Genomic DNA, 54758 nt, shown 5'->3' on the forward strand with positions numbered 1-54758 from the left:
TCGCGGCAGGTCACGCGGTTGCCGGTCCAGTTGTGGAAGTACTCGTGCGCGACGACGCTCTCGATGTTCTCGTAATCGACGTCGGTCGCCGTATCGGGCTTCGCCAGCACGTACTTCGCGTTAAAGATGTTGAGCCCCTTGTTCTCCATCGCGCCCATGTTGAAGTCGCTGACGGCGACGATCATGAAGCGGTCGAGATCGAGTTCCAGGCCGAACACCTCCTCGTCCCAGCGCATCGCATGCACCAGCGAATCCATCGCGTGCGGCGTGCGGTCGAGATTACCTTCCTCGACCCACACCTGCAGCAGCACCTCGCGCCCCGAGGCGGTCTTGACGCGGCGCTCCAGCGCGACCAGCTTCGCCGCGACCAGCGCGAAGAGATACGACGGCTTGGGGAAGGGGTCGACCCACTTTGCAAAGTGGCGGCCGCCTTCGAGCGCCCCCTGCGCGACGAGGTTGCCGTTCGACAGCAGCACCGGATATTCCGCAGCGTCGGCCTCGAGCGTCACGGTGAAACACGTCATCGCGTCGGGGCGGTCGGGGAAGTACGTGATACGCCGGAAACCCTCGGCCTCGCACTGCGTGAAGAAACCGCCGCGCGACACGTAAAGGCCCGACAGCGCGGTGTTCGCCTGCGGGTTGGTGCGCGTGACGATATCGATCTCGGCCTTCGCGGCTTCGAGCGCGATCTCGATCCAGCCCTCCCCCCGGGTGACCTGCCCGGCCCCGGCCGGCACACCGTCTATGCTCACGCTCACGAGCTCAAGCTCCTCACCCAGGAGGCGCAGGGGCTCCACACGCGACGTACGCCGCACGCAGCGCAGCCGGCTCGTCACCAGGGTTGCCGCGGGGTCGAGCGCAAAGTGCAGCTCGATGTCTTCGATGGTCCACGCCAGTGGCGTGTAGTCGGATCGCTGGATGGTCGGGGCGTGTTCGTTTTTCATTGTTTCTCCGGCTGTGCCGCCGTGTCGGGGACAAGCCGCGAGTATACGCCCCCGGGGCGATCGGGCGCCCTGCGTCCCGCTACCCGCGTCAGGGCAGCAGCACGATGCGCGTGCCGGCGAGGCGGTCGTGCAGGAACTGGCGATCGCGGTCCACCAGCGCCCACGCGAATCCCAGACCGAAGCACAGCAGCGACGGCCACGCGAGCGTGTAGCGCAGCCAGCCGGTCGCGACGCTCGGCACATGGCCGTCGGCCGTCACCAGCCGCAGCTTCCACGTCTGCATCGCGAGCGTCTGGCCGCGCCGGCGCCAGTACCAGATGAAATACGCGCCCAGCACGACGTAGATGTGCAGCCACGCCACCCACCCGGCCGGCGTGATGCCGAACCCGACCCCGAGCACGAGGTAGGGCACCAGGAAGACTAGCGCGAGCACGCCCAGCAGCAGCAATGCCTCGTACAGCAGGCTCGCAAGCCGGCGGCGCAGGCCGGCAAGCTCGACGACCTGCGCGACGGCCTGCGCGTGGATTGCGGAACGGGATTCAGCGTTGCGGGACGGGTCCGGGATGTTGCGCCTGGGGTCTTTTTTCTTCATTCCTTGTTGCCGCGCACGGGCGGTCGCTGTAAGGGGCGCACGATGCCCGGGGCGGACTTCAGTTGGCGTTCTTCGGCCGGAATGCTGCTGTAGCGCTGCCATTGCTCCTGCAAGGACTCGCGCCGCTCGCGCGGCATGCTGCGCAGCGTGCGGTACTGGTCGCGCGCGCGCTCGCGCTGGTCGGGCCGCAGGTTCGCCCAGTCGCGCATGCGCGCGCTGATGCGTGCCTGCTCTTCGGGCGTCAGGCGCGAATAGCGATCGGCAACGCCCAGCCAGCGCTGGCGCTGCACTTCGCTCATCGCGTTCCAGTCGTCCGACAGCGGCGCGAGCACCGAACGCTGCGTGGCGGTCAGACCGGACCACGAGGGGGCGCCGATCGGACCGACCGCGAGGGCCGGACCGCTCAGGGCCGCCACCAGGATCAGGATTGCGAGTCGTCCTGCAGCCATGCCTTGAAATTCGAATCCAGATAGGCGTCGATCGGCAGGTCGTCGATCAGCAGCGCCGTATCGACTTCCTCCATTTCGCTCACGCGCAGCCAAGTGGTCCAATAATCGCCCGCCAGCACCGCGACGAGAATCGCCGCCGCCACCGCCGCGGGCCGCATCATGGGCGGAAACACGCGCCGCAGCGCGCTGCCGATCCTCGCGCTGAACCCTGGCTGCGCCGGCCGATGCGCGGCGAGGGCGCGCTCGCGCGCGAACCGCAGACGGTCCGCGACATCCCCGTCCACACCGCGCGCTGCCGCCGATAGCTGGACCGCAACCCTGCGGGCAAAAGCTTCGTCGTTCATAACTCGATTCCCTTCGCTTTCAGGGCCGCCGCCAGCGTCTGCGTGGCTCGCGAACAATGCGTCTTCACGCTCCCCTCGGAACACCCCATCGCCGCAGCCGTCTCGGCGATGTCCATCTCTTCCCAATAACGCATGAGGAATGCTTCCCGTTGACGGGGAGGCAGCCGCTCGATTTCCCGCTCGATCGCGGCCAGCGTGCGTGCACGCTCGTATTGCCGGTGCGGCGTGTCGGCCTTCGCTTCGTCAGGCTCCCCGGCAAGGGTGTCGAGCGGATCGTTGTCGCTGTCCTGCTCGTCGTCGCCGACGAAGGACGACAGCAGCGTTGTCCAGGTGTTCCGCACCTTCTGTCGCCGCAGCGCGTCGTAGATGACGTTCTGCAGGATGCGCTGGAACAGCATCGGATATTCGTTCGCAGGACGCTCTCCATAGCTGACCGAGAGCTTGAGCATCGCGTCCTGCACCGCATCCAGGGCCGCGTCGTCGTTGCGCAGCGCGTACGCCGCCTGCTTGTACGCACGCTTTTCGACACCCTGGAGAAATGCGGAGAGTTCTGCCCGGTTAGCCAGTTCTGGATCCTTATGAAAACCGGTTATTCAGGCCGTTGTGCGATGCCGCAGCAGCCTTGACCAAACTGCGCCTGACCGGTAACGTTCAACGTTTCGGAACGTAAGAATAGCGAGTTTGCGATGGTGCTGACTGGAGCGGAAATTGTAATCAGGTGTCTGCAGGAAGAAAAGGTCGATTACGTCTTCGGCTATCCTGGCGGCGCGGTTCTCTACATCTATGACGCGCTGTTCAACCAGGACAAGGTACGCCACGTACTGGTGCGCCACGAGCAGGCCGCGGTGCATGCCGCCGACGGTTACGCCCGCAGCACCGAGAACGTCGGCGTCGCGCTGGTGACCTCGGGCCCCGGCGCCACCAATGCCGTCACCGGCATCGCCACCGCCTACTGCGACTCGATCCCGATGGTCATCATCAGCGGCCAGGTTCCGACCGCCGCGATCGGGCAGGACGCCTTCCAGGAAGTCGACACCGTCGGCATCACCCGTCCCTGCGTGAAGCACAACTTCCTCGTCAAGGACGTGCGCGACATCGCAGCGACGATCAAGAAGGCCTTCTACCTGGCGCGCACCGGCCGCCCCGGCCCGGTGCTGGTCGACATCCCCAAGGATGTGAGCGCACACAAGTGCGAGTTCGAGTACCCGAAGGAGGTCTCGATGCGCTCGTACAACCCGGTCGTCAAGGGTCACCAGGGCCAGATCCGCAAGGCCGTGCAGCTGCTGCTCGAAGCCAAGCGCCCGATGATCTACACCGGCGGCGGCGTAGTCCTCGCGAACGCAGCCGAACAGCTGACCAAACTCACGCGCCTGCTGGGCTTCCCGATCACCAACACGCTGATGGGCCTGGGCGGCTATCCCGCCAGCGACCGCCAGTATCTCGGCATGCCCGGCATGCACGGCACCTACGAAGCCAACATGGCGATGCACTACAGCGACGTGCTGCTCGCCGTCGGCGCCCGCTTCGACGACCGCGTGATCGGCAATCCGGACCACTTCGCAGAAGAGCCGCGCAAGATCATCCACGTCGACATCGACCCGTCGTCGATCTCGAAGCGCGTGAGGGTCGATGTACCCATCGTCGGCGACCTCAAGGACGTGCTCGAGGAGATGATCCGCCAGCTCGAGGCCAATGCCGCCCGCCCGAACCCCGACACGCTCGGCTCGTGGTGGAAGCAGGTCGACGAATGGCGCAGCCGCGAGTGCATGAAGTACAAGAACTCGGACGAGATCATCAAGCCGCAGTTCGTGATCCAGAAGCTGTGGGAAGTCACCGGTGGCGACGCGATCGTGACCTCCGACGTCGGCCAGCACCAGATGTGGGCCTCGCAGTACTACCGCTTCGACAAGCCGCGCCGCTGGCTCAACTCCGGCGGCCTCGGCACGATGGGCGTCGGCCTGCCCTACGCGATGGGCGCGCAGCTCGCGAACCCCGGCGCGCAGGTGGCGTGCGTGACCGGCGAAGCCTCGATCCAGATGAACATCCAGGAGCTGTCGACCTGCAAGCAGTTCCGCCTGCCGATCAAGATCTGCAACCTGAACAACCGCTACCTCGGCATGGTGCGCCAGTGGCAGCAGCTCTTCCACGGCGAACGCTATTCCGAGTCCTACATGGACTCGCTGCCCGACTTCGCCAAGCTCGCCGAGGCCTACGGCCACGTGGGGCTGAAGATCGAGCGCCCGTCGGACGTCGAGGGCGCGCTGCGCGAAGCCTTCGCACGCAAGAACGATCTGGTGTTCCTCGACTTCCAGATCGACCAGACCGAAAACGTGTACCCCATGGTTCAGGGCGGCAAGGGGCTCACCGAGATGATCCTGTCCGCCGAAGACCTGTAAGCATCGACCAGAGACATTAAATGAGACACGTCATCTCCCTGCTGATCGAGAACGAATCGGGCGCCCTGTCGCGCGTGTCGGGCCTGTTTTCCGCCCGCGGCTACAACATCGAATCCCTGACCGTCGCGCCGACCGAGGACGCCTCGATGTCGCGCATGACCATCGTCACCACCGGATCGGACGACATCATCGAACAGATCACCAAGCAGCTGAACAAGCTGGTCGAAGTGGTCAAGGTCGTCGATATCTCTGAGGCCGCGCACATCGAGCGCGAGCTGATGCTCACCAAGGTCCGCGCTACCGGCAAGGACCGCGAGGAGATGAAGCGCATGGCGGAGATCTTCCGCGCACGCATCATCGACGTCACCGACACGTCCTACGTCATCGAACTGACCGGCAACCAGACGAAGCTCGATGCGTTCATCAGCGCCATCGACCCGGCGCTGGTCCTGGAAACGGTGCGCTCCGGCGTCTGCGGCGTAGGCCGCGGCGACCGCATCCTGAAGGTCTGATCCACGACCGCTGGACAGTCCGTTTCCGGAATACCGATCAACCGATTGCGACCGGCATGCCTGCCCTTATCATGGCGGCGGCCGGGCAACATCCCCACCGAAAGCGAAAAAGGAAAAACATGAAAGTCTATTACGACAAGGACGCCGACCTCTCCCTCATCAAGGGCAAGAAGATCAGCATCATCGGCTACGGCTCGCAGGGCCACGCCCACGCCCAGAACCTGAAGGATTCCGGCTGCAAGGTCACCGTCGGCCTGCGCAAGGACGGCGCCTCGTGGAAGAAGGCCGAAGCGGCCGGCCTGAAGGTCGAGGAAGTGGCCAAGGCGGTCAAGGGCGCCGACATCGTGATGATCCTGCTGCCGGACGAGAACATTCCGGGCGTGTACTACAACGACATCGAGCCGAACATCAAGAAGGGCGCCACGCTCGCCTTCGCGCACGGCTTCAACGTGCATTACAACCAGGTCGTGCCGCGTGAAGATCTGGACGTGATCATGGTCGCCCCGAAGGGCCCGGGCCACACCGTGCGCTCGGAATACCTGAAGGGCGGCGGCGTACCCTCGCTGATCGCCATCCACCAGGACCGTTCCGGCAAGGCCAAGGACATCGCGCTGTCGTACGCGGCGGCCAACGGCGGCACCAAGGGCGGCGTGATCGAGACCAACTTCCGCGAAGAGACCGAGACCGACCTCTTCGGCGAACAGGCCGTGCTGTGCGGCGGCGCCGTCGAGCTGGTCAAGATGGGCTTCGAGACCCTCACCGAAGCCGGCTACGCGCCCGAAATGGCCTACTTCGAGTGCCTGCACGAGCTCAAGCTGATCGTCGACCTGATGTACGAAGGCGGCATCGCGAACATGAACTACTCGATCTCGAACAACGCCGAGTACGGCGAGTACGTGACCGGTCCGGAAGTCATCAACGCGCAATCCCGCGAAGCCATGCGCGCCGCGCTGAAGCGCATCCAGACCGGCGAGTACGCCAAGATGTTCATCCAGGAAGGCAAGACGAACTATCCGTCGATGACCGCGCGTCGCCGTCTCAACGCTGCCCACCCGATCGAGCAGGTCGGCGGCCAGCTGCGCGACATGATGCCCTGGATCAAGAAGAACAAGCTGGTCGACCAGTCGAAGAACTGAGCCGCATCGGCATAACAGGCCGGGCTGCGCCGTGCGCGCGGGCCCGGCCTTTTTCATATCGGGTACGCCATGTCCAACAGCAACTATCCTCACCCCATCCTGGCACGCGAAGGCTGGCCGTTCATCGCGATCGCGCTGGTCGTGACGTTGGTGATCAACACTTCGGCAGGCTTCGGCTGGGCCCTTCCGTTCTGGATCCTGTTCGCCTTCGTGGTGCAGTTCTTCCGCGACCCCGCGCGCCCGATCCCGCAAGGCGCCAAGGATGTCCTGTCGCCCGCCGACGGTCGCATCGTGGCGATCGAGCCGGTGCGCGACCCCTACCTCGACCGCGACTGCGTGAAGATCAGCGTGTTCATGAACGTGTTCAACGTGCATTCGAACCGCATCCCGGTGGACAGCGAGGTCATCAACCACTGGTACAACGCCGGCCGCTTCGTGAACGCCGCGCTCGACAAGGCTTCGGTCGAGAACGAGCGCAATGCGCTACACCTGCGCACGCGCGATGGCCAGGACGTGACCTGCGTGCAGGTCGCCGGCCTCGTTGCGCGCCGTATCCTGTGCTACGTCGAAACGGGTGCCAAGGTCGCGCGTGGCCAGCGCTACGGCTTCATCCGCTTCGGTTCGCGCGTTGACCTCTACCTGCCGACCGGGACGCGCGCACGCGTGACGATCGGCGACAAGGTTTCGGCCTCGAGCACCATCCTCGCCGAGCTTCCCTGATCGCCCGCCTGCGAGGGGGGTCATCCCGACCACCCCTCGCTGCGTTAGAATCGGCAACCGGCCACCACGCGCACCCGCCCTGCGCAGGAACGTCATATTCCATGCCACTGATCTCCAACGAAAAACGCCGCCGCGGCATCTACATCCTGCCCAACCTGTTCACCACCGCAGCGCTGTTCGCCGGCTTCTACGCGATCGTGCAGGCCATGAACCTGCGCTTCGAATCCGCCGCGGTCGCGATCTTCGTCGCCATGGTGCTCGACGGACTGGACGGCCGCGTGGCGCGCCTGACGCGCACGCAGAGCGCATTCGGCGCCGAGTACGACTCGCTGTCCGACATGGTGTCGTTCGGTGCCGCCCCCGCACTGGTGGTGTATGAGTGGGCGCTCAAGGACACCGGGAAATTCGGCTGGATCGCGGCCTTCATTTATTGCGCCGGAGCCGCGCTGCGACTGGCCCGCTTCAATACCAACATCGACGTCGTCGACAAGCGCTTCTTCCAGGGTCTGCCCAGCCCGGCAGCCGCCGCGCTGGTTGCCGGGCTGGTGTGGGTCGTGACCGACCTGGGGCTCGCCGGCCAGGACGTGCGCTGGCTTGCGGGCGTGCTCACGATCTTTGCGGGCGTCTCGATGGTCAGCAACGTGCTGTTCTGGAGCGGCAAGGATATCAACCTGCGCAAGAGCGTTCCCTTCATCGTCGTGATCGCGCTGGTGATGGCGTTCGCGCTCGTGTCCAGCTATCCGCCGGGCGTGCTCTTCGGACTCTTCCTCCTCTACGCAGGCTCCGGCTATGTCGTGTATGTGATGCGCTGGCTGAAGAAGCGGCGCGAGGGCACGCCCGCCGCCGCGACTGCCCCGGCGGCCGAGGTCCGGGCCGGGGACGACGAAGCTTCCACACCGCAGTAGGCTCGGCGCGGGGGGCGGACGCGCTGGCGCCCGCCTGTTCCCCCGCCCCGTCCGCCGGGACGCCCACCCCGCGGACCTTCACGAATTCTTCACCATGCCTTGAGCGCTGCTTGACGGCCGGGCTGCAAGCATCCCTGCTTGCCGCATCCGGAGCCCTGCATGTCCGCCCTGCCCTCGTCCCGCACGCTCAACGCCTACTTCCTGATCACGTGGCTGGTGGCGCTCGTGCAGTTGTTCTCGCAGCAGGGCGCGAGCGACTACGTGAGCCCGGCGGTTAGCGGCTGGACCCTCGCGGCGACACTCTCGTACGCGTTCATGTACCTGCTGCCGAGCGTCGCGATCGGACATGGACTGCGTTGGCTGTTGGCAGGCCGCAAGGCGTTTCGGCGCGGACCCGCTATCCTCGCGGCAGCGGCGATCGTGCTGACGGGTTTCACGCAGGTACTGCTATTCGCGGACTGCGTGATACACAAGATGTACGGGTTCCACGTCAACGGTTTCGTCGTGAACCTGGTGCTTTCGGGAGGCGGTATCGCCTCGCTCGGCGTCAGCCACAGCGCCGAGATGACGGCCGGCGCGATCGCCCTCGCACTGGTCGCGCTGCAGGCTGCGGCCTGGGTATGGGTGCTGCGGCGGGGCGCCGGCGATGGTGCCTGGAGGCTGCGCGGTGCATGGGCGATGGCACTGTTCCTGGCGCTGACCACAGGCGAGCGCATCGCTTACGCCTACAGCGAGATGTCGAACTACCAGCCCATCCTGTTCGCCAGCGAGCATTTCCCGCTTTATCAGCCGCTGACCTTCCGCAACTTCGCGCAGAAACTGGGTTTCAAGGTTGATCAGGCAACCGCGCGCAGCCTGCACGAACTGGAAGGTAGCCTGAGCTACCCCCAGCGGCCGCTGCGCGTGACGCCGCCGGACAAGCCGATGAACATCGTCTGGCTGGTCGCGGAGTCGCTGCGCTTCGACATGCTCGACCCGAAGATCATGCCGAACCTGTGGGGGCTCTCGAACGATGCCGTACGTCTGGAAAAGCACTTCAGCGGTAGCAACACGACGCAGATGGGCGTGTTCTCGATGTTCTACGGCCTGTACGGAAATTACTGGTTCCCGATGCTGGCCGCCCGCCAAGCGCCGGTGCTGATGGAGGTGCTGCGGCAGCAGAACTACCAGTTCAGCCTGAACACGAGCCAGCGCTTTACCTACCCGGCCTTCGACAAGACGGTGTTCGCCGGCATGCGGACGGAGGATCTGCATTCGCTGGAAGGCGGGGCGCCGGCCTGGCGGCGCGACGCGCGCAATATCGACGTGCTGATCGATTTCATCGACCGGCGCGATCCCGCCCGCCCCTTCATGACCTACATGTTTTTCGAGTCGACGCACGCGAACTACGACTATCCGCCGGAGGCCGAGATCTTCACCCCGGTCCTGCAGGAATTCAACTACCGGACGGGAGACTTCCGGGCGCAGATCGGGCAGATCAAGAATCGCTACATCAACGCCGCACATCACGTGGACAGCCAGATCGGACGCATGATCGACCACCTGAAGAAGCGCGGCCTACTCGACAACACCATCGTGATCGTGCTCGGAGACCATGGCGAGGAATTCATGGAGCGCAGCCGCTGGGGCCATGGCGCGGAGTTCAACCGTTTCCAGACGAGCACGCCGGGCGTAATTCACGTGCCGGGCCGTGCGCCGCGCGTCGTGACCGGCATCAGCAGCCACCTCGACATTCCCGCAACTCTGATGCCGCTGCTGGGAGTGCAGAATCCCCCGGAGGATTACTCGCTGGGCCACGATCTGCTCGCTCCGGATTTTCACCGCGAATACGCCGTCGCCGCCGACTGGAACCGTCTCGCCTACATCGGCGACGACTTCAGGGTGACCTTCCCGGTCAATGCGATCGGCGCCGCACACAACCAGGCGAGCGACGGCGACGATCGCCCCCTCGCCCACGCGGACGAGGCAATCGCATCGATCCGCTCGGCGATGATGGAGATCATGGCGAATCTGGCGCGATTCAGCCGACACCGCGGATAATGGCGGGGCGCGACGCTCCCCGCGTCCGACTGGAGACTGGAATCCGCATGCGGCTACTGTTGGTGGAAGACAACCGCGACATTCTTGCGAATCTCGCGGATTACCTGGCCTTGAAGGGCTACGAGGTCGACTGCGCACAGGATGGGCTGACCGGCCTGCATCTCGCCGCGACCCAGCAGTACGACCTGATCGTGCTCGACGTGATGCTGCCGGGCATGGACGGCTTCACGCTGTGCCAGCGTCTGCGCGACAGCGAGCGCAGCCACGTGCCCGTGATCATGCTGACCGCGCGCGACACGCTCGACGACCGGCTGCAGGGCTTCCGCACCGGTGCGGACGACTATCTGACCAAGCCCTTCGCCCTTTCCGAGCTAGCGGCCCGCATCGCGGCCGTGCTCAAGCGTACACGGGGTGGCGGCCGACGCATACTCAGCGTCGCGGACCTGCAGTACGACCTCGACACACTCGCCGTCACACGCGCCGGGCAAACCCTGCACGTCGGCCCGATCGGCCTGAAGCTGCTCGAACTGCTGATGCAGAAGAGCCCCAGCGTGGTCCGGCGCGAGGCCCTCGAGAGCGCCCTTTGGGGCGATTCGCCCCCCGACAGCGACAGCCTGCGCAGTCACATCCACACGCTGCGACAACAGATAGACAAGCCCTTCGACTCCCCGCTGCTGCACACCGTACACGGAGTCGGCTACCGGCTCGCCGCAGCCTAGGATGAAGCGTTCCGGCGGAACCCCGTGCGCATTTGCGCGAACGGCGGCACGACAACAGGGCTGACATGGCGGCACCGCAAAGTCTCGCGTCGCGCATCGTCGCGGCATTCGTCCTGATGGCCGCGTTTGTCGCGGGCGTCTTCGCGCTGATCATCGTCGAAGCGATCAACACGGTTGAAACACGCCTCGTCACCGATGCGCTGAACCACCAGCTCGATTTCATCATCGACGAATCGAACGAGGGGCGATTTCCGGCTCTCGGCCCAGGTCTGGACCTTTATGTCGCCCCCATCGGCGCGAGTGCGTCCCTGCCGGCGTGGCTCGCACCGCTGCAGGAAGGCCTGCATGAAACCGAGAACGACGACGAGGCCTTTCACGTGCTGGTGCGCGACCGGGAGGGCAAGCGCTATGTCCTCGTACTCGACCAGGAGGACTTCGAGCGACGCGAGACCATGCTGTTCGTCGCGGTCACCGCGGGAGTGGTGATTTCCATCCTCGCCGCGGCCCTGCTCGGGCGGGCACTCGCGCGCACCGTGATCTCGCCGGTCGTGCGCCTGTCGGGACAGGTACAGCACCGCGACCAGTTGCTGCCGCTCGCACCGCCACTCGCCGCCGAATACGCGGAGGACGAAGTCGGCAAGCTGGCCGCGGCTTTCGACGAGACGCTCGGAAGCCTGCGCGAGGCGCTGGAACGCGAACAGCTCTTCACCAGCGACGTGAGCCACGAGTTGCGCACGCCGCTGATGGTGATCGCCAGTTCCTGCGAGTTGCTCGAGGCGCAGGAACTGGCGCCGCAGCAGCTCGCACAGATCAACCGCATCGGCCGCGCCTGCGCCGAGATGCAGGAGCTGGTGGAGACTTTCCTGAGCCTCGCTCGCGTGCCGCAGGAGCGCGGCACGAAGCTCGCGGGCGCGTCGCTCGCCGCGGTGGCGACCGAACAGTTGCACCGCTGGCAACCCGAGGCAGCGCAGCGTGGCCTCGCACTCGATCTCGTCAGCGAAAGCGTGGACGATGGCGTCTATCCGGCACCCTTGTTGCGTGCGGTGCTGACAAACCTCGTGCGCAACGCCATCCACTACACCGATGAAGGCTTCGTGCGCTTGGTGCTGCGCGATGGCGGTTTTTCGGTGCTGGATTCCGGCGCGGGGATTCCGGAGGCGGAGCGCGCGCTGGTGTTCCGGCCGTTCGCCCGCGGCGGCAGTACGCGCGGCGACGGCATCGGCATCGGGCTGTCGCTGGTACAACGCATCTGCGACCGGCAGGGATGGCAGATCAGCCTGTCCCCCCGCGAAGGCTCCGGCTGCGAGTTCCGGGTCCAGCTGCGCGCCTCGTGACGCGAACTCCAGGCTCCGCACAGGCGCTTGGGGCGCTGTGACCCGCCCCTGAGGCGAACGCGGGATGCCCCGCACATGGAACCGTCTGTCAGCGCGTCAGCTCGGAGGTGAGCTTCTTCAGGTCCAGGGTACGGGCACGCTCGGCGATTTCGGGCGCATGACGCCGCTGCAGCTCCTTGGCATTGTCGACGAACTGGCCGAAGGCGGGCTTGAGCGCGGCCCCGTCCAGCCGACGCCCGCCGGCGTAGTAGCGCTTCGCGACGTGCCCCAGCGCGTAGGTCGTGGCGAACGAGAACGCCGAGCCGGTGGCCTCGCTGCCAATGGTCCGTCCGACCTTGCCCAACACCTTGCCGAGCAGGCCGCCGACAAGTTTGCGGCCGAACTGCTCGACGTACTGCGAGGTGAGGCCGACGCCGACGGTCGCCAGGAAATCGGTAATGTGGCTACGGTCGAGCTCGAAGCCGTGGGCCTTGCCGACGCGATACACGAGGCGCGTCTGCAGCGGAATGATCGCCATCGACGCGAGCGACTCGGGCAGCAGTTCGAGCGCACCGTTGAGGATCGCCGCATTGAGGATCATCTTGTCCAGTTCGGCCTGGTTGGGCCCGGCAGGCGCCGCCGGTGACGGGACGGACAGGATTTCCGGCAGGGGCCTGTCGGCCGGGGCCTGCGCCAGCGCATCGGCGTCGTCCACGACAGGAGCGGTTTCGCCTCGCACAAGCTGCAGCGAGGCGCCCAGGCGCTCCAGGAACGCTGTCTCGGCCACGTCATGCACGCCGTCGGCGTCGCATACGCCGACCGCCATCTCGAAAGCGAGCTGGCGCAGTTCGGGCGAGTCGAGTCCGGCGGCAGCCTGCTCCAGCGTGACACGTTTCAGCAGGACATCCTGATAGAGCGACATCACGTCGATGCCGGCGCCAGCCGACAACGATTCGGCGGTGCGCCGCACATGTTCGCGTTCGCGCGGGTCGTTACGGCCGTCGGCAAACGCTGCCATCAGGCAAATGGTGAGCAGGGATCGGGTCTGTTCGGGAGTCATCGGTCCATTTCTCGCAGCAACAAAACGGTTTCGAAAGGAACCCTGCCGCGGGATTTCAGGCGGCAGGCAGGATCAGCGAGGCGCGTAGGCCACCATCCGGCGCCTGCCCGAGCTCGATGCGGCCGCCATAGAGCTGGGCGAGGTCGCGCACGATGCCGAGACCGAGGCCGGAGCCCGGCACCTCCTCGTCGGCACGCGCGCCACGGGCGAACATCGCGTCGCGAGCATCTGCCGGAAGACCGGGACCGTCGTCGTCGATCACGATCTCGACCTCGCCGTCGCGTACGACGGCCGCAACACGGACCGCGTGTCGTGCCCACTTGCATGCGTTGTCGATGAGATTGCCGAGCATCTCCTGCAGGTCCTGCTCCTCGCCGCGGAACGCCGCATCGTCGGGCATCGCTTCGATCGCGATCCGCAGATTGCGTTCCGCGTGCACGCGCTGCATCACGCGCACGAGCCCCTCGACAGCAGGGCGCAGCGCCGTGCGCAGCCCCGGCACCTGCGTCGCCGCCGCCGCACGTGCGCGTGCGAGGTGGTAGTCGACCTGCCGTTGCGCCGTTGCCACCTGATCGGTCACGAGACGCGCGAGCGCCCCCTCCTCGCGCATCGCGGCGTTGCCGAGCACGGCGAGCGGCGTCTTGATGGCGTGCGCGAGGTTGCCGGCCTGTGTCCGCGCGCGCGCAACCACTTCCGCATCGTGCGAGAGAACGGCATTGAGTTCGTCGACCAGCGGCTGCACCTCGTTCGGGAATGCCCCTTCGAGGCGGCGGCTGCGCCCGTCACGAATTTCAGCGAGCTGCGCGCTCAGGCGTTTCAAAGGGGCGAGGCCGATCGACACCTGCAGCATGACCGCGGTGACCAGGCCCGCCGCCAGCACGCCCATTGCGATGACGAGAAGACCGACGAACTCGCGCACCGGGCTCGTCATGGCGCGCTCGTCGGCCGCGACGATCAGGCGCAGCGGCACGGCTGCGCCGTCGTCCAGCCTGACGATGCGCTCCATCATCACCAGCCGCTCGCCATCGGGTCCGGAAACGGCGTGCACATGCACTTCACCGTCCCCGGGGCCGTCGGAAGGCACGTCGAGCGTGGTGTCCCATAACGAGCGGGACCGCAACACGCCCCGCACCGCGTCGCCCCCCTCACGATCGACCTGCCAGTAGAGTCCGGACAGGGGCTTGCGCAGGCGCGGGTCGCTGAGTTCGGCACGCAGCCGCGGGATGGCGTCGGCACCGAATTCGACGTTCGCGGTGAGCTGGTCGAGGTGGATGCGCAGTTCCGCCTCGAATCGCTCCGTGACGTGTTCGCGAAACAGGTCGGCCAGTACGAAGCCGGTCGCAGTCAGCGCGGCCAGGATCCACACCAGGCTGCCGGCCAGCAGCCGCGCACGCAGCGAGCCCTGCGCGCTCATTCGGGACATGCGAGGCGATACCCCAGGCCGCGCACCGTTTCGATCAGCCCCGCGGGCAGCTTCTTGCGCAGGCGTCCGATGAAGACTTCGATCGTATTCGAATCGCGCTCGAAATCCTGTGCGTAGATATGCTCGGTGAGTTCGGCGCGCGAGACGACCTGCCCCTTGCGGTGCATCAGGTAGCTCAGCACGCGCAGTTCGTGGCTCGTCAGCGTCACGGCCTGCCCGTCGATCGTGACGCGACCACCGCGGGTGTCGAGCAGCACAGGTCCGCATGCGAGCTCGGCGCTCGCGTGCCCGGCGCTGCGGCGGATCAGCGCCCGCACGCGCGCGAGCAGCTCTTCCATATGGAAGGGTTTGGTGAGGTAGTCGTCGGCCCCGGCGTCGATCCCGGCGACCTTCTCATGCCAGTTGTCGCGCGCGGTGAGGATCAGCACCGGCATCGTCCGTCCGGCAGCCCGCCACTTCTTCAGCACGGTGAGCCCGTCCATCAGCGGCAGTCCGAGATCCAGCACCACCGCATCGAGCGATTCGACCTCGCCGACGAAATACGCGTCGCGGCCATTGACCGCGTTATCAACCGCGTAGCCGGCCTCGCGCAGCGCCTGCGACAGCTGTGCCACCAGCGTCGGCTCGTCCTCCACGACCAGGATGTGCATCAGCGCCTCCCATTCCTATCCGCGCGCGACGCGGCGTCACGCGACTTCACCCCGATCACGGTGCCGTCGCGCGCATCGACATCCAGCCGCACGAGCGCCCCGCCGTCGCGCAACAGGCGGATCTCGTAGATCCAGCGGCCACGCTCACGCTCCAGTTCGACTTCCACGACTTTTCCCGGATAGTCGCGCCCCACCTTGTCGAGAATCGTGCGCAGCGGCAGCACCTCGCCGCGTTCGAGCGCGGCACGTGCACGATCGTGATCGTGCTCGTCGTCGCTGGCGGCGACCGGGCAGATCGAAAGACTTGCAAGAGCCATCACCGCGACTCCCGAAGCGAACAGCCTGCGCATCGACATCTCTCCTGAATGCACGCGCACCGTGCGCGTTGCGGACCTCGGAACCCGTTTTAGAGCCGCCGGCCTGAACGGCGGCTGAATGCTGCCTTCACCTTCCGTTCAGGCTCGGCCGGGCAAAGTACGTTCCGAAGCCGGCGCAAACGCCCCGGCGGATCGATTCCATAGACATTGTTCCACCTTCAGCGACAGGAGCAAACATGAGAAACCACTCCCTGCAGATGCTGTTGGGCGCCGCCGCCCTGATCGCCAGCGGATTCGCCAGCGCGGAGACGCCCGCCGACTTCCTCGCCCGCTACGAAACCGAGGCACGCCAATCGTCGCCGAGCTTCAGCGCATCGGCCGAGCGCGGCGAGAAATTTTTCACGAACACCCACGGTGGCGAATGGAGCTGTTCGACCTGCCATACGAAGAATCCCACCGTGCGCGGCAAGCACGCCAGCACCGGCAAGGCGATCGAGCCGATGGCGCCCGGAGCCAATCCGGAACGCTTCGCGAGCACGCGCTCGGTCGAGAAATGGTTTGGCCGCAACTGCAAGGACGTGCTGGGCCGCACCTGCACGCCCGGCGAAAAAGCCGACGTCGTCGCCTGGCTGATGATTTCCCCCCGCTGACCAGCAAGGAGCATGATGAAATGAACGCACGCCTTCCCGCCCGCGCCCTGCGCACCCTCGCTCTTGCCCTGGCCACCGGCGCCGCCGCCACGGCCATGGCCGACGATGAAAACAAGCGGATGAACATCGATCACCCGGTCTATCGCAGCGAATGCGGCAGCTGCCACATCGCCTTCCCGCCCGCCCTGCTGGGCGCCAATTCGTGGCGCGCGATGATGGCCGGCCTCGACAAGCACTTTGGCTCGGACGCCAGCCTCGATGCCGAGACGGCCGCCACAATAACGAAGTTCCTCGTGGCCAATGCGGGCCGCCGGGACACCACCGGCAGCGACGGCAACCCGCAGCTGCGCATCAGCGACACCCCCTGGTTCCGCAAGGAGCACCGCGACGGCCATGACGGCATCACACCGGGCGTCTTCCGCAGCGAAGCGGTCAAGAGCGCCGCCAACTGCGCCGCCTGCCACCGCGACGCGGGCCAGGGCGACTACAGCGAGCGCAATATCCGCATCCCCAAGAACGGAGCCCGATCATGAGCACCAGCCTCGCTTCCGCCCCCGCCGGCGGCCGCACGTCGCAGACCGCCGACGCTGCTGCCACGGTGCGCGTCTGGGACGTCCCGACGCGCGTCTTCCACTGGAGCCTCGCGCTATGTTTCGCCGGCGCGTGGCTCACGTCCGACTCCGAACGGCTGCGCGACCTGCACGTAATGCTCGGCTACACCTTCGCCGGCCTCATCGTGTTCCGCGTGCTGTGGGGACTCGTCGGCACGCGCTACGCGCGCTTCGCGAGCTTCCTCTTCTCGCCGCGTGAACTCTCGTCCTATTTGAAATCGCTCATCGCCCGCAAGCCCGAGCACCATCCGGGCCACAATCCCGCCGGCGCGATCGCGATCTTCGCGATGCTGGGCCTGGGCGCCCTGATCGTACTGAGCGGCTTCGCGGTCTATCAGGACATCGGCGGCGAATGGCTGGAGGAGCTCCACGAAGTGGTCGCCAGCACCATGCTCGCCGTCGTCTTCGTGCACATCGCCGGGGTCGTCGTCAGCAGCCTGATGCACCGCGAGAACCTCGTACGCGCGATGGTCACGGGCAGCAAGCTCGGCGCCCCGTCCGACGGCATCCGCCACACGCACCGGATCGTCGGCGCCGCACTCCTCGTCGCGGTCCTCGGCTTCTGGTGGGCCTACCAGAGCGGCGCGGCCGACGCATGGCTGCCGCAACCGGCCGCGGCTGCCGGCGAACGGTCAGACCGGCACCACGACGACTAGGCGGGCATCACTCCCGTCCCTGCGAGGCCGCCGCGGCGATCCTGCCGGGGCGGCCTTTTGCTGTCCCGCGGTCACCGATGGCCGGCAACAATCGCTCCCATATCGGGCGAAGCGCCGTTCCGTCCTTGCATTCGGCCAAATCCGCGGTTTATAGTCGTACGCATGAATTCCGCCCGCGACCACTTCCTCCCGTCGCTACGCCTTCTCCCGGCGGGCCTGCTGCTCGGCCCGCTGCTGCGCCCCGCGCGCTAAATATACCCATCCACCTCGTGTTGCCCGACTTCAGCCAGCGTCCCAGCGCAGGCCGATCGTCATATCCGGTTTTCCAACATCCCCGCAGGAGCCGACGATGAAAGATCAGTTGATCATTTTCGATACCACCTTGCGCGACGGCGAACAAAGCCCGGGCGCCTCGATGACGCAGGAAGAGAAGCTGCGCATCGCCCGCCAGCTCGAACGCATGCGCGTCGACGTGATCGAGGCGGGCTTCCCCGCGGCGTCGAACGGCGACTTCGAATCGGTCCGCGCGATTGCCGAGACGATCAAGGAATCAACGGTGTGCGCGCTGGCCCGCGCCAACGAGAACGACATCCGGCGCTCGGGCGAGGCGATCCGCCCGGCGGCCCGCGGCCGCATCCACACCTTCATCGCCACCAGCCCGATCCACATGGAGAAGAAGCTGCGCATGACGCCCGACCAGGTCGTCGAGCAGGCGGTGAAGGCGATCGGCTGGGCGAAGGAATACACGGACGACATCGAATTTTCGGCCGAGGACGCGGGCCGCTCGGAGATAGACTTCCTCGTGCGCATCTTCGCCGCAGTCATCGAGGCCGGCGCGAAGACGATCAACGTCCCCGACACGGTCGGCTACAACGTGCCGACGCAGTACGCGAACACCCTTCGTACCCTGATCGAGCGCGTACCCGGCTCGGACAAGGTGATCTGGTCGGTGCATTGCCACAACGACCTCGGCCTCGCGGTCGCCAACTCCCTGGCCGCAGTCCTGGCCGGCGCCCGTCAGGTCGAATGCACGATCAACGGCCTCGGCGAGCGCGCCGGCAACGCCGCGCTCGAGGAGATCGTCATGGCCGTGCGCACCCGCCAGGACGTCTTCCCCTGCGACACGCGCATCGACACGACGCAGATCGTGCCCGCCTCCAAGCTCGTCTCGGGCGTCACCGGCTTTCCGGTCCAGCCCAACAAGGCCATCGTCGGCGCGAACGCCTTCTCGCACGAGTCGGGCATCCACCAGGACGGCGTGCTCAAGCACCGCGAGACCTACGAGATCATGCGCGCCGAAGACGTGGGCTGGGGCGCCAACAAGCTCGTGCTCGGCAAGCACTCCGGCCGCAACGCCTTCCGCAGCCGCCTGCAGGAGATCGGCATCGTCGTCGCGTCCGAGGACCAGTTGAACCACGCCTTCGCGCGCTTCAAGGAGCTCGCCGACAAGAAGCACGAGATCTTCGACGAAGACCTCAACGCGCTGATGAGCGACGAGGGCGTCACGCCCGAACATGAGCACTTCCGCCTGCTCGCGTCGCGCTTCCACTCGGAAACCGGCGAGACGCCGCAGGCCGAGCTCACGATCGCCGTCGGCGGCAAGGAAACCCGTACCAGCGCCCAGGGATCGGGCCCGGTCGACGCGGCCTTCAAGGCCATCGAAGCGGTCGCGAAGAGCGGCACCGAACTGCTGCTGTACTCGGTGAACGCGATCACCACGGGGACCGACGCGCAAGGTGAAGTGACGGTGCGCCTGTCGCAGGACGGCAAGGTCGTGAACGGCCAGGGCGCAGATACGGACATCATCGTCGCCTCGGCGAAGGCCTACCTCAACGCGCTCAACAAGCTGCACGGCAAGTTCGAGAAACTGAACCCGCAGCTCTGACCGGATGCGAACCACGGGCAACCGGCCCGCGGTTCGCGCCGCACGGGACCCGATCGGCCCCGCGTCAGGTCAGGCCGGCGCGCTCGTCTGCCGCGAGGGCGCCGATACCCTCGCGTACCACACGGCACAGGCGAAGAGCAGCGCCGCCAGCACCGCTTCCGCGATCGCGAGCTTGCCACCGAGCCCGGGGTCCATCGCCCGCACGACGCCTTCGACCAGATACAGCAGCACCATCATGGTCAGCCACTGGTAGGTGTAACGCCGCCCCTTCAGCACCCCGAGGAAGGCGCCCATCAGCGGCAGCGCCTTCAGGATCATCCACGAGCCGCCCGGCCGCAGCGGCGCGAGCCACGCTTCCCACAGCACGCACAGCGCGATCAGCGCAACGAGCAGCACCGTCGCTGCAAGGTTCAGGGTGCGGGCGCTCATGCCCGCCCCGCCGCAAGCGTCAGCGCAATCTCGGCGAGCCGCCGCCCCTGCGCGATCGCGAGTTCGATCTCATCCGCACTCGGCGCGGGATTGCCATCCGCCCCGGCGACATGGCTCACGCCGTACGGCGTCCCGCCGGTGCGCGTGCGGTTGAGCGCCGGCTCCGTGTAGGGCAGTCCCATGATCAGCATGCCATGGTGCAGCAGCGGCATCATCATCGACAGCAGCGTCGATTCCTGCCCGCCGTGCTGGCTCGCGGTGGAGGTGAACACCGACGCCGGCTTGCCCGCCAGAGTGCCATTCACCCACGGCCCCGCGAGTCCGTCGAGAAAATACTTCATCGGCGCAGCCATGTTGCCGAAGCGCGTCGGGCTCCCGATCGCCAGGCCGACACATTCCTCGAGGTCGCGCACCTCGACGTAGGGGGGGCCCGACGCCGGAATGTCGTCCTCGACCGCCTCGCACACCGTCGACACTTTCGGCACCGTCCGCACCCGCGCGGCCACGCCCGGCACCTGATGGATCCCGAGTGTGATCTGCTCGGCAAGCGCCCGGACCGAGCCGCGGTGGCTGTAATAAAGTACGAGAATTTCTTTCATCTGAACGGTCTGGATCGAATTGCGGCATTATAGCCGCCCCTCCGGCATCGCCCTGACTCCCGCCATCGCATCCACCGCATGTCCGTCATGCCCCTGCATCCCGCACGCGACTTCCTGCGCCTCGTCGCCCAGCGCTTCGTTGCCACCCGCTGCCCGCAGGTCGCCGGCAGTCTCGCCTTCACGACGCTGCTCGCACTCGTGCCCCTCGTCACCGTCGTCATCGCGCTCTTCAGCAACTTCCCGGCATTCTCCGAGCTCGGCATTTCGCTGAAGACCTTCCTGCTGGAAAACCTGCTGCCCGACCGTGCCGGCAAGATCATCGCGACCTACGCCTTCCAGTTCTCGCAGAAGGCCGCCAAGCTCACGCTGATCGGCACCGGCGCGCTGGTCGTCACCGCGCTCATGCTGCTGATGACGATAGACCGCGTGTTCAACCAGATCTGGGGCGTGCGCCGCCCGCGCCCGCTGCTCACGCGCCTGACCGTGCACTGGTCGACCCTCACCCTGGGCCCGGTGGCGCTCGGCGCCAGCGCGCTGGCCACGGGCCACCTCGTCGCCAGCTCCGTCGCCCTGGCCGGCAAGGGCTCGTGGGTCGTCGAAGCATTCTCGGCGCTGGCGTCCGCAGCGCTGCTGTGCGTCGTGTTCACCTTCCTGTACTTCGCGGTGCCCAACCACAAGGTACGCCCGAGCCATGCGTTCGCCGGCGGCACCACTGCGGCGCTGGCCTTCCTCCTGATGCAGCAGCTCTTCGCCCTCTTCCTCGCGCGCATCCCGACCTACACGCTGATCTATGGCACCTTCGCGACGGTGCCGATCTTCCTGCTGTGGCTCTACCTGTCGTGGGTCGTGATCCTGCTCGGGGCGATCCTGTGCGCGTCGCTGCCCGGCTTCTTCGAGCGCACGCGCGTGCTCGCCCCCTTCGCCGGCGACCGCGCCTGGGCTGCGACCACGGTACTGACGACCCTCGCGCGCGCGCAGGCCGAGGGCCGCACCGTGGCATTCGAACCGCTCGTCGGCGCGGCTCGCCTCAATGGCAACGAAGGCGAAAGCCTGCTCGGCGAATTGTGCGAGGCCGGCTGGGTGGCACGCACCGACGAAGGCAACTGGCTGCTCAGCCGCGACGCCGCCAGCATCGGCCTCGCCGACGTGCTGTGCCGGCTCGCGCTGTCGCCGCCGGCATGGCGCAAGGCCGGACGCAACGAGCTGTCGCGCGATACGGCAGAACGCATCGAGAACGCACTGCGCGCCGCGGATATCTCGATCGCGGCACTGGCCGCGCAAGAAGCCTAGAACGGACCTGGATTGGAGCTAGATCGGGTAGGGGTCGATCTCGTACTGGAACAGTTCGACGTTCGCCGTCTGCATGTCGAGAGTCAGTACGCGTGCCTGCGCCACATAGAGGTGCTCACCTTCGTGCACCAGCACGAAGCGGCGCGATGCATAGGTTCCCGCCGGCGCCAGGATTGCCTGGCTGCGGCGCAACGCAGGCAGCGGCGGAAGAATGAGCGCGTGCGTCGTGGAACGCATCTCGCTACCGCGAAAGCCAATCGTCACCGGCGTGCAGGTCTGCGCCACCAGCTGCAGGCCGAGCTCGACCTCACCGGGGCTGTCGCTGCGGATCCAGCGCACGATGCACACCGCCCACGGATGCCCGGCATCCCGGCGCAGCGCAACCGCCATGCCGGCGCTCAGGCTACCCGTTACGCCCTCGACGGACATCAGCGCATACCCGCCGGGGCTCTCGTTGTACACCATCCATTCCGAGATGCGTTCCGTCGCGCCATCGGACCGCGCGGCCTCCCAGACCGCGCGCAGGCCGACACACACCTGAACCGAATACCGGTACGCACGGCGCGACTGACCGCGATTCGGCGGCAACGCCCACCGGTCGCGCATGCGTTGGAGCAGCGAGACCATCTCCACCGGCGTCAGCCCGACAGGCAATCCGGACGCATCCGGCTCGAGCAGCTCGCCGTCGCGCTCCAGCCCCACCGCTTCGGCCTCGGCGATGCGCTCCTTGAGCCGGTCGAGCGGCCCCGCGAGCGCACGCGACACGCCGAAGGCGGAAAAATGGACGAGCCCCTCCGCCACCGGCGCCGCGCTTCGGATCGTCGCAATCGGCGGCAGATCCTCCTCGGGATCGATCCAGAAGGACGAGGCAGCCGGCTGCAGGGCTTCCAGAGAAAGCGCCCCCTCGTCCGCAACGCCTTCGAGGTAATCGTTCGCCCACACCAGTTCGCGCGCCGTCAGACTTTCGGGCTGCAGCACCGCCAAGGCCAGCAGGCGCTTCATCGCTTGCAGGGCATCAGCGGCGGCCGTATCGGGCCGCGCCGATACCAGCGCGGCGAAGCCGCCCCCGGCTGCGACGATGCCGTATGCCGCAAGCCACAATCCGGGCGGCGTGACCGCACCGCCCATCGCGGCGACAACGAAGGCCTCATGCACCAGACCAAGCCCACGCGCCGTCATTGCCATCGGATCACCGCGGCGCACCGGACGCCAGCGCTCACCCGCCGCCGCCGCCAATTCGCCGAGTTTGCCCCCGACCTCGAGCAAGGCCTCGACAAGCTCGCCCGCGACCGCATGCAGTTCGTGCGAAAGCGGCAACGCCGCATTGAGAAGGCGCGGTTTCAGGCGCCCGCACACATCGAGGACCCGCGCCTCGAATTCGTCGACGCATTCCACGAGCTGAGCGCCGCCGCCGGCCGGATCGGGCAGCCCGCCCAGATACCCCCGCAGGGCATTCAGCTCGACGTGCGGATCGTCAGCCGGCTCGCTCGCCAGCCACACCAGCACGGGGGCCAACTGTTCGGAGACCGGATCGGATGCAGGCATCGGGGTAAAATTTCCGCTTGGAGACGTCTTCGCATTCTATTCAAGAATCACTCGCTTGAGCGGAATCCCGCAGCCCACGGGCCTTGCAGCACAATCGCCACACCCCGTTCCGCGACGAATCCCGATCCGCACTTGTCTCCCGCGGCCGCTTGCCTTACAATCGCCTGCTTTTCGCACCTACTCATCAGGACACCCCAATGGTCGTCATTCGCCTTGCCCGTGGTGGCGCCAAGAAGCGCCCGTTCTACAACATCGTTGCTGCCGATTCGCGCAATCGCCGCGACGGCCGTTTCATCGAGCGCGTTGGCTTCTACAACCCGATGGCAGCCGAGTCCGAAAAGGGTCTCGTGATCAACGCCGAACGTCTGGCCTACTGGAAGCAGAACGGTGCCCAGCTGTCGCCGACGGTCGAGCGTCTGGCCAAGCAGGCTGCGAAAGCCGCAGCCTGATCCTGCCTGAATCTTTGCAGTCATGATGGTACTGGGGCGCATTGTCGCCCCTTTTGGTGTCAAGGGCTGGGTCAAGGTACACCCCTTCGGGGACGACCCGCTCTCCTGGCGCGAAATGCCTCAGTGGTGGCTCGCCGACAAGGCGGAAGCCCCCGAAGAGGCGTGGCAGCCAATGAAACTCGCCGGCTTCCGCGAACACGGCGCGAGCCTCATCGCCTCGTTCGAAGGCGTGACGGACCGCAGCGGCGCGGAAGCGTTGCAGGGCCGCTACATCGCTGCGCCACGCGAGGCGATGCCCGGCACCGACGATGACGAATACTACTGGGGCGACCTGGTGGGCCTTTCGGTCGTAAACCAGTCGGGCGAATCGCTCGGCACGGTCGAAGCCCTGATGTCCACCGGCGCCCATGAGGTACTCCAGGTTCGCAACGGAGACGAGGAGCGGTTGATTCCGTTCGTCGCCGCCTACGTGCTGAACGTGGACCTGCCGACCCGGACGATCCGGGTCGACTGGCAAAGGGATTGGTGAAGACAGGGTGAGCGCACCAACCGCCGCAAGGCGCTTCGACGTGATCACCCTGTTTCCCGAGATGTTCGCGGCGCTGACCGCCAGCGGCATCACGCGGCGTGCGCTGGATCGCGGTCTCTATGACATCGCGTTCCACAGCCCGCGCGATTTCGTGGACGATCCGCACCGCACGGTCGACGACCGCCCCTACGGCGGCGGCCCCGGAATGGTGATGATGGCCGAGCCGCTGGAAAAGGCGATCAGCCAGGCGAAGGCGGCGCAGCAGGCGCTGCTCGGCGCCGCAGGACGCGTGATCTACCTGTCGCCGCAAGGCCGGCCGCTGGACCACGCGAAAGTGCTGGAACTGAAGGAACTACCCGCGCTGACGCTGCTGTGCGGACGCTACGAGGGCGTCGATCAGCGACTCATCGAGCGCTGCGTAGACGAGGAAATATCGCTCGGCGACTTCGTGCTGTCGGGCGGCGAACTGCCGGCAATGGTGCTGCTCGATGCGATCGTGCGCCAGCTGCCGGGCGCATTGAACGACGCCGTATCGGCGATCGAGGACTCGTTCGTGGACGGGCTGCTGGACTGCCCGCACTATACGCGACCCGAGATCTACGAAGGCGAGCCGGTGCCGGCGGTGCTGCTCTCCGGCAATCACGCCGCGATCCGTCGCTGGCGGTTGAAGCAGGCGCTGGGCACGACCTGGCGCCGGCGCCCCGACCTGCTGGAAGGGCGCAGACTGAACAAGGAAGAATTGTCACTGCTTGGTGAATTCAAGCAGGAGCAAGCAGGGGCGGAAGGCCAGGCCTGAAGCCCGAATACAAACCGCGCGCATCAGGCATGTCCTGCTCTGCCGCAAGGCCAAGTGCCATTGAATCGACAGGAGTCGCACAATGAACCTGATTCAGCTGCTCGAACAGGAAGAAATCGCCCGCCTGAACAAGACCATCCCCGAGTTCGCCCCCGGCGACACCGTGGTGGTGCAGGTGAAGGTCAAGGAAGGCACGCGCGAGCGTCTCCAGGCCTACGAAGGCGTGGTGATCGCCAAGCGCAACCGTGGCCTGAACTCCAACTTCATCGTGCGCAAGATCTCGTCGGGCGAAGGCGTGGAGCGTACGTTCCAGACCTACTCCCCGCTGGTCGACAGCATCGAAGTCAAGCGTCGCGGTGACGTGCGTCGCGCCAAGCTGTACTACCTGCGCGAGCGCTCGGGCAAGTCCGCACGTATCAAGGAAAAGCTCAACTACAAGGCCGCCGCGAAGAAGGACTGATCGCGCGATTCAGCCAGCAGCACATGAAACGGGCCCCGCGGGGCCCGTTTTTTTTATCCTCGACGATCGATACCGCAAAACCATGCACACAGCGCGGCACCGCGCACGCGGCTACTCCTTCTTCGCATCCTCATCGTCGTCGTCCGGAATCACGGCATCGACGCCGGCGCCGACAACCTTCGCGCCCACCTTGACCGTTGTCGCCACCACCGTCACCGCCGCATCGGCGACGGCCACCACCGCACATCCGCCCAGCATTGCTGCGCTCGCGACAGCGAGCAGCGCATTCCTCACGCTCATTTGCACCCGATCCCTCTCCGATAGCGGCCGCGCAAGCTTCGTCGCGCGGCAATTGCGCCCCCAAGGGCGACGTTCCGAGATTATCCCCGCAACGAATGCCGCGTGTTCACCGACTGGTATCCTGTACCCGCCCGAGCGTGCCAACGCGCGCGCCGAAGGTCCGGCCACGCACCTTGCCGCCCAGAAAAGAAAAAGCCCTGACGAATCAGGGCTTTATCTATTAGGCTGGCGGAGAGTGAGGGATTCGAACCCTCGATACGAGTTTTAGCCCGTATGCTCCCTTAGCAGGGGAGTGCCTTCGACCTCTCGGCCAACTCTCCAACCTTTCAGCCCGCCATCATAGCGAATGCAGGCCAGCTGGTCAAACTTAATTATGCAGCGACATCGAGACCGAAAGCCTTGTGCAGTACGCGCACGGCCAGCTCGAGGTACTTCTCCTCGATCGCGACCGAGATCTTGATTTCGGACGTCGAGATCATCTGGATGTTGATCCCCTCTTCCGCGAGCGTGCGGAACATCTGCGAGGCTACACCGGCGTGCGAACGCATGCCGACACCGACGATGGAGACCTTGGCCATGGTCCGGTCGGTCATGATCGAGCGGGCGCCGATGTGCTCCTTGACGGCTTCGAGCACCTTCACCGCTTTATCGAGTTCGCCGCGGGCGACGGTGAACGAGAAATCGGTCGTGCCGTCCTTGCTCACATTCTGGATGATCATGTCGACTTCGATGTTGGCATCGGCGACCGGCCCGAGGATCTGGTAGGCGATACCCGGCTTGTCGGGCACGCCGAGCACCGTGAGCTTGGCTTCGTCGCGGTTGAAGGCGATACCGGAGATGACGGGTTGTTCCATGTTCTGTTCTTCCTCGACAGTGATGAGCGTGCCCTCGCCTTCCTCCTGGAAGCTGGACAGGACGCGCAACTTGACCTTGTACTTGCCGGCGAATTCCACCGAGCGGATCTGCAGCACCTTGGAGCCGAGGCTGGCTAGCTCGAGCATTTCCTCGAAGGTGATGGTATCCAGCTTGCGCGCTTCCGGCACGACGCGCGGGTCAGTGGTGTAGACGCCGTCGACGTCGGTGTAGATCTGGCACTCGTCCGCCTTGAGTGCGGCCGCCAGCGCAACGCCGGTGGTATCCGAACCGCCGCGGCCGAGCGTGGTGATGGCGCCATGCTCGTCCACACCCTGGAATCCGGCCACGACGACGATGTTGCCTTCGTCGAGATCCTTCTTGATCGGTGCCTCGTCGATATTCAGGATGCGCGCCTTCGTATGCGCGCTGTCGGTGAGGATGCGCACCTGGCCGCCGGTGTAGCTCTTCGCCTTGACGCCGATGTCCTGCAGCGCCATGCACAGCAGGCCGATGGTGACCTGCTCGCCGGTCGACACGACGACGTCCAGTTCGCGCGGATCGGGAGTGGCTGCGACCTCCTTGGTGAGCGCGATCAGGCGGTTGGTTTCGCCGCTCATCGCGGACACCACCACCACCACCTGATGGCCGGCCGCCTGGAACTTCGCGACCTTGCGGGCGACGTTCTTGATGCGTTCCGGGTTGCCAACGGAGGTGCCGCCGTACTTCTGAACTATCAGTGCCATCGTCGTATCCAAATAGCCGTGGATAAAACCCGTGATTCTAGCGAAAGCCCGTGGACTTTGCAGATCGATGTCACTCTGGCCGTCACGCCCAACTTGGGCACTTATGGATTGCGGTTAACCCTAGGACTTTTGATTTTCCCGTTGTATTTGTCCGGAATAGTAATCTATACTTTGGTTACCATATGACTTAAGTCGTATGATCGCCTTCGGGCGCAGCTAATCCTCATAGCACAACCGACTTCACAGCAGAGGCCCAAGAGATGAAAAGCACTGACACCATTGATGTTCGCGAGATCCGCCGCAAGCTCGGCCTGAACCAGTCGCAGTTCTGGTCGAAGATTGGCGTTACCCAAAGTGGGGGCTCGCGATACGAGAGCGGCCGTAACATTCCGCGTCCCGTGCAGGCCCTGCTCCGCCTCGTTCACATCGAGCAGATCGACATCAACAAGGTCAAGAAGGAAGACGTCGAAGTTGCCGAGTTCCTGAAGTCGTCGAACCCGGAACTGTTCAAGACGCTGAAGAAGGAAGCCCGTGCGAAGCGCAAGGAGCGCACGTCGCGCTAACCCGGGCGGAGTACTACATGGCCATCAGGGGCTGACGCGAACCGTCAGCCCCGTTTTTTTTATGCGCCCGGCGATCGCCTCGAGTTCCGCCTCGGTGAGCGGCGACAGGCGCGGCGCCTCGGGCTGCATCGAGGGGCGCGCGATCCCGTAGAGCAGCACCCCGGCAAGACGTTCGACGCCGGCCTTTTCCAGTACCGCCAGATAGGCGGCGATGTCCGCTTCGGACGGCGCCTGTCCGTCCCAGCGGAACATGCAGGTCTGCACCCAGGTCGTGCAGCGCTCGGCGCTCGCCTGCAGGCGGCGCGCGACCGCATCGGGGTCGGGGCCCACGCCGTTGATGCGGCGCATGCCTGCCCGCGTACCCGAATCGAGCTTGAACCATACTTCCCCGCCCGCCTCGCCCAGGCGACGCACGCCTTCGCGCACGGCCGCCTGCCCCATCAGGCTGCCGTTGGTGATGAGGCGCAGGGGCACTTCGGTGCCGAACCCGAAGCGCGCCCGCAGGCGTATCGCAACCGCCATCGCATCGGCGAATTCGGCAGCGCTGGTCGGTTCGCCGTTGCCGGAAAAGGCGATGTCGCGGACCTGGCGCAGCCCCTCGGGCACATGCCGCTCGAGGTAGTCGCCGTTGACGAGCGCATCGAGGAAACCGGCGAGCTCGGCCTCGAGCTGCGCGAGGTCGATCGGGGGGGCGCTGCCGCGCACGAGATCGGGCACCTGGCAGTAGGCGCAATGCCAGTTGCACGCGTTATTGGGGTTGAGGTTGATGCCGACCGATACCCCGCCTGCACGGCGCGACAGCACCGGATAGACGTAGGTGAGGCCCGCGAGGTCGCGGTCGTGGTTGCGGATCGTGAGTTGCCGGTCGCTGGAAGCCATCGCTGAAGGTGCCGCGAATCGCGGTCAAAAAGGGCGGAAGGAGGCCCGAAAGGGGTCGATCGGGACGGGTGCTATAATCCGCGCCCTGCACTCCCGAGGTCAATCATGCGCATCACCCGCCGCCTGGAATTCGACGCAGGCCACCGGATTCCGGACCATGCCAGCCAGTGCCGCCATCTGCACGGCCACCGCTACGCGATCGAGATCACCTTGTCGGGAGGAATCATCGAGGCCGCCGGCCAGCCGGTCAATGGCATGGTGATGGACTTCGGCGAGGTGAAGACGATCGCCAAGGCGCATGTCGTGGACGTCTGGGACCACGCCTTCCTGGTGTTCCGCGGCGATGCGCAGGTCATGCAGTTCCTCGCCTCGATGCCGGGGCACAAGACGGTCGTACTCGATTGCGTGCCGACCGCCGAGAACCTCGCAAGCGAGGCCTTCCGCATCCTCGATCCGCGCTACCACGACAGCTACGGCAACCACCTGCGTCTCGAGCGCGTGCGCCTGTACGAAACGCCCAACTGCTGGGCCGACGCCGTGCGCGGCGACGCCGGCCTCTGACGCGGCCGCAGGAGATCAGTCGTCCGCCGCGGCCGCGGCGACCGCCTGCGTCAGCGCAGCTTCACTGTGCACGACGCGCACTTCCCGCTGCGGGTAGGGGATCTCGATGCCCTCGGCACGGAAGCGTTTCCACACTTCCAGATTGATGTGCGAGATCACGCCGAGCGTGCCCTCCTGCGGATCGGCGATCCATACCGCCAGGCGCAGGTCGATGCCGCTCTCGCCGAAGGCGACGACGAAGGCCTTGGGCGCCGGATCCGAAATCACTCGCTCGTGCGTTTTCGCGGCGTCGACGAGGATCTGCATCGCGCGCTCCAGATCGGTCGCATAGCTCACCTGGATGTTGATCGGCACGACGATGCGCGTGTCGCTGTATGTTTCGTTCTGCACGACGGAGCCGATCAGGGTCTCGTTCGGCACCAGCGATTCGATGCCGGTGGCCGCGCGCAAGACCGTGTAGCGGGTGTTGATCTGCGTGACGACGCCGCGCTCGGTGCCGACCGAGATCAGGTTGCCGATGCGCAGCGAGCGGTCGAGCAGGATGATGAAGCCCGACACGTAGTTCGCTGCGATCTTCTGCAGGCCGAAGCCGAGACCCACGCCCAGCGCGCCGCCGAACACCGACAACGTCGTCAGGTCGATGCCGACCATGGGCAGGGCAACGAGCACCGCCACGACCATCATCAACGCCTTGGCGACCCGCATCAGCACGAGGCGCATGCTGTCATCGAGGCCCGCGGCGGCGCTCAGCCGGCGCTCCAGCGCCCCCGCCGCCCACAATGCGATCAGCAGCGTGAACATCACCATGCCGGCGCCCTGCAGCAGCGTCCATAGCGAGAGCTTCTGACTGCCGACCTTGAAGGACACGCTCTCGAGCGCATCGATCACCTCCGGCAGCCAGCCGAGGATATGCAGCGCGACCACGGCCCACGCGAGCGATGCGAAGACGCGCTCGAAGTTGCCCAGCCAGCTCGAGCGGCCTATGCCCTGCCGCACCGTGAACACGACGAAGCGGATAGCAGCGAACGAGGTCAGCAGCGGCACCGTGAGATTGAGCAGGTTCACGCTCTGGTATTTGCCCAGCACCGCGCGCGCGGCAAACACGAAGGTCAGTGCGGCGAGCGGAAACAGCACGCGGCGCAGGCCGCTGCGGCCGAAGCGCTGGGCAGCGGTTTCGGGATCACCGCGACGTGCGACGCGCTCGAGCATCGCGCGTTCGATCAGCCACGCGAGCGCGAGGCAACCGAGCAGGGCGCCGAGCTGCCACAGGATGGAGGGACTCTGCAGGTCGCTCCAGGTGTCCGTGAGCATGGCGGCGAAACGAATCTCTTCTTTCACGTTCCGGGTTTCCAGGGGAGACGGGTGATGCGGGTGGCGTCGGCGCGGTGACGGCGCCAGTTGTCCAGGTAGATCCCGGTCAAGTTGCAGTTGTCGCGCAGCACGAGGAGGTTTTCGGCGTTGCGCTTGACGGCGGATTTGGTGAAGTTGAAGGAGCCGGTGACCAGCGCACAGGCCGGCCCTTCGGCGTCGGCGATCATGACCTTGTTGTGGGCGGCGGCATAGCGCGTTTCGAGCGATACCGGGATGCCGGCCTCCAGGAGATCGGGCAGCACGTTGCCCTTGCCGCGCTTGTTCATCTTCGCGTCGGCGAGCACTTCGACGCGCACCCCGCGCCGATGCGCGTTTATCAGCGCGCGGGCGATCGGCTGGCTCGTGAAGGCGTAGGCCTGCACATGCAGCGTCTTGCGCGCGTCATCGATGACGTCGATGAGCAGCGTCTCGGGGCGATCTGCCGGGGAAAACGCGACTTCGACCGAACCGCGCGCGGGCAGGCGCTGGCTTGCTGCGGCGCCTTGCGGCGCCATTGCAAGGAACGCGAGGGCGACCGCTGCGAGCAGCCGCCCCGATGCATCACGCCCCCGCATCCACGCGCTCCAGCACGGCGGCGAAGAAACCGTCGGTGTCATGCATGCGCGGCGTCAGGCGCAGGCGCTCGCCGGTGTCGAGCGCGATGCCCTGTTTGGCGAGCACTTCGGCCGCGCTCACCTGGCGGAACTCGGGATGCGCGGCGAGGAAGGCATCGACGATGCCGTCGTTCTCGTCGGCGAGCAGACTGCAGGTCGCATACACGAGCCGGCCGCCCGGCTTCACGAGGCGCGCGGCGGAGTCGAGGATGGCGCCCTGCTTGGCGACCATCTCGGCGACCGACTCGGGCGTCTGGCGCCACTTGAGGTCGGGGTTGCGGCGCAGGGTGCCGAGGCCGCTGCACGGCGCGTCGACCAGCACACGGTCGGCCTTGCCGGCGAGGCGCTTCACCTTGGCGTCGCGCTCGTGCGCGATCAGCACGGGATGAACGTTCGACAGGCCGGCGCGGGCGAAGCGCGGCTTGAGCTTGGCGAGACGCTTTTCGGACACGTCGAAGGCATACAGGCGCCCGGTCGAGCGCATCAGCGCGCCCAGTTGCAGCGTCTTGCCGCCGGCGCCGGCGCAGAAGTCGACGACCAGTTCGCCGCGCTTGGGCTGCACGAGGAAGCCGAGCAGCTGGCTGCCTTCGTCCTGCACCTCGAAGGAACCGTCGAGGAAGAGCGGGTGTTTCTGCAGCGCAGGCTTGGCGGCGAGGCGGATGCCCTGCGGCGAGTACGGACAGGGGGCGGCGCCAATGCCATTCACCTTGAACGCGTCGAGCACGGCCTCGCGGTCGCTCTTCAGCACATTCACGCGCAGGTCCAGCGGCGCGGCGCGGTTGAGGCTGTGCGCGAGTTCGAGCAGCGTGGCCTCGTCGTGCGTCGCGAGCAGGCGCTCGGCGAGCCAGTCGGGCATGTCGGCGCGCTCGGCGAGCGAGCCCTCGTCCAGCTCCTTGGCCTTGATGCCCGAGATCCAGTCGCGCTCGGTCGCCGACGCGAGGCCCTCGAAGTTGCGCATCGGCCAGCCTTCGCCGCGCGCGAGCCACGCCAGCAGCAGCGTGCGCGGGCGCGCGTCATCTCCAACGAGGCGATGCAGCCAGCGCAGGCGCCGCACGATGCCGTAGACGGCCTCGGCGATGAAGCCGCGGTCGCGATGGCCGATCTCGCGGTTCTCGCGGAAGTGCCGCGAAAGCACGACGTCGGCCGGATGTTCGAAGGTGAGCACCGCGCCAAGGACCTGGGCGGCGTGGATCAGCAGGCCGCGCGAGGCGGCCTCTTCATGTCTTGCCATATCTGTTCTTCAGTTTCCGATGGTTGGATGGGCGAAGGCATTGTCCTCCGCCCGCAATTCGATCATGTCTTCTTCCGCCCCCGCGCCGCCGGCTCCCCCCGCCACCGCGGGTTTCTCTCCGGCCGATCCGGGGGGCGACAGGCGCAGTTCGACGGCCTGCTGGTCGAGCACCTCGCCCTTGTCGTCGACGACGCGGATGCGCACCGGCAACATGCCGTAGTTGCGCGCGAGCCAGATGTCGATCGTCAGACTGCCGTTGCGCGCTTCGGCACGCACGCGCACGGTATCGAGCAACCCGATCGGCAGCGACTGTTTCTCGGGACCGACGACCTCGACCGTCGACGGGGTGGCCTCACGTCCGGTGATAACGTTCAGCTCGGTCGATCCGCTGACCGCGCCGACAATGCCGATCTGGTGCCACAGGCTCAGGATGTCCTGGTCGCCGGGGCGCAGGTCCGCGACGCGCTCCTTTTCGCCGCGCTTCATCGTCACCTTCCGCGCATTCCAGTCGAACTGGGCGCCCGCCGGTGTCTTGCGCGACTGCTCGACGCTGAAGCGCTCCGGCTTCAGGCCTTCGCGCCCGACGCTGCCCTCGCTGCTCTGGGCATAGTGGAAGGATCGGAACAGGCCGACGACGCCGGTCGTGCGCACCGCGACCGACATGCGATAGCGCTTGTCGTCATGCGACCACTCGTGCTGCGCCTCGCCGACGGCGAAACCGCTTTCGCCCAGATGCACGCGGAAGCGGATGCTGCCGCGCTCGGGCCAGCCGGCGATGTCGAAGCCCTTGAGGTCGGCGGCCGCGACGAGTTCCGGCGCGGCGTCGGCAACGGGTGCAGCGTCGGCGGCCTGGGGCACCTCCGCCGCAGGCTGCGCCTCGACTGCAGCGGGCGCCGCGATGGCGATCTGGCCGCCCTCTCCGGCCGCCGGCGCCGTCAGCGGGGCCGCGGGCGGGGCCTCGACCGCAGGTGCGGGACGAGGCTTCGGCCTGGGCCGCGGCTTGGGCTTTTCCGGCACGACGGGCGGAGGCGGAGGCAGCGCGACCGGGGCGAGCTCCACCACCGGCTGCGGTTCGGGAATCACCAGCGTCGCATGCAGGACCGGCGGCTCCGCGCCGCCGTGCACGGGCCAGCCCGGCAAGCTCAGCACGAGCGCGTGCGCGAGCACCGAAGCGCCCGCGGCGAGGATCAGGATTGTTGGCTGTCGCACGCTCCGGCCTCCGGGGTGCGATCCAGCGACGGGATCGTCCACCCGGCCTCATCGACCGCTTCGTCGCGCACGAGCACCTGGCCCTGCGCCGTGATCGTCAGCCGGTCCTCGACGAACCAGCGCACCGCCTGCGGGTAGATGCGATGTTCCTGCCTGAGCACGCGCGCCGACAGGCTGCCCTCGTCATCGCCGGGCAACACCGGCACGACCGCCTGGATCACGACCGGTCCGCAGTCGAGTTCGGGGGTCACGAAATGCACCGTCGCCCCATGCACGCGCACCCCCGCCTCGATCGCCCGCTGGTGCGTATGCAGGCCGGGGAAGGACGGCAGCAGCGAGGGGTGGATGTTCAGCAGGCGCCCGTCGTAGCGGCGTACGAAAGCGTCGGTCAGCACGCGCATGAAGCCCGCGAGCACGACGAGATCGGCGCCATGCGCGTCGATACTCTCGGCCAGGGCGGCGTCGAAGGCTTCGCGCGACGGGAAGGCCTTGTGGTCGACCACGGCGGTCGGGATGCCGTGCGCCGCGGCGAATTCGAGCCCCTTGGCGTCGGCGCGGTTGCTGATCACCGTGGCGATGCGCGCGCCGGCAATGCGCGCGTTCACGATGGCTTCCATGTTGCTGCCGCGACCGGAAATGAGGATGACGATGGACTTCATGAAGGTATTCTTGGTATTCGGTTCGGACGCGCGCTTGCGCATCAGGGGGAATCGGACAGGGAGCGGCCGGCCTTTGTTCCGCGAGGGACGAAATCCCGACAATGATACCGGAAGGCCGGCCGCACCCCGAATCCGAGCCAAGGCAAACGCATGAACGGTCGGGCGGGGCCTCTTGTGGGAGCGGCTTCAGCCGCGAATCGGCGCGTGGCGAGGCCAAGCCGGTTGATTCGCGGCTGAAGCCGCTCCCACGAGGTGGCTGCGAGACGCTGGAAGATTGAAATACCCAACTCCGTATAATGACCGGACTGCCCCCTCTCCCCGCCCCCATGCCCTCGATCCACCTGCTGTCCGACCTCCTGATCAACCAGATCGCCGCCGGCGAGGTCGTCGAACGCCCGGCCTCGGTGCTCAAGGAGGTGCTGGAGAACGCCGTCGACGCGGGCTCGCGCGCGATCGACGTGCAGCTCGAACAGGGCGGCGTGCGGCGCATCCGCGTCGCCGACGACGGCTGCGGCATCGCGAAGGACGAACTCGCGCTGGCGCTGGAGCGCCACGCGACGAGCAAGATCGCGAACCTCGACGACCTCGAGCGCGTCGGCACGATGGGCTTCCGCGGCGAGGCGCTGGCGGCGATCGCGGCGGTCGCGCGCACGACGCTCACCAGCCGCGCCGAGGGCAGCGCGCACGCGTGGCGCATCGAGGGCGCCGAGCGTAGCGTGGCGCCGGCGGCGCTCGGCGCGGGCACGGTCGTTGATGTCGCGGACCTGTATTACAACACCCCCGCGCGGCGCAAGTTCCTGAAGTCGGAAGGCACCGAATACGCGCACTGCGACGAGATGTTCCGCCGTGTCGCGCTGGCGCGCCCCGACATCGGCCTGCAGCTCGCGCACAACGGCCGTGTCGTGCATCGCCTGCCCGCCGCGGACCATGCACGACGCGTCGCCGCGCTGATGGGCGACGATTTCCTCGCGCAGGCCCGTCCGCTGGATGCCGATGCGGGCCCGCTGCGCCTGTCCGGTTTCGCCTCGCTGCCGGCGTATTCGCGCGCGAGCCGCGACGCGCAGTACTTCTTCGTGAACGGCCGCTTCGTGCGCGACAAGCTGCTCACGCACGCGGTGCGCCAAGCCTACACGGACATCCTGCATGGCAACCGTCATCCGGCCTATGTGCTGTTCCTCGAACTCGACCCGGCGGGCGTCGACGTGAACGTCCACCCGGCCAAGATTGAAGTGCGCTTCCGCGAATCGCGCGCGATCCACCAGTTCGTGTTCCATGCGCTGTCGCGCACGCTCGCCGAGTCGGGCGCAGGCCTCGCGATGCGGGATGCGCCGATCGCCGCGTCCACCACGTACTCCGCGGCCTCGCCGGCCGCCGCGGAGCCGGACGACCGAGCTGCGGCCGCGCGCGCGCAACCCTTCGGCGCCTATCGCGACGCCCCGCCCGTGCAGGGCCGGCTCGCGATGGAGTCGGCGAGCCGCAGCTATTTCGATTTCGTCGGCACCGCGCGCGAATCCGCGCCGCCCCCCTCGGCACAGCCCTCGGCGACGGAAGGCTTCCGCCCGACCGCCTTCCCCGCGCCGGCGGGCCGGTCCGCTGCGCCGACGGCGCCCCAACTGCCGCAACATGCGGACGACTCCGCCCCGCTCGGCTACGCGCTCGCGCAGCTCCACGGCATCTATATCCTCGCGCAGAACGCGAAGGGCCTCGTGCTCATCGACATGCACGCGGCGCACGAACGCATCCTGTACGAAAAGCTCAAGACCGTGCTCGACGGCCGCCCCTCGGTGCAGCGCCTGCTAATCCCGGCGGTGTTCTCGGTAAGCGCGAAGGACATGGCCGCGGCCGAGGAATGCGCCGAGGTGCTCACCGGCATGGGCTTCGACGTCGCGCCGGCCGGCCCGCAGGAGCTTGCCGTGCGCAGCGTGCCCGCCCTGCTCGCGAGCGCGCCAGTCGCGGAGCTGATGCGCAGGCTGCTGGAGGAATTGCGCGAGTTTCCGGCCTCGGAGGTCGTCACGGCGCGCCGCAACGAACTGCTCGCGACGATGGCCTGCCACGGCGCGGTGCGCGCGCACCGCAGCCTGACGCTGCCCGAGATGAACGCACTGCTGCGCGACATGGAAGCGACCGAGCGCGCCGACCAGTGCAACCACGGCCGCCCGACCTGGACGCAGCTGACGATGAGCGAGCTCGACCGCTTCTTCATGCGCGGCCAGTAGCGGCACCAACGGGTCGGACATCCGCTCCGCGGACGCCCCGGCTATACCATCGACATTTTCCGTCCGGCATCGCCGGTCGTCGCCAAGTCCCACGCAGAACCCGCCCATACCAGCATTTCGTTGCAATTTCGCCGGAGTTGGCCGCAGAAAATGATGGCGCGCGGACAGCCGTCGGCCTATAAAGATACAGGAGCGAGTGAACGGCGCTCGCGCGTCGACCGTCCGATTCATCCCGTCCGCATGATTGGGAGACGTGTCGCCGAGGCGTTCATTCCATTCGCGGGGCCGGACGGCGCGGCCGATTCGGGATCCCGTCCATACGACGGCAGCAAGGGCATCGACAGCATCTCACGTGGGGCAACCCCGAGGGAGAATCAGGCATGCGCAAGTTATTGATGGTGTTGTGGCTGACGCTGGCGGGGATCACGTCGGCGACGGCCTCGGTGCAGGTGAGCATCGGCATCAACCTGCCGGTGTACCCCCAACTCGTGCGGGTGCCGGGCTACCCGGTGTATTACGCGCCGCGGGTGGCCGGGAATTTCTTCTTCTACGACGGCCTGTACTGGGTGTTCTACGGGGACGACTGGTACATGAGCTCCTGGTACAACGGCCCGTGGACGCTCGTTGCACCGCTGGCCGTGCCCGTGTTCATCCTGCGGGTTCCGGTCCGCTACTACCGCGACCCGCCGATCTATTTCCGCGGCTGGCGCCACGAGGGTCCGCCGCGCTGGCGCGAGCACTGGGGCGACGACTGGGCGGAACACCGCCGCGGCTGGGACCGCTGGGACCGCCGCGCCGCGCCGGCGCCCGCACCGTTGCCAATCTATCAACGAAAGTACTCGGGCGACCGTTATCCGCGCGACATTCGCGAACAGCGAGACCTGAGCGGCCAGCATTACCGCTATCGGCCGCGCGACGCCGCAGCGCGCGAATTCCTCCCCCCGCCGGCGCCCCCCAGAACGCGGGGACCGGATCGGGATGAACGCGATGCCGCACGCCGCGAGCGCCTTCCCCGCACGCAGGAGCAGGATCGCGCGCGTTCGGCTCGCGAAGCGGAATCGCGGCAGGGCGGCCCGGTTCAGCGGCGCGCCGAACCAATGCAGATGGAACCCCGGCAGATGGATCCGCGCCAGATGGAACCCGGGCGCGAACACCGGATGCGGGAAAGGGAGATGCGTGATCGACAGATGGGCGGCCCGCGCACGGACGAGCGCACACCGCAGGACCGGGGAGGCGACGCGCAGCCGCAACGACGCAAACAGCCGCAGCAGGAAGATGAACGCGGCCGGCGCGGCAGGAACGAGCAGCAGATGGAGCGATAGCGCACGGCGCACTCGCAGCCCCGGGGAGCGTCACGCCGGACGGTCGCCCTCCAGGGCGTCGAAACCGACATACTGCGTCGTGAAGCGCGCCTTGCCCGTGCGCAGGAAGCGCTCGAAATCCCACTCCCCGTCCACGAGCCCCGCCGCGCACTCCGGCCGGAAGACGTAGGTCCACGCCGCCTCCATCCGCCCGTCCTGCAGCCGCACGACGACCTGCCGGCGCTCGTACTCCTCGCCCTCGAAACGGTCCAGCCGCGGCCAAGCCGGCGCCGGCAGATCGAGGTACAGCCCCCCCTGCACACGCCCTCCCGCCGCCGGCACCATCCCCGGATACGCCCGCCCGCGCACGGGCTGCCGCCGATACCCGTCCAGCGACGCCGGGACGAACGGGCAGCGCGCGCGGCTCACCGCGGACATGATGTCCTCGCACATCAGTGAACCGTAGGTAAAGCAATGCTGCATGGCCACGCACTCTCAACGACCGCAAAGTCGTATTCTATCGACCTGAGCGGCCGCGATCATGCCGACAGCCCGTATCATGTCCGCATCACGATGACATTCCGGCCTCACCCATGCGCATAGACGGCACGCTCGGCAAATGGAACGACGACCGCGGCTTCGGCTTCATCACCCCGAAAATCGGCGGCCCCGAAGTCTTCGCCCACATCTCCGCCTTCCCCCGCGACGGCCGCCGCCCGCAAGTCGGCGAAGCGCTGTCCTTCGAGATCGGATTCGACAAGGAGGGGAAGAAGCGCGCGACCAACATCGTCCGCCCGGGTCTGGCGCGGACAGCGCCCATCCGCCGGCCGTCGTCCACCCGCCCTGCCGCGAGGCGGAGCCCCTTCTCGTCCATCGTCAAACTGGTGATCGTCGGCGCGCTGGCGGCCTACGCCTACACCGATATCTACCCGCGCTTCGCGCAGACCCGGGCCAGCTTCGGTTCCTCGGGCGAAAGCGCCAATCCGACGACAGACGCGCCGACCGAGTCCTTCCGCTGCGATGGACGAACGCACTGCTCCCAGATGAGCTCGTGCGCCGAGGCGACGTTCTTCCTGAAAAACTGTCCCGGCGTGAAGATGGACGGGAACAACGACGGGGTGCCGTGCGAGCAGCAGTGGTGTACGGGGTTCTTTGCCAGGTAAGGCTGTTGGAAGTGGCGGACGTCAGAGATCGAAAGCAGATCCCGCTGTCCGGATGACCGAGCAATACCCAGAAGCACTCGTTCGGATTTTGACGGCCACGGTCTCTTGATGGCCGGATGCAACCTCGGGTTCCGGGCTTGGCTTGTCGCCGCGTCGAAGCCTCACAGCCTCACAGCCTCACAGCCTCACAGCCCCATATTCTCCGGCCACAGGAAATACGGCCCAAATTTCGGGCTCATGCGGAATTCGCCGCCGGCTTCCTTGCCCCTCACGGTGATGTAGTGCTTGCCTTCGCGCAGTTCGAGCAGGCCGTTGGCGACAAAGCGCTCGATGAGGTCGGCGGTGCGCAACCCCAGCCGCTGTGCGAGCTTGGAGGTGGTGAGCTTGTCCGCCTTGTCGGCGACTTCTTCGCCATCGGCCTTGCCGTCGCCGTCGTTGCGCACCTCGGCGGTGACGCGTTCGAGCGTAATGCGCACTTCGTCGCTGATGCGGATTATGCGTTGAGCTTCTTCGTAGGCGTCCCTGTAGAGCTCGCCATCGTCGTCGCGGCGAATGAGGACGCCCATTTCGTTGTTGTTGATCTGGCTGAACTCGTAGAGGTTGAGGCTGGTGATGATCGCCAGTTCCTCGTTGAGGTAGCACTTAGCGTGCAGGTTCTTGCAGAAGCTGGTGCGGATGTAGGTGAGTTCCTTGAGCCAGTTGATTTCTTCGGGCTGCAGTTCGCTCTTGCCATAGACGATGCGCACGTCGATCTTGAGCCGGTTTTTGTCGGCCAGGAGTTCCTTCATGCGGTCGTTGAGCTTGAGAAAGGGGCTGATCAGGACCAGGCGGTCCTTGGCATTCTTGATCAGCTCTTCAAGGAAGTAGTTGGTGGCGCTGGTATTGAGAAACTTGGCCATGGCGCGAATCCGTTCTCCGTTGTCGTCGTTCGCCAAGATAGAACACGTGGCCCGCGGATTGCGGACGGCATCGGTGTGTTCATGTCGAAAGCGTTGCTTGTGCATATTACATTTGCACACATGCGGCGCAAGTGAAGCCTTTCGCATGAAGAGCTGAGTCGACCAATGTTGCGTTCAACTGTAGCGCGGGCAACCGGCCTACACCCGTCAGCAGGGGAGCCCCCGAACGGTGTATCCGATCCATTGCATCGCCACCGTGCCAGAAGCCCGCGCAGCGGGTATCCTTGCACGCCTCCCGGCGCTCGGCCGGACCGTAACACAGCGCAGACACCATGACAGGCAAGCAATACGACGAATCGTCCTTCCGCGTCCTCAAGGGACTCGAACCGGTGCGCGAACGCCCCGGGATGTACACCCGCACCGATTCGCCGGCGCACATCATCCAGGAAGTCATCGACAACTCGGCCGACGAGGCGCTCGGCGGCTTCGCGAAGAAGATCCACGTGACGCTGCACCTCGACGGTTCGCTCAGCGTCGCCGACGACGGCCGCGGCATCCCGGTCGGCCTGCATCCCGAGGAAGGCGTGCCGGTCGTCGTGCTCGCCTACACGCGCCTGCACGCCGGCGGCAAGTTCGACAAGCGCGACGGCAACGGCGCCTACGCATTTTCGGGCGGCCTGCATGGGGTCGGCGTTGCGGTGACGAACGCGCTGTCGACGCGTGTCGAGGTCGAGGTGAAGCGCGAAGGCAAGATCCATCGCATCGATTTCAGCGAGGGCGGCGAGAACATCGGCGCGATCTCCATCGTCGGCGATTGCGGGCGGCAGACCGGGACGCGCGTTCGCGTGTGGCCGGACGGCAAGTATTTCGAGAACCCGCGCGTGCCGCAGAACGAGATCGAGCGCCTGCTGCGCTCGAAGGCGGTGCTGCTGTCGGGCGTGTCGGTGCGGCTCGACATCGAGCAGGCGAGCGGCCCGGCGCTGACCAAGACCTGGTCCTATCCGGACGGACTGGCCGGTTACCTGCGCGAGCAGGCGGGCGACCTCGAGCCGGTCGCGCCGCTCTACACGGCCGAGAAGTACGCCGACAAGGACGATTCGACCTTTGCGCCCGGCGAAGGCGCGGCCTGGGTGCTCGGCTGGTTCGAGCACTCGGTGCCGAGCGAATCCTTCGTGAACCTGATCCCGACGGTGGCCGGCGGCACGCACGAGAGCGGGCTGCGCGCGGGCGTGTTCGATGCGGTAAAGAGCTTCATCGAGCACCATGCGCTGCTGCCGCGCGGCGTGAAGCTGCAGCAGGAGGACGTCGCTGGGCGCATGAGCTTCGTGCTCTCGGCGCGCCTGCTGGACCCGCAGTTCCAGGGGCAGGTAAAGGAAAAACTCAACTCGCGCGAGGCGGTGAAGCTCGTGTCGAGCATGATCCGCGACCCCTTCGAGATCTGGCTGAACAACCACGTCGAGGCCGGCAAGGCGATCGCGGAGCTGTCGATCAAGCAGGCGCTGGCGCGGCAGAAGAGCGCGCAGAAGGTCGAGAAGAGGAAGACCTCGGGCGTCGCGGTGCTGCCGGGCAAGCTCTCCGACTGCGAATCGGAAGACATCGCGGAAAATGAGCTCTTCCTCGTCGAGGGCGACTCCGCGGGCGGTTCGGCGAAGATGGCGCGCAACAAGGAAACGCAGGCGATCCTGCCCTTGCGCGGCAAGGTGCAGAACTCGTGGGAGATCGACCCCGACCGCCTGCTCGCCAACGCCGAGATCCACGACATTGCGGTGGCGCTGGGCGTGGACGCGCACCTTGCCGGCAGCACCCCGGACCTCGCGGGCCTGCGCTACGGCAAGGTCGTGATCATGTCGGATGCGGACGTCGACGGCTCGCACATCCAGACGCTGCTGCTGACGCTGTTCTTCCGTCACTTCCCCGAGCTGATCACACGCGGCCACATCTACGTCGCGCAGCCGCCGCTGTACCGCGTCGACGTGCCCGCGCAAGGCAAGAAACGCCCGGCGCGGCGCCTGTATGCGCTGGACGACGGCGAGCTCGCGGCGATCCGCGACCGCGTCCAGAAGGAAGGCTTCAAGCCGGAAGCGATCGAGGTCGGCCGCTTCAAGGGCCTGGGCGAAATGAACCCCGACCAGCTGCGCGAGACGACGATGGACCCCGCGACGCGGCGCGTGCTGCCGGTGCAGGTGCGCGCCGATGCGCTCGACGACACGCTGAAGATGTTCACGCTGCTGATGGGGAAGGGCGAAGCCTCGGGCCGGCGCGCGTGGATGGAGGAGAAGGGCGACACGGTCGAGGCGGACATCTGAACCGATACGCCCCGGCGACGGCTTGCTGCGCCGCATCACGCCGCCTATAACGGAAACGCCTGTTCCGTTTTCGAATAAACCCTCATGGCCGCGAATCCCGCCCCACGCCTCGCCCGACGCCCCCGCGCCGTGCTGGTGGATCTCGCCGGCGTGCTGCACGTCGGTGAGCAAGCCATCTCCGGCGCGGTCGACGCGCTCGCCCGGCTGCGTGCCGCGGGGCTGCCGCTGCGCTTCCTGACCAACACGACACGCACGCCGCGCCGCACGCTCGTCGCGAAGCTGCAGCGCATGGGCTTCGCGATCGACGAGGACGAGCTCCAGACCGCGCCGCACGCCGCGCAGCGACTCGTGCGCGAGCGCGGCCTGAAGCCGCTGTACCTGGTCCATCCCGATCTTGCGGCGGAAATCGGCCCGAGCGCGGACGCGCCCGATGCCGTCGTGATGGGCGACATGGGGCCGCATCTCGACTACGCGCAACTCAACGCCGCGTTCCGCCTGCTGATGGCCGGCGGCGCCTTCATCGCGATGGCGAAGAACCGCTATTTCATGGAAGAGGACGGCCTGTCGCTCGACATGGGCGCCTTCGTGGCCGGACTGGAGTTCAGCAGCGGCGTGCAGGCCGAGGTCGTCGGCAAGCCGGCGCCGGCCTTCTTCCATACCGCACTCGCCGAACTGGGTGTATCGGCCGCGGACGCCGTCGTGATCGGCGACGACCTGCACGACGACATCGGCGCGGCGCTCGCCGCCGGCATCCCGGCGATCCTCGTGCGCACCGGGAAATTCCGCGCGGGCGACGACGCCGATGCGGCGATCCGGCCCAGCCTCGTCGCCGACGACTTCGCCGACGCCGTCACGCGCCTGCTGGCGCTCGGCTGATCAGGCGAGTTCGGGAATCGCGACCAGCTCGTAACCCGCCCGCTGCAGCCCGTCGCGCAGCGCGCGCGCCGTCGCGACCGCTTCGGCGTCGTCGCCATGCACGCAGATGCTCTGCGCCTTCACCGGCAGGCGCTTGCCGTTGATCGAGATCAGCGCGCCCGCTTCGAGCATGGCCAGCACGTGGCGCAGGCAGGCGTCCGCGCCATGCACCATCGCGCCCGGCTGCGAGCGCGGCACGAGGTTGCCGTCATCCAGATACGCCCGGTCGGCGAAGATCTCCTCGACGACCCGCAGCCCCGCCTCGCGCCCGGCGATGACGAGCTGCGACAGCGCCGGCGCGAGCAGGATCAGGTCCGGATCGAACGCACGCACCGCGCGTGCGACCGTCGCCGCGAGCTTCGCATCGGCGCAGGCCATGTTGTTCAGCGCGCCGTGCGGCTTGACGTGGGTTACCGTCGAGCCTTCGGCACGCGCGATGCCGGCGAGCGCCCCGATCTGGTAGATCAGCATCGCTTCGAGTTCCGCGGACGGCACGTCCATACGCCGGCGGCCGAAGCCCTGCAGGTCGGGGAAGGAAGGATGCGCACCGAGGCTCACGCCGCAGCGTTTGGCCGTGGCGACGGTCTGGCGCATCACGAGCGGGTCGCCGGCGTGGAAGCCGCAGGCGACGTTGGCCGACTTGACGACCTCCAGCATCGCCGCGTCGTCGCCCATGCTCCAGGCGCCGAAACTTTCGCCGAGGTCGGCGTTGAGATTGATGCGCTCAGACATGGTGTGCTCCATATTGCAAATTGACGCCGTGCAGGTTCCATTCGTCGCCGCGCACTGCGCCGCAGATGAGGTTCGCGCCATACAGCGCCGCCTCGTCGATGACGCCGGGCGGACGGAAACTCTGGATCATGCCGACCCACTCGGCAAGCCGCTGCACCTGTTCGCGCAGCGCCGCCGCGGCCTCGGCGTGGCTCACCGCGACGAAGCGCAGTTCGTCGCCGGGCCGCACATGTGCGAGCCGCGGCAGGTCGGCGCGGATCACCGTCGCGATTTTCGGATAACCGCCCGAGGTCTGGCAGTCGGCCATCAGCACGATGGGCTGGCCGTTCGCCGGCACCTGGATCGTGCCCGGCGCGACACCGTCCGACACGATCTCGGCGCCCTTGTCGTTGTGCACGAGCTTCTCGCCGTCGAGGCGCAGGCCCATGCGGTCCATGTCGCGCGTCACGGCATAGGGCTTCGACAGGAAACTCGCCAGCGCATCGGGCGTGAAGTGGTCCTCCTGCGGCCCGAGGATCACGCGGATCGGACCCGTGTCGTGATGCCACGGCGCCCGCGCGCGGAATTCGAGCCAGGGGTCGCCGCGCACCGCGTCGCACTGCAGGCGGTCGCCGACCCTGGGCGCCCTGCCCTGCACGCCGCCGATCGCCGCACGCAGGTAGGTCGAGCGGCTGCCGAGCTGCTCGGCCACCTGCACCCCGCCGGAGAGCGCGACGTAGCCCACGCCGTGCGACACGCCGCCGACGCGGATGACGTCGCCGGGGAACAGCGTCGCGGTGTGCCACGGCGCCACATTCAGCACCTGGCCGCGCGTATTCACGAGCTGGGCGCCCATCTCGCCGGAAAGCCCCACGCGCACCGTGCCCGACAGCGCCTTGAGCGACGGCCCGCTCAGGCCGACTTCGAGCACCGCGGCCTCCGATGCATTGCCGGCCAGCGCATTCGCCGCCGCCATCAGCACCGGATCGAGCGCGCCCGACACCGGCACGCCGATGTTGCGATAGCCCGTGCGGCCACGATCCTGGACGCTGACCGCGAGGCCTGCGTCGATGATTTCCACGACAGTGCTCATGCCGCCTCTCCTTCCTTCAACAGCGAGGACAGATCGAAACGGCCCGCGGCGCAATCCCGCTCGAGGGCATCGAACGCGTCGAGGTCGATCGCCTCCCAAACCACCTGGTCGCCCGGCGCGAGCAGGGCCGGCCGGCGTGCGTTGGCCGCATCGAAGAGGCGCACCGGCGTGCGGCCCATCAGGCGCCATCCGCCCGGGCTTTCCCACGGGTAGGCGGCGCACATGCGCCCCGCGATCGCGATCGAGCGCGACGGCACGACCTTCCGTGGTGAGGCCAGCCGCGGCATGTCGAGCGCCTCGGGCAGGCCGCCGAGATAGGGGAAGCCGGGCAGGAAGCCCAGCATGTAGACAGTGAAAACGGTTTCCGTCATCAGCCGCACAACCTCGTCGCGCGCCAGGCCTTTCGCGGCGGCGACATCGTCGAGGTCCGGCGCGCAGGCCGCGTCGAAGCACACCGGGATGTGCCAGCGGCTGCCCGCCGCCGAGACGCTGCCGCTCCGGCCGGCAAGTTCGGCGAGCAGATCGTGCAGCGCCATCGCGTCGGTGCGTAGCGGGTCGAAATGGACCGTCACCGAACGGAAAGTCGGCACCCATTCGACGACGCCGTCGAGGCGGCCGTCGCTCGACAGCGTGTCGAGCAGGCTTGAGAAACCGAGCACGCGGCCGTGGATCGCCGGGTCGATGCCGTTGCCGAACTCGACCGTCCAGGCGGAGTCGCCGACGCTCAGCAGACGCGCCGACGGGTGTGCAAGCTCAATAGTCATGGCGGGAGTCTTCCGCTGGAGAGGGCGAGAGCCCGGTGATACGCATGCATCGGATCCCCGCGCCGCGCCGTGCAGGACGGCGCGGGAAGCCTTGCGACCGAGAAGACGGCGCGCTCAGTTCTGCAGAACCAGGTCCCGGCCGCGCGTCTCGGGCAGCGGCAGGCAGGCGACGATCACGAGGAGGTAGCCGCCCACGGCGAGCATGCCGATCACTTCGCCAAGCGGCATGCTGGTGCTCAGATAACCGACCAGCGCCGGGAAAGTCGCGCCGACCGCACGGCCGAAGTTGTAGCAGAAGCCCTGGCCCGAACCGCGCAGCTCGTTCGGGAAGAGTTCCGCGAGGAAGGCGCCCATCCCGGAGAAGATGCCCGACAGGAAGAAGCCGAGCGGGAAGCCGAGGAAGAGCATCATCGTGTCGTTGATCGGCAGCAGCGTGTAGCTATAGACCAGGACACCGGCGCAGGTCGCGAAGAGCATGAAGCAGCGGCGGCGGCCGAGGTGGTCCGACAGCCAGGCGCTCGTCAGGTAGCCGATAAAGGAACCGAGGATCAGCACCAGCAGGTAGCCGCTCGTGCCCAGCACCGACAGCCCGCGCTCCATCTTGAGGAAGGTCGGCAGCCAGGTCGTGACCGCGTAGTAGGCGCCCATCATGCCGGTCGACAACAGGCTGGCGAAGATCGTGGTCGGCAACAGGCGCGGCGAGAAGATCTCGAGGAAGTTGCCGCCGCCTTCGGCCTTCACCTTCGCGCGGGCGACGTGGAAGACTTCCGGGTCGTGGATGTTGCGGCGGATGTAGAAGATCAGCACCGCCGGCAGAATGCCGATCCAGAACAGCACGCGCCACGCATACTCGGCGGGCATCAGTGCATACACGACCCAGAACGCGATGGCGGAGATGCCCCAGCCAACGGCCCAGCTGCTCTGCACCAGGCCGACCGCCTTGCCGCGGTTCTTCGGCTGGATCATCTCGGCGATCAGCACCGCGCCGACCGACCATTCGCCGCCGAAGCCGAAGCCCTGCATCGCCCGCGTGAAGAAGAGCTGCTCGAAGGAATTCGTGAAGCCGGACAGAAAGGTGAAGGCCGTGAACCAGATGACGGTCCATTGCAGCACGCGCACACGGCCATACTTGTCAGCGAGGATGCCGGCGGCCCAGCCGCCGATCGCGGACGTGATCAGCGCGCCCGTCGCGATGTAGCCGGCTTCGACCTTGCTCATCGCCCACGCCGCCATCAGCGTCGGAATCAAGAAAGTGTAGATCATGTAGTCGAACGCATCGATGCCATAGCCGGCAAAGGCCGCGGTCAGCGTCTTGCGTTCGTTCGGGGTGGTCTCGTTAATCCACACGGTGGATCTCCTTTAGGTGGTTCGACACACGCTGTCCCCGTTCTGTGCCGGGGTGCAGCGAAATAAGGCTCTGTTCAGGAAAAGGCGAGTTGGTGATTGAGCAGGTCAGTGACGAGCATGTATCCCGGCGCGTGCGTGATGCACAGCTCGGGGCGGGCTTCCATCACCGCCGCTTGCGGCGTGACGCCGCAGGCCCAATACACCGGGACTTCACCCGGCAGGATCTCGACCGCATCGCCGAAGTCGGGCTTTGCGAGGTCGGCGATGCCGATCTCGGCCGGATCGCCGAAGTGCACCGGGGCGCCATGCACGTTGGGCAGGCGCGAAGTGACCTGGATCGCACGGATCGCGTTCGCCGCCGTCATCGGCCGCATCGACACGACCAGCGGACCGTGGAACTTTCCGGCCGGGTTGGTGGCGATATTCGTACGGTACATCGCGACGTTGCGCCCTTGGGCGACATGGCGCAGCGGGATGCCCGCGTCGAGCAGCCCCTGCTCGAAGGAGAAGGAGCAGCCGATCACGAAAGTCACGAAGTCCGGCTGCCACAGATCGTCGATCGCGGTCGGCTCGGCGACGAGTTCGCCCTTGCGCCACACGCGGTAGCGCGGCACATCGAAGCGGATATCGACGTCGGCGCCGAGCGTCGGCAGCAGCGGCTCGCCCGGCTCGGACACCGCCAGCAGCGGACAGGGTTTGGGATTGCGCTGGCAGAAGCGCAGGAAATCGTCGGCATCGGACGCGCGCAGGATCACGACGTTGCCCTGCACATGGCCCGGCGCGATCCCGCTGGTGTGCGAGGTCCACAGCCTAGTCCGGATCGCACGGCGTGCGGCGACCCCGGTTGTCAGTTCCTCAGCGGGCACACCTGCGCTATCAAGATTCCTTTCCACCGACCGTCTCCTCATCCTTTGCCCGACGCTGTAATCGCGCCGTGATCAAAGTATCGGCGGGGGGCGGAAGCTAGACAAACGCAAAATTTCTTTGTGAGCTCATCGATTTTTTCGATGCTGACCGCACTTGATCCGGCTGCGCGACAGGTGCGGTCAAGTCGTGCCGTCGATCGGGAAGCCGCGCACGAAGGCGATCGCCTCCTGTACGGCAGCCTCCATCTGGGGCGCGCCCGGGTAGGCCCAATACGACGCATGGATCGGCAGCGGCGCGAGACGCGGTTCGGCATCGAGCACCGCGAGATCGGCCCCGCGGGCGAAGCCGGGCACCGTGGCGTGCGGCAAGGTCGCGAAGCCGAAACCGCCCTCGACCATGCGCGCCAACGCCGAGATCGACGAGATCGTGTGAATGCGCCCGCTCTCCAGGCCCGCGCGGCGGATCACTTCGATCAGCGCGACATGCGGCTGCGAGCCGCGCTGGAAGGTCAGCACGTCGTGTTCGAGGATCTCCGGCAAGGTCCATTTGCCGACGCGTTCCGCGTCGCTGCGGCGGCCGACGAACACCATCTCCAGCGACGGCAGTTCGGTGACGCGAATGCCCTCGCCGGTGGCGGGCAGCGCCGCGAACGCGAGATCCAGCCCGCCGCGCCGCAACTGCTCCGTAATCACCGGCGTCATTTCCACCGCCAGCTCGAACTCGATGTGCGGCTGGGTGCGGCGCAGATGCTCGACGAGCGGGATCAGCCAGGTATGCAGCACCGACTCGATGCAGCCGATGCGCAGCGTCATCGCCTCGGGCTCCGCCATGCCGATCTCGTCCTTCAGCTCGCGCTGGATCGCGAGCAGCCGCTCGGCGTAGACGAGGAAGCGGTTGCCGGAGTTGGTCAGGCGGAAATGCCGCTCGCGCCGATCGATCAGCGCCACGCCCAGTTCCTCCTCCAGGCTCGCGATGCGGCTCGACACCGCCGACTGCGTCAGGCACAGCTTGTCCGCGGCACGCGTGATGCTCTTCAGGCGCGCCACCCACAGGAAGGCTTCGACGAAACGCAGGTTCATGGATGAGATCGGTGTGATGAGGAAGGGCCGACGGTGCTCGACATTCTTGAATTTCGGCCCGGAACGCTGCCAGAATGCGCGCTTTCGCCGACTGGCGGCGACAAGGACTTTAGGCCGATCGGTTCGCCGGTGCAATTTGCCTCCCATCGGCCGGCGCCACGGGCGCTGATATATACTAACGATAGATACGTCACTATCGAGGCCTCCATGGAAACCGCCAAATTGTTCATCAATGGCCGCAGCCAGGCCGTGCGGCTACCCAAGGAATTCCGCTTCGAGGGCGACGAGGTGTTCATCAAGCGCGTCGGCGATGCGGTCGTCCTGCTTCCGCGCCGTGGCTGGGGCACGCTCTTTGCCGCGCTCGACGCATTCGAGCCCGGCTTCGCGATCGAACGCAACCAGCCCGAGCAGCCTGCCCGCGAGGCCTTGCTGCCGTGAGGTACATGCTCGACACCAACCTCTGCATCTACCTCATCAACCACCGCCCGGCCCACGTGCGTGCCCGCTTCGAGGCGCACGCGATCGGCGACATCGGCGTGTCGGCGATCACCGCCGCCGAACTCGCCTATGGCGTGGCGAAAAGCGGCTCGGCCCGCAATCGCAGCGCGCTGGAAACCTTCCTGCTGCCGCTCGAGATCGCGCCCTTCGACGACCACGCGATCTGGCACTACGCGGAACTGCGCACCGAACTCGAACGCCGCGGCGCCCCGATCGGCGCCCTCGACACCCAGATTGCCGCCCACGCGCTGACGCTCGGCTGCATCCTGGTCACCAACAACACTCGTGAATTCGCGCGGGTCGACGGCCTCCACCTGGAAAACTGGATGGAACCGAACCTGATGGAACCCGCCGCCACTTACTTGAACGCTCCATGACCACAGAATCGGAATCCCTGGACCTCTTCAGCGCACCGCCCCCACCCTCCCCGCCCTCGGGCGACGGCAGCGACGCCCCGCCCCCCGACGACGGCACCCTCGCGCTCGACCGCTACGCCGAGCGCGCCTACCTCGCCTACGCGATGAGCGTCGTCAAGTCGCGCGCGCTGCCGCAGGTCGAGGACGGCATGAAGCCGGTGCAGCGCCGCATCCTCTACGCGATGAACGAGATGCGCCTGTCGGCAAGCTCGAAGCACGTGAAGTCCGCGCGCGTCGTCGGCGACGTCATCGGCAAGTACCACCCGCACGGCGACTCCAGCGTCTATGACGCGATGGTGCGCGTCGCACAGGACTTCTCGCTGCGCTACCCGCTCGTCGACGGCCAGGGCAACTTCGGCTCGCGCGACGGCGACTCCGCGGCGGCGATGCGTTACACCGAGTGCCGCCTGACGCCGATCGCGGAACTGCTGCTCGCCGAGATCGACCGCGGCACCGTCGACTTCGTGCCGAACTACGACGGCGCCTTCGAGGAGCCGCAGCTGCTGCCCGCACGCCTGCCCTTCGTGCTGCTCAATGGCGCGTCCGGCATCGCGGTCGGCATGGCAACCGAGATCCCGCCGCACAACCTGCGCGAAGTCGCCGACGCCGCCTGTCACCTGATCCGCCACCCGGATGCCGGCCTCGACGACGTCCTGCCGCTGCTGCCGGGCCCGGACTTCCCCGGCGGCGGCCAGCTCATCTCCTCGCCCGAAACGATCCGCGAGGCCTATGCGAGCGGGCGCGGCAGCCTGCGCATGCGCGCGCGCTGGCACATCGAAGAGCTCGCCCGCGGCCAGTGGCGCGTGATCGTCGACGAGCTCCCGCACGGCGTGTCGGCCGCCGGCGTGCTCGCCGAGATCGAGACGCTGACCAACCCGCAGCCGCGCGCCGGCAAGAAGGAAGTCAGCCAGGAACAGAAGAACCTCAAGCAGCTCGTGCTCGGCGTGCTGGAGACGGTGCGCGACGAATCCAGCGACAAGGCGCCGGTGCGCATCGTGCTGGAGCCGCGCTCGTCCCGACAGAGCCGTGACGAATTCATGGCGGTACTGCTCGCGCACACCAGCCTCGAAAGCTCGGCATCGGTGAATATGACGATGATAGGCCGCGACGGCCGGCCGCAGCAGAAGAACCTCGTGCAGATCCTGCGCGAATGGATCGACTTCCGCTACGTCACGGTCGACCGCCGCACGCGCCACCGCCTCGACGAAGTCGATCGCCGCATCCACATCCTCGAAGGCCGCATGATCGCCTTCCTGCACATCGAGGAAGTGATCCGCGTCATCCGCGAGTCCGACGAGCCCAAGCCCGCGCTGATCGCCGCCTTCGGCCTCTCCGACGTGCAGGCCGAGGACATCCTCGAGATCCGCCTGCGCCAGCTCGCGCGCCTCGAAGGCTTCAAGATCGAGAAGGAACTGGCCGAGCTCAAGGACGAGCGCGCCGGCCTGCAGCACATCCTCGACAGCCGCGCGGCGATGACCCGGCTGATCCTCAAGGAGATCGAGGAGGACACGAAGAAGTACGGCGACACGCGCCGCACCGTGATCGAGGCCGTCGCCGCGGTCGCGCCGGCCGAGATCAGCGTAGCGGACGAGCCGGTCACCGTGATCGTGTCGAAGAACGGCTGGGTGCGCTCGCGCCAGGGCCACGGCATCGACGCCGCCGCCATCAGCTACAAGGCGGGCGACTTCGCCTTCGCCGTGATCGAGACGCGCACGACCTGGCCGCTGGTCGTCATCGACACCAACGGCCGCGCCTACACCGTGCGCGTGTCGGACCTGCCCGGCGGACGCGGCGATGGCGCGCCCATCGCCACGCTCGTCGACTTCCAGGACGGCGGCAAGGTGGCGCAGGTGCTCACCGCCGAGCCCGAGTCGAGCTGGTTCTTCGCCAACTCCGGCGGCTACGGCTTCATCTGCACGCTCGCCGACGCGACGAGCCGCCAGCGCGCGGGCAAGGCCTTCATGACGCTCGAAAAGGGCGAGAAGGTGCTGGTGCCGGCGCGCGTCGCGGGCGAGCGCATCGCTGCGGTGTCGGAGAACGGTCGCATCCTGGTCTTCATGCGCAGCGAGATGAAGGTGCAGTCCGGCGGACGCGGCGTCATCGTGATGGCGCTCGACGACAAGGAGGCGCTCGTCGCGGTCGCCGTGCCGCCCGACCAGGCAACGCTGCGGGTCGAAGGCACCGGCCGCGGCGGCAGGGCCATCGCCGTCGAGCTCAAGCCGAGCCAGCTCGTGCCGCTGCTCCACCGCCGCGCACGCAAGGGCATGGCGCTCACGCCAAAAGTCGCGCCCGCGGCGCTCACGACTGCCTGATTTGCCGGCCGCGCGATGGCGGCCGGAACCCCTCGCTCCCCGACACGGTCTTTCAACTAGTGACGCCCCGACGCCCGCCGGTCTCGCATGAGGCCGGCGGGCGTCGTTGCGGCTGCCCCATGCCTGACAAACAAGACTCCGAATGGACCACGACATTTCCCTCATCACGACCATCGCCGCGGCCTTCGGCTTCGCGCTGATCTTCGGCTTCGTCGCCGAGCGCCTGAAGGTGCCCGCGCTCGTCGGCTATCTCGTCGCCGGCATCGCGATCGGACCCGCGACCCCCGGCTTCGTCGCCGACATCCACACCGCCTCCCAGTTGTCCGAGATCGGCGTGATGCTGCTGATGTTCGGCGTCGGCCTGCACTTCTCGCTCGACGACCTCCTCGCGGTACGCCGCATCGCGCTGCCCGGGGCGGTCGTGCAGATGGGCTTCGCGACCGTGCTGGGCGCGGGGGTGGCGTGGTGGTGGGGCTGGAGCCTTGGTGCCGCGCTGGTGTTCGGCGTGTCGCTGTCGTGCGCCAGCACCGTGGTGCTGCTCAAGGCGCTCGAGGCGCGCGGCGTGCTCGACACGATGAACGGGCGCATCGCGGTCGGCTGGCTGGTCGTCGAAGACCTCGCCACCGTCGTCATCCTCGTACTGCTGCCGCCGCTCGCCGGTACGCTCGGCGCGACCTCCGCCCCCGTTGGCGATGCCGGCGACCCGCTGTGGCGCACCATCGGCAAGACCCTGCTGGAAGTCACCGCCTTCATCGCGCTGATGCTCATCGCCGGCCGGCGCGTCCTGCCCTGGCTGCTGTGGCAGGTCGCGCGCACCGGCTCGCGCGAACTCTTCACGCTGTCGGTGATCGCTACGGCCATCGGCATCGCCTACGGCGCCGCGCAGCTCTTCAGCGTGTCCTTCGCGCTGGGCGCCTTCTTCGCCGGCATGATGATGCGCGAGTCGGAGTTCAGCCACCGCGCCGCCGAGGAGTCGCTGCCGCTGCGCGACGCCTTCTCGGTGCTGTTCTTCGTCGCCGTCGGCATGCTTTTCGATCCGGCCGTGATCGCGGAATATCCGCTGCAGGTGCTCGCCGTCGTGCTCATCATCGTGCTCGGCAAGTCGATCGCCGCGATGGCGCTGGTGCTCGCATTCCGCTACCCGCTCAACACCGCGCTGACGGTCGCCGCGAGCCTCGCGCAGATCGGCGAATTCTCCTTCATCCTCGCCGGCCTGGGCCTGTCGCTGGGCCTGCTGCCGCAGACCGGCATGAGCCTCGTGCTCGCCGGCGCGCTGATCTCGATCGCCCTCAACCCGCTGGTCTTCGCGACGATTGCGCCGATACGGGAATGGACGCTCAAGCACTCCGAATTCGCGCGGCGCCTCGAACGCCGCGAGGATCCCTATGCCGAACTGCCGACGAACACCGAGCGCAAGTACCTCGAGGGCCAGGTCGTGCTCGTCGGCTACGGGCGGGTCGGCCGGCGCATCGCGCAGGCCCTTTCCGCACGCGGCATCCCCTTCGTCGTCGCCGAACAGAACCGCGAACAGGTCGAACAGCTGCGCAGCGAGGGCGTGGCGGCGGTCGCGGGCGATGCGTCAGAGCCGGCAGTGCTGATCCAGGCCCACATCGCCAATGCGGCGATGCTGGTGATCGCCACGCCCGACCCAGTCAACGTCCGCCCCATGGTGGCTACCGCGCGCGCACTCAACCCGGCCATCGAGATCGTGCTGCGCACCCATAGCGAGGACGACTCGCGGCTGCTGCGCACGGAAGGAATCGGCACGGTTTTCCACAGCGAGGAGGAACTTGCGAAGGGCATGACGGGGCACGTGCTTGCGCGCTTCGCGCCGCACGCCGGCACTTGAACCGCCCGCGCGGCCTCAGCGCCCTGCCGGCGCTTCCTGCGTCCCGGCGGCCTCGCCCGGAAGGATAGAGCGGATCGGGTCGTCCTCGCGGATCTGCCCCGGCGCGCGCGGCGGCCGCTCTCCGACCATCGACTCGATCAGGATCGTCACGCGCCGGTTGCGCGCACGGCCTTCCTCGTTGGTGTTGTCGGTGAGCGGCCGCTGGTCCGCGTAGCCGGCCGCGGTGAGGCGGTCGCCGCGCACGCCCGACTCGATGAAGAGGCGCACGACCGTGGATGCACGCACAGCGGACAGCTCCCAGTTCGACGGGAAACGCCCGTTGCGGATCGGCACGTTGTCGGTGTGCCCCTCGACCGTGATCGGGAACTCGGCACGCGCCAGCACCTCGGCAACGGCCCGCAGCGCCGCCACCGCGGGCGCCGCAAGCACCGCATCGCCCGGCGCGAACAGCACCCTGGCGTTGATCTCCACCGAGATCCCGCGCGCCCCTTCGGACACACGGACCTGCCCTCCCTGGGTCAGCGGCTCAAGCACGCGACGGATGTCCTCGGCCATCGTCGTCATGCGCTTGTACTCGGCGCGGCGCCGCTTCTCGACCTCTTCGTCGGGGCTCGGCGACAGCGGCGCAGGCTTGGGCGG

Annotated in this window: 56 protein-coding genes, 1 tRNA gene and 1 pseudogene (2 of these 58 running past the window's edge); 28 read left to right on the plus strand and 30 right to left on the minus strand. The window is 67.1% G+C overall.

All coding sequences use genetic code 11. From position 1 onward, the window contains the following. The 5 genes from pepN to F464_RS0105800 form a co-directional block, all read right to left on the minus strand. Positions 1 to 944 carry the start of an aminopeptidase N gene (gene pepN, locus F464_RS0105780; protein WP_018988843.1) on the minus strand. Its footprint begins 1744 nt before the window's first position, so 944 of the gene's 2688 nt are visible here — the first part of the coding sequence; its start codon is at positions 942 to 944; its stop codon lies off the left edge, out of view. 88 nt (positions 945 to 1032) lie between these two features. Beyond that, positions 1033 to 1536 (minus strand): RDD family protein, encoded by a 504-nt coding sequence (locus F464_RS0105785; protein WP_018988844.1) that lies wholly within the window; start codon positions 1534 to 1536, stop codon positions 1033 to 1035. Further along, complete coding sequence (locus F464_RS0105790; protein WP_018988845.1) at positions 1533 to 1985, minus strand: DUF3106 domain-containing protein; 453 nt, start codon at positions 1983 to 1985, stop codon at positions 1533 to 1535. The genes F464_RS0105785 and F464_RS0105790 overlap by 4 nt, the downstream gene beginning before the upstream one ends. Continuing rightward, positions 1958 to 2329 (minus strand): DUF3619 family protein, encoded by a 372-nt coding sequence (locus F464_RS0105795; RefSeq protein WP_018988846.1) that lies wholly within the window; start codon positions 2327 to 2329, stop codon positions 1958 to 1960. The genes F464_RS0105790 and F464_RS0105795 overlap by 28 nt, the downstream gene beginning before the upstream one ends. After that, positions 2326 to 2922, minus strand: a complete 597-nt coding sequence (locus F464_RS0105800) for an RNA polymerase sigma factor (RefSeq protein WP_198292237.1) — start codon at positions 2920 to 2922, stop codon at positions 2326 to 2328. Before F464_RS0105800 ends, F464_RS0105795 begins: the two co-directional genes overlap by 4 nt. Positions 2923 to 3012: 90 nt before the next feature. Between F464_RS0105800 and F464_RS0105805 the strand changes: the two are divergent. The 8 genes and pseudogenes from F464_RS0105805 to F464_RS0105840 all read left to right on the plus strand — a co-directional run. After that, positions 3013 to 4725, plus strand: a pseudogene (locus tag F464_RS0105805) (acetolactate synthase 3 catalytic subunit); the annotation flags it as partial. Positions 4726 to 4745: 20 nt separating this feature from the next. Then, positions 4746 to 5237: an acetolactate synthase small subunit gene (gene ilvN, locus F464_RS0105810; RefSeq protein ID WP_018988849.1), complete on the plus strand. Its 492-nt coding sequence runs from the start codon at positions 4746 to 4748 to the stop codon at positions 5235 to 5237. 71 nt (positions 5238 to 5308) lie between these two features. Beyond that, positions 5309 to 6373 carry a ketol-acid reductoisomerase gene (gene ilvC / locus F464_RS0105815; protein ID WP_084600435.1) on the plus strand — a complete coding sequence of 355 codons (1065 nt, stop codon included), beginning with the start codon at positions 5309 to 5311 and terminating at the stop codon, positions 6371 to 6373. A 69-nt stretch (positions 6374 to 6442) separates the two neighbouring features. Beyond that, positions 6443 to 7093 (plus strand): phosphatidylserine decarboxylase, encoded by a 651-nt coding sequence (locus tag F464_RS0105820; protein WP_018988851.1) that lies wholly within the window; start codon positions 6443 to 6445, stop codon positions 7091 to 7093. A gap of 101 nt (positions 7094 to 7194) precedes the next feature. Beyond that, positions 7195 to 7998 (plus strand): CDP-diacylglycerol--serine O-phosphatidyltransferase, encoded by an 804-nt coding sequence (gene pssA, locus F464_RS27915; protein ID WP_018988852.1) that lies wholly within the window; start codon positions 7195 to 7197, stop codon positions 7996 to 7998. 159 nt (positions 7999 to 8157) lie between these two features. After that, positions 8158 to 10038, plus strand: coding sequence for a sulfatase-like hydrolase/transferase (locus tag F464_RS0105830; protein ID WP_018988853.1), 1881 nt, complete (start codon positions 8158 to 8160; stop codon positions 10036 to 10038). A gap of 47 nt (positions 10039 to 10085) precedes the next feature. After that, positions 10086 to 10757 (plus strand): response regulator transcription factor, encoded by a 672-nt coding sequence (locus F464_RS0105835; RefSeq protein ID WP_018988854.1) that lies wholly within the window; start codon positions 10086 to 10088, stop codon positions 10755 to 10757. A gap of 65 nt (positions 10758 to 10822) precedes the next feature. Then, entirely contained in the window at positions 10823 to 12091 is a 1269-nt protein-coding gene (locus F464_RS0105840) for a sensor histidine kinase (RefSeq protein WP_018988855.1), read from the plus strand. Between the two features lie 88 nt (positions 12092 to 12179). On the opposite strand, the gene F464_RS0105845 is transcribed toward F464_RS0105840, so the two are convergent. Genes F464_RS0105845 through F464_RS0105860 form a run of 4 tightly spaced genes read right to left on the minus strand, consistent with a single transcriptional unit; the run spans position 12180 to position 15553 of the window. After that, entirely contained in the window at positions 12180 to 13130 is a 951-nt protein-coding gene (locus F464_RS0105845) for a YcjF family protein (RefSeq protein WP_018988856.1), read from the minus strand. Between the two features lie 55 nt (positions 13131 to 13185). Continuing rightward, positions 13186 to 14553 (minus strand): sensor histidine kinase, encoded by a 1368-nt coding sequence (locus tag F464_RS0105850; RefSeq protein ID WP_040394552.1) that lies wholly within the window; start codon positions 14551 to 14553, stop codon positions 13186 to 13188. Beyond that, positions 14541 to 15203: a response regulator transcription factor gene (locus F464_RS0105855; RefSeq protein WP_018988858.1), complete on the minus strand. Its 663-nt coding sequence runs from the start codon at positions 15201 to 15203 to the stop codon at positions 14541 to 14543. The genes F464_RS0105850 and F464_RS0105855 overlap by 13 nt, the downstream gene beginning before the upstream one ends. Beyond that, a complete protein-coding gene (locus F464_RS0105860; RefSeq protein WP_018988859.1) occupies positions 15203 to 15553 on the minus strand; it encodes a PepSY domain-containing protein in 351 nt (116 codons plus the stop codon). Before F464_RS0105860 ends, F464_RS0105855 begins: the two co-directional genes overlap by 1 nt. A 203-nt stretch (positions 15554 to 15756) precedes the next feature. On the opposite strand from F464_RS0105860, the gene F464_RS0105865 reads away from it, so the two are divergent. From F464_RS0105865 to F464_RS0105885, 4 genes are all read left to right on the plus strand, one after another. Then, complete coding sequence (locus tag F464_RS0105865; RefSeq protein WP_232428843.1) at positions 15757 to 16170, plus strand: DUF1924 domain-containing protein; 414 nt, start codon at positions 15757 to 15759, stop codon at positions 16168 to 16170. Positions 16171 to 16190: 20 nt separating this feature from the next. After that, entirely contained in the window at positions 16191 to 16703 is a 513-nt protein-coding gene (locus F464_RS0105870; RefSeq protein WP_018988861.1) for a diheme cytochrome c, read from the plus strand. Further along, positions 16700 to 17437 carry a cytochrome b/b6 domain-containing protein gene (locus tag F464_RS0105875; protein WP_018988862.1) on the plus strand — a complete coding sequence of 246 codons (738 nt, stop codon included), beginning with the start codon at positions 16700 to 16702 and terminating at the stop codon, positions 17435 to 17437. Before F464_RS0105870 ends, F464_RS0105875 begins: the two co-directional genes overlap by 4 nt. Positions 17438 to 17786: 349 nt before the next feature. Then, entirely contained in the window at positions 17787 to 19322 is a 1536-nt protein-coding gene (locus F464_RS0105885; RefSeq protein ID WP_018988864.1) for a 2-isopropylmalate synthase, read from the plus strand. A 69-nt stretch (positions 19323 to 19391) separates the two neighbouring features. Here the strand turns inward: F464_RS0105885 and F464_RS0105890 are convergent, their stop codons facing one another. Together F464_RS0105890 and wrbA are read right to left on the minus strand one after the other, a co-directional pair. After that, the gene (locus F464_RS0105890) at positions 19392 to 19751 is read right to left on the minus strand and encodes a DUF2069 domain-containing protein (RefSeq protein WP_018988865.1); all 360 of its coding nucleotides are present in this window, start codon (positions 19749 to 19751) and stop codon (positions 19392 to 19394) included. Further along, positions 19748 to 20350, minus strand: coding sequence for an NAD(P)H:quinone oxidoreductase (gene wrbA, locus F464_RS0105895; protein ID WP_018988866.1), 603 nt, complete (start codon positions 20348 to 20350; stop codon positions 19748 to 19750). The genes F464_RS0105890 and wrbA overlap by 4 nt, the downstream gene beginning before the upstream one ends. 78 nt (positions 20351 to 20428) lie before the next feature. On the opposite strand from wrbA, the gene F464_RS0105900 reads away from it, so the two are divergent. Beyond that, on the plus strand, positions 20429 to 21640 hold the full coding sequence (locus F464_RS0105900) for a YihY family inner membrane protein (protein ID WP_018988867.1): 1212 nt from the start codon (positions 20429 to 20431) through the stop codon (positions 21638 to 21640). 18 nt (positions 21641 to 21658) lie between these two features. Here the strand turns inward: F464_RS0105900 and F464_RS0105905 are convergent, their stop codons facing one another. Continuing rightward, positions 21659 to 23185 carry a serine/threonine-protein kinase gene (locus F464_RS0105905; RefSeq protein WP_018988868.1) on the minus strand — a complete coding sequence of 509 codons (1527 nt, stop codon included), beginning with the start codon at positions 23183 to 23185 and terminating at the stop codon, positions 21659 to 21661. Positions 23186 to 23382: 197 nt separating this feature from the next. On the opposite strand from F464_RS0105905, the gene rpsP reads away from it, so the two are divergent. The 4 genes from rpsP (at position 23383) to rplS (ending at position 25419) form a co-directional block, all read left to right on the plus strand. Then, complete coding sequence (rpsP, locus tag F464_RS0105910; RefSeq protein ID WP_018988869.1) at positions 23383 to 23634, plus strand: 30S ribosomal protein S16; 252 nt, start codon at positions 23383 to 23385, stop codon at positions 23632 to 23634. A 22-nt stretch (positions 23635 to 23656) separates the two neighbouring features. Beyond that, positions 23657 to 24163 carry a ribosome maturation factor RimM gene (gene rimM / locus F464_RS0105915; protein WP_018988870.1) on the plus strand — a complete coding sequence of 169 codons (507 nt, stop codon included), beginning with the start codon at positions 23657 to 23659 and terminating at the stop codon, positions 24161 to 24163. A gap of 7 nt (positions 24164 to 24170) precedes the next feature. Then, positions 24171 to 24959 carry a tRNA (guanosine(37)-N1)-methyltransferase TrmD gene (trmD, locus tag F464_RS0105920; protein ID WP_018988871.1) on the plus strand — a complete coding sequence of 263 codons (789 nt, stop codon included), beginning with the start codon at positions 24171 to 24173 and terminating at the stop codon, positions 24957 to 24959. A gap of 82 nt (positions 24960 to 25041) precedes the next feature. Continuing rightward, entirely contained in the window at positions 25042 to 25419 is a 378-nt protein-coding gene (gene rplS, locus F464_RS0105925; protein WP_018988872.1) for a 50S ribosomal protein L19, read from the plus strand. A 111-nt stretch (positions 25420 to 25530) separates the two neighbouring features. Here rplS and F464_RS0105930 read toward each other — a convergent pair whose 3' ends face one another. The 3 genes from F464_RS0105930 to F464_RS0105940 all read right to left on the minus strand — a co-directional run bounded on the left by F464_RS0105930 (position 25531) and on the right by F464_RS0105940 (position 27317). After that, positions 25531 to 25719 (minus strand): NF038104 family lipoprotein, encoded by a 189-nt coding sequence (locus F464_RS0105930; protein ID WP_018988873.1) that lies wholly within the window; start codon positions 25717 to 25719, stop codon positions 25531 to 25533. 226 nt (positions 25720 to 25945) lie between these two features. Beyond that, positions 25946 to 26039: transfer RNA gene (locus F464_RS0105935), tRNA-Ser, on the minus strand. 51 nt (positions 26040 to 26090) lie between these two features. Continuing rightward, positions 26091 to 27317 (minus strand): aspartate kinase, encoded by a 1227-nt coding sequence (locus F464_RS0105940; protein WP_018988874.1) that lies wholly within the window; start codon positions 27315 to 27317, stop codon positions 26091 to 26093. Positions 27318 to 27577: 260 nt separating this feature from the next. Between F464_RS0105940 and F464_RS0105945 the strand changes: the two genes are divergently transcribed. Beyond that, complete coding sequence (locus F464_RS0105945; protein ID WP_018988875.1) at positions 27578 to 27880, plus strand: helix-turn-helix domain-containing protein; 303 nt, start codon at positions 27578 to 27580, stop codon at positions 27878 to 27880. 24 nt (positions 27881 to 27904) lie between these two features. Here F464_RS0105945 and F464_RS0105950 read toward each other — a convergent pair whose 3' ends face one another. Next, complete coding sequence (locus F464_RS0105950) at positions 27905 to 28759, minus strand: radical SAM protein (RefSeq protein WP_018988876.1); 855 nt, start codon at positions 28757 to 28759, stop codon at positions 27905 to 27907. Between the two features lie 105 nt (positions 28760 to 28864). On the opposite strand from F464_RS0105950, the gene queD reads away from it, so the two are divergent. Next, complete coding sequence (gene queD, locus F464_RS0105955; protein ID WP_018988877.1) at positions 28865 to 29320, plus strand: 6-carboxytetrahydropterin synthase QueD; 456 nt, start codon at positions 28865 to 28867, stop codon at positions 29318 to 29320. Positions 29321 to 29335: 15 nt separating this feature from the next. Here the strand turns inward: queD and F464_RS0105960 are convergent, their stop codons facing one another. The 5 genes from F464_RS0105960 to purN are packed head-to-tail and all read right to left on the minus strand — an operon-like array spanning position 29336 to position 34383. Further along, positions 29336 to 30658, minus strand: coding sequence for a mechanosensitive ion channel family protein (locus F464_RS0105960; protein WP_018988878.1), 1323 nt, complete (start codon positions 30656 to 30658; stop codon positions 29336 to 29338). Beyond that, positions 30655 to 31245, minus strand: coding sequence for a phospholipase D family nuclease (locus F464_RS0105965; RefSeq protein WP_018988879.1), 591 nt, complete (start codon positions 31243 to 31245; stop codon positions 30655 to 30657). Before F464_RS0105965 ends, F464_RS0105960 begins: the two co-directional genes overlap by 4 nt. Next, complete coding sequence (locus tag F464_RS0105970) at positions 31232 to 32515, minus strand: RsmB/NOP family class I SAM-dependent RNA methyltransferase (RefSeq protein WP_018988880.1); 1284 nt, start codon at positions 32513 to 32515, stop codon at positions 31232 to 31234. Before F464_RS0105970 ends, F464_RS0105965 begins: the two co-directional genes overlap by 14 nt. Before the next feature lie 9 nt (positions 32516 to 32524). Continuing rightward, a complete protein-coding gene (locus F464_RS0105975) occupies positions 32525 to 33724 on the minus strand; it encodes a DUF3108 domain-containing protein (RefSeq protein WP_018988881.1) in 1200 nt (399 codons plus the stop codon). Beyond that, a complete protein-coding gene (purN, locus tag F464_RS0105980) occupies positions 33703 to 34383 on the minus strand; it encodes a phosphoribosylglycinamide formyltransferase (protein WP_040394608.1) in 681 nt (226 codons plus the stop codon). Before purN ends, F464_RS0105975 begins: the two co-directional genes overlap by 22 nt. 326 nt (positions 34384 to 34709) lie before the next feature. Here purN and mutL point away from each other — a divergent pair, with 326 nt between their 5' ends. Then, positions 34710 to 36599, plus strand: a complete 1890-nt coding sequence (gene mutL / locus F464_RS0105985; protein ID WP_018988883.1) for a DNA mismatch repair endonuclease MutL — start codon at positions 34710 to 34712, stop codon at positions 36597 to 36599. 380 nt (positions 36600 to 36979) lie between these two features. Continuing rightward, entirely contained in the window at positions 36980 to 37921 is a 942-nt protein-coding gene (locus F464_RS0105990) for a hypothetical protein (RefSeq protein WP_018988884.1), read from the plus strand. A gap of 30 nt (positions 37922 to 37951) precedes the next feature. Here the strand turns inward: F464_RS0105990 and F464_RS0105995 are convergent, their stop codons facing one another. Beyond that, positions 37952 to 38383: a gamma-glutamylcyclotransferase family protein gene (locus tag F464_RS0105995; RefSeq protein ID WP_018988885.1), complete on the minus strand. Its 432-nt coding sequence runs from the start codon at positions 38381 to 38383 to the stop codon at positions 37952 to 37954. Between the two features lie 110 nt (positions 38384 to 38493). On the opposite strand from F464_RS0105995, the gene F464_RS0106000 reads away from it, so the two are divergent. Then, entirely contained in the window at positions 38494 to 39063 is a 570-nt protein-coding gene (locus F464_RS0106000) for a cold shock domain-containing protein (protein WP_018988886.1), read from the plus strand. A gap of 185 nt (positions 39064 to 39248) precedes the next feature. Here the strand turns inward: F464_RS0106000 and F464_RS0106005 are convergent, their stop codons facing one another. Beyond that, positions 39249 to 39962 (minus strand): phospholipase D family protein, encoded by a 714-nt coding sequence (locus F464_RS0106005; RefSeq protein WP_018988887.1) that lies wholly within the window; start codon positions 39960 to 39962, stop codon positions 39249 to 39251. Positions 39963 to 40294: 332 nt separating this feature from the next. Here F464_RS0106005 and F464_RS0106010 point away from each other — a divergent pair, with 332 nt between their 5' ends. Beyond that, positions 40295 to 42268 carry a DNA topoisomerase IV subunit B gene (locus tag F464_RS0106010; protein WP_018988888.1) on the plus strand — a complete coding sequence of 658 codons (1974 nt, stop codon included), beginning with the start codon at positions 40295 to 40297 and terminating at the stop codon, positions 42266 to 42268. Between the two features lie 84 nt (positions 42269 to 42352). Continuing rightward, on the plus strand, positions 42353 to 43144 hold the full coding sequence (locus F464_RS0106015) for a TIGR01458 family HAD-type hydrolase (RefSeq protein WP_018988889.1): 792 nt from the start codon (positions 42353 to 42355) through the stop codon (positions 43142 to 43144). Here the strand turns inward: F464_RS0106015 and F464_RS0106020 are convergent, their stop codons facing one another. From F464_RS0106020 to F464_RS0106045, 6 genes are all read right to left on the minus strand, one after another. Then, positions 43145 to 43915, minus strand: a complete 771-nt coding sequence (locus F464_RS0106020; RefSeq protein ID WP_018988890.1) for a LamB/YcsF family protein — start codon at positions 43913 to 43915, stop codon at positions 43145 to 43147. Then, the gene (locus tag F464_RS0106025; protein WP_018988891.1) at positions 43908 to 44987 is read right to left on the minus strand and encodes a 5-oxoprolinase subunit C family protein; all 1080 of its coding nucleotides are present in this window, start codon (positions 44985 to 44987) and stop codon (positions 43908 to 43910) included. The genes F464_RS0106020 and F464_RS0106025 overlap by 8 nt, the downstream gene beginning before the upstream one ends. Then, positions 44984 to 45751: a 5-oxoprolinase subunit PxpB gene (gene pxpB, locus F464_RS0106030; protein WP_018988892.1), complete on the minus strand. Its 768-nt coding sequence runs from the start codon at positions 45749 to 45751 to the stop codon at positions 44984 to 44986. The genes F464_RS0106025 and pxpB overlap by 4 nt, the downstream gene beginning before the upstream one ends. A gap of 114 nt (positions 45752 to 45865) precedes the next feature. Continuing rightward, on the minus strand, positions 45866 to 47098 hold the full coding sequence (locus tag F464_RS0106035; RefSeq protein WP_018988893.1) for an MFS transporter: 1233 nt from the start codon (positions 47096 to 47098) through the stop codon (positions 45866 to 45868). A 74-nt stretch (positions 47099 to 47172) separates the two neighbouring features. Continuing rightward, positions 47173 to 47991, minus strand: coding sequence for a putative hydro-lyase (locus tag F464_RS0106040; RefSeq protein WP_026295785.1), 819 nt, complete (start codon positions 47989 to 47991; stop codon positions 47173 to 47175). 153 nt (positions 47992 to 48144) lie between these two features. Next, the gene (locus F464_RS0106045) at positions 48145 to 49044 is read right to left on the minus strand and encodes a LysR family transcriptional regulator (protein WP_018988895.1); all 900 of its coding nucleotides are present in this window, start codon (positions 49042 to 49044) and stop codon (positions 48145 to 48147) included. A 207-nt stretch (positions 49045 to 49251) separates the two neighbouring features. Between F464_RS0106045 and F464_RS0106050 the strand changes: the two genes are divergently transcribed. The 4 genes from F464_RS0106050 (at position 49252) to ybaL (ending at position 54119) form a co-directional block, all read left to right on the plus strand. Next, on the plus strand, positions 49252 to 49482 hold the full coding sequence (locus tag F464_RS0106050; protein WP_018988896.1) for an AbrB/MazE/SpoVT family DNA-binding domain-containing protein: 231 nt from the start codon (positions 49252 to 49254) through the stop codon (positions 49480 to 49482). A 5-nt stretch (positions 49483 to 49487) separates the two neighbouring features. Beyond that, a complete protein-coding gene (gene vapC / locus F464_RS27920) occupies positions 49488 to 49919 on the plus strand; it encodes a type II toxin-antitoxin system tRNA(fMet)-specific endonuclease VapC (RefSeq protein WP_018988897.1) in 432 nt (143 codons plus the stop codon). Further along, positions 49916 to 52270 (plus strand): DNA topoisomerase IV subunit A, encoded by a 2355-nt coding sequence (gene parC / locus F464_RS0106060; protein ID WP_018988898.1) that lies wholly within the window; start codon positions 49916 to 49918, stop codon positions 52268 to 52270. The genes vapC and parC overlap by 4 nt, the downstream gene beginning before the upstream one ends. 142 nt (positions 52271 to 52412) lie before the next feature. After that, entirely contained in the window at positions 52413 to 54119 is a 1707-nt protein-coding gene (gene ybaL / locus F464_RS0106065) for a YbaL family putative K(+) efflux transporter (RefSeq protein ID WP_018988899.1), read from the plus strand. A gap of 15 nt (positions 54120 to 54134) precedes the next feature. On the opposite strand, the gene motD is transcribed toward ybaL, so the two are convergent. Further along, a protein-coding gene (gene motD / locus F464_RS0106070; RefSeq protein ID WP_018988900.1) for a flagellar motor protein MotD crosses the window boundary here: on the minus strand, positions 54135 to 54758 show its 3' portion. 243 nt of this gene lie beyond the right edge of the window; the window shows 624 of its 867 coding nt (coding positions 244-867); its start codon lies off the right edge, out of view — the gene reads right to left on this strand; its stop codon occupies positions 54135 to 54137.

Origin of the sequence: Aromatoleum toluclasticum ATCC 700605 (assembly GCF_000378245.1) — a bacterium.
Classification (GTDB): domain Bacteria; phylum Pseudomonadota; class Gammaproteobacteria; order Burkholderiales; family Rhodocyclaceae; genus Aromatoleum; species Aromatoleum toluclasticum.

Excerpts from the sequence above, each read along its gene's own strand:
- F464_RS0105990 (WP_018988884.1), top strand. The coding sequence starts at position 36,980 with ATGCGCAAGTTATTGATGGTGTTGTGGCTGACGCTGGCGGGGATCACG.
- F464_RS0105945 (WP_018988875.1), top strand. The coding sequence starts at position 27,578 with ATGAAAAGCACTGACACCATTGATGTTCGCGAGATCCGCCGCAAGCTC.
- F464_RS0105875 (WP_018988862.1), top strand. The coding sequence starts at position 16,700 with ATGAGCACCAGCCTCGCTTCCGCCCCCGCCGGCGGCCGCACGTCGCAG.
- F464_RS0106020 (WP_018988890.1), bottom strand. The coding sequence starts at position 43,915 with ATGTCTGAGCGCATCAATCTCAACGCCGACCTCGGCGAAAGTTTCGGC.
- F464_RS0105845 (WP_018988856.1), bottom strand. The coding sequence starts at position 13,130 with ATGACTCCCGAACAGACCCGATCCCTGCTCACCATTTGCCTGATGGCA.
- wrbA (WP_018988866.1), bottom strand. The coding sequence starts at position 20,350 with ATGAAAGAAATTCTCGTACTTTATTACAGCCACCGCGGCTCGGTCCGG.
- parC (WP_018988898.1), top strand. The coding sequence starts at position 49,916 with ATGACCACAGAATCGGAATCCCTGGACCTCTTCAGCGCACCGCCCCCA.
- F464_RS0106015 (WP_018988889.1), top strand. The coding sequence starts at position 42,353 with ATGGCCGCGAATCCCGCCCCACGCCTCGCCCGACGCCCCCGCGCCGTG.
- F464_RS0106005 (WP_018988887.1), bottom strand. The coding sequence starts at position 39,962 with ATGGCCAAGTTTCTCAATACCAGCGCCACCAACTACTTCCTTGAAGAG.
- rimM (WP_018988870.1), top strand. The coding sequence starts at position 23,657 with ATGATGGTACTGGGGCGCATTGTCGCCCCTTTTGGTGTCAAGGGCTGG.
- F464_RS0105790 (WP_018988845.1), bottom strand. The coding sequence starts at position 1,985 with ATGGCTGCAGGACGACTCGCAATCCTGATCCTGGTGGCGGCCCTGAGC.
- F464_RS0106025 (WP_018988891.1), bottom strand. The coding sequence starts at position 44,987 with ATGAGCACTGTCGTGGAAATCATCGACGCAGGCCTCGCGGTCAGCGTC.
- F464_RS0105965 (WP_018988879.1), bottom strand. The coding sequence starts at position 31,245 with ATGCGGGGGCGTGATGCATCGGGGCGGCTGCTCGCAGCGGTCGCCCTC.
- F464_RS0106010 (WP_018988888.1), top strand. The coding sequence starts at position 40,295 with ATGACAGGCAAGCAATACGACGAATCGTCCTTCCGCGTCCTCAAGGGA.
- F464_RS0105855 (WP_018988858.1), bottom strand. The coding sequence starts at position 15,203 with ATGCACATCCTGGTCGTGGAGGACGAGCCGACGCTGGTGGCACAGCTG.
- F464_RS0105995 (WP_018988885.1), bottom strand. The coding sequence starts at position 38,383 with ATGCAGCATTGCTTTACCTACGGTTCACTGATGTGCGAGGACATCATG.
- vapC (WP_018988897.1), top strand. The coding sequence starts at position 49,488 with ATGCTCGACACCAACCTCTGCATCTACCTCATCAACCACCGCCCGGCC.
- F464_RS0106000 (WP_018988886.1), top strand. The coding sequence starts at position 38,494 with ATGCGCATAGACGGCACGCTCGGCAAATGGAACGACGACCGCGGCTTC.
- F464_RS0105950 (WP_018988876.1), bottom strand. The coding sequence starts at position 28,759 with ATGGCTTCCAGCGACCGGCAACTCACGATCCGCAACCACGACCGCGAC.
- F464_RS0105870 (WP_018988861.1), top strand. The coding sequence starts at position 16,191 with ATGAACGCACGCCTTCCCGCCCGCGCCCTGCGCACCCTCGCTCTTGCC.
- queD (WP_018988877.1), top strand. The coding sequence starts at position 28,865 with ATGCGCATCACCCGCCGCCTGGAATTCGACGCAGGCCACCGGATTCCG.
- F464_RS0105890 (WP_018988865.1), bottom strand. The coding sequence starts at position 19,751 with ATGAGCGCCCGCACCCTGAACCTTGCAGCGACGGTGCTGCTCGTTGCG.
- pxpB (WP_018988892.1), bottom strand. The coding sequence starts at position 45,751 with ATGACTATTGAGCTTGCACACCCGTCGGCGCGTCTGCTGAGCGTCGGC.
- pssA (WP_018988852.1), top strand. The coding sequence starts at position 7,195 with ATGCCACTGATCTCCAACGAAAAACGCCGCCGCGGCATCTACATCCTG.
- F464_RS0105830 (WP_018988853.1), top strand. The coding sequence starts at position 8,158 with ATGTCCGCCCTGCCCTCGTCCCGCACGCTCAACGCCTACTTCCTGATC.
- F464_RS0105820 (WP_018988851.1), top strand. The coding sequence starts at position 6,443 with ATGTCCAACAGCAACTATCCTCACCCCATCCTGGCACGCGAAGGCTGG.
- rpsP (WP_018988869.1), top strand. The coding sequence starts at position 23,383 with ATGGTCGTCATTCGCCTTGCCCGTGGTGGCGCCAAGAAGCGCCCGTTC.
- mutL (WP_018988883.1), top strand. The coding sequence starts at position 34,710 with ATGCCCTCGATCCACCTGCTGTCCGACCTCCTGATCAACCAGATCGCC.
- F464_RS0105900 (WP_018988867.1), top strand. The coding sequence starts at position 20,429 with ATGTCCGTCATGCCCCTGCATCCCGCACGCGACTTCCTGCGCCTCGTC.
- ilvC (WP_084600435.1), top strand. The coding sequence starts at position 5,309 with ATGGCGGCGGCCGGGCAACATCCCCACCGAAAGCGAAAAAGGAAAAAC.
- ilvN (WP_018988849.1), top strand. The coding sequence starts at position 4,746 with ATGAGACACGTCATCTCCCTGCTGATCGAGAACGAATCGGGCGCCCTG.
- F464_RS0105795 (WP_018988846.1), bottom strand. The coding sequence starts at position 2,329 with ATGAACGACGAAGCTTTTGCCCGCAGGGTTGCGGTCCAGCTATCGGCG.
- F464_RS0105930 (WP_018988873.1), bottom strand. The coding sequence starts at position 25,719 with ATGAGCGTGAGGAATGCGCTGCTCGCTGTCGCGAGCGCAGCAATGCTG.
- F464_RS0105865 (WP_232428843.1), top strand. The coding sequence starts at position 15,757 with ATGAGAAACCACTCCCTGCAGATGCTGTTGGGCGCCGCCGCCCTGATC.
- F464_RS0105940 (WP_018988874.1), bottom strand. The coding sequence starts at position 27,317 with ATGGCACTGATAGTTCAGAAGTACGGCGGCACCTCCGTTGGCAACCCG.
- rplS (WP_018988872.1), top strand. The coding sequence starts at position 25,042 with ATGAACCTGATTCAGCTGCTCGAACAGGAAGAAATCGCCCGCCTGAAC.
- F464_RS0105850 (WP_040394552.1), bottom strand. The coding sequence starts at position 14,553 with ATGTCCCGAATGAGCGCGCAGGGCTCGCTGCGTGCGCGGCTGCTGGCC.
- F464_RS0105835 (WP_018988854.1), top strand. The coding sequence starts at position 10,086 with ATGCGGCTACTGTTGGTGGAAGACAACCGCGACATTCTTGCGAATCTC.
- F464_RS0105970 (WP_018988880.1), bottom strand. The coding sequence starts at position 32,515 with ATGGCAAGACATGAAGAGGCCGCCTCGCGCGGCCTGCTGATCCACGCC.
- ybaL (WP_018988899.1), top strand. The coding sequence starts at position 52,413 with ATGGACCACGACATTTCCCTCATCACGACCATCGCCGCGGCCTTCGGC.
- F464_RS0105905 (WP_018988868.1), bottom strand. The coding sequence starts at position 23,185 with ATGCCTGCATCCGATCCGGTCTCCGAACAGTTGGCCCCCGTGCTGGTG.
- F464_RS0105860 (WP_018988859.1), bottom strand. The coding sequence starts at position 15,553 with ATGCGCAGGCTGTTCGCTTCGGGAGTCGCGGTGATGGCTCTTGCAAGT.
- F464_RS0105840 (WP_018988855.1), top strand. The coding sequence starts at position 10,823 with ATGGCGGCACCGCAAAGTCTCGCGTCGCGCATCGTCGCGGCATTCGTC.
- F464_RS0105885 (WP_018988864.1), top strand. The coding sequence starts at position 17,787 with ATGAAAGATCAGTTGATCATTTTCGATACCACCTTGCGCGACGGCGAA.
- F464_RS0106050 (WP_018988896.1), top strand. The coding sequence starts at position 49,252 with ATGGAAACCGCCAAATTGTTCATCAATGGCCGCAGCCAGGCCGTGCGG.
- F464_RS0105785 (WP_018988844.1), bottom strand. The coding sequence starts at position 1,536 with ATGAAGAAAAAAGACCCCAGGCGCAACATCCCGGACCCGTCCCGCAAC.
- purN (WP_040394608.1), bottom strand. The coding sequence starts at position 34,383 with ATGAAGTCCATCGTCATCCTCATTTCCGGTCGCGGCAGCAACATGGAA.
- F464_RS0106045 (WP_018988895.1), bottom strand. The coding sequence starts at position 49,044 with ATGAACCTGCGTTTCGTCGAAGCCTTCCTGTGGGTGGCGCGCCTGAAG.